Here is a 57,448-nt window from a genome sequence, read left to right as displayed (position 1 = left end):
CGTCAGCTGCCGAATAAACAGTACGCTTTGGGCCCGCGGCTCATTCGGCTCGGTCAGGGCGCCAGCCAACAGTTTGGACCGTCGTCGCGAAGCCAACTGGCCAGCCTTGTCCAGGAGATTGGTGAAACCGCAAACATGGCGGTATTGGACATCGATATGGCGGTATATGTTGCTCAGGTCGCCTCGAACCACACCATGCGAACATTCATTGAGGTGGGACGCCGGGTCCATCTGCATTGCACCGGTGTGGGGAAGGCTTTACTTCTGCAGATGCCCGAGCAGAGCGTGCGGTCACTGATAGCACGGGTCGGCTTGCCGCGCTTTACCGAAAATTCCATCACCGATGTCGAGGCGCTGAACGCCGATATCGCGCGTAGTCGCGTTCGTGGGTTCGCCATCGATGACGGCGAACAGGAGATCGGTGTTCGGTGCTTTGCGGTGCCTGTGCCTGGGGCACCGATTCCAACTGCCATCTCGGTGTCTGGGCCCGCCATCCGACTCCGGTTGGACGCCGCGGAGCGGGTCGCTCCAGTCATGCAGCGGGCAGCCAAGGAGCTGAGTACAGCCTTCCAAGGGTGAAGCTAGCTGCGACAAAACTGCAGACGGCAGGCAGCGACTCGTTTCGACCGCGCTCGCCCAGATCTGCACGGATCACCTGGGACCGATCGTCGACTGCCGACGTCGATCGAGCCGTCGTCGGTACCTCTGGCGTGTACTTCAGCTTGCACAGCCTCGAGTTGGCCGCTGCCTGCGTCGATGCACGGGAGCTGGCCGCAGCGCGTCGGGGCGCTCGACGGCAATCGACCAGTTCGCGCTGCACCTTGCCCAACAGCCCGCGGAGTGTGGCGCTCGTGATTTCGGCGCCGAGCATCACGGCGTCGGTGTTTGCGGCCTTCGGGTCAGTCAGCCGGACGCATGGCCCGCCGAACTCACTCTGCTCGCAGATCGCCAAGCCGCTATTTGACATACGGTCGTCGAGAATCGAGGTGCCCGAACCTAGTGTTGATCATCGCGATGTCGAAGTGAGCCATGGTCGTCATGCTGCACCGACAGGAACACGTCGTGTTTGGCGCCCGGCCATCGTGCCGATCGACGCTGACCTGGACCGAGGACTGCGCCCTTTTCTGCGGTGTGTATAGTACTTTTGCCTCCGATCGCTAGGCGGAAATCTCTGGGGCCCAGCGCTTCTCGACCCGCCCGAGGCGCCAGACCGCAAGGACGATCGCCCAAGCCGCAGCGAACAGGCCGACGATCATGAAGCCGACGAACCCGAGGTTCGCCGACCCCATCGCAGCCAGCGGACCAGACTCTATATCGAGGCAGTCCGCCAGCAGGCCGGCGAGCATGATGACGCCGATGGCCAGTGCGACGACCACCGACAGCACCGTCACCGTCAGGTTGTAGTACACCTGGCGCACCGGCGCTAGGAATGCCCAGCCGTAGGCCCGCGACATGAGAATTCCGTCGAGCGCGTCGAACAGACTCATGCCGGCCGCAAACAGCACGGGCAACACCAGGATGGCGTACCACGGCAGCGTGAACGCCGCAGCTCCCGCAGCCAGCACCAGCAGCGCCACCTGGGTCGCCGTATCCAAGCTAAGGCCCATCAGCAGCCCAACCGGGTATAGGTGCCAGGGCTTGCTCACCCGGCGAATAACCCGGGCGAATAGTCGTGCCAGGAAGCCGCGGTTCTCAAGTTGCCTTTCGAATGCGGTCTCATCGAAGTCACCGCTGCGCATCCGGCGAAACACTTTGGTGATGCCCACCGCGGCGAACAGATTCAACAGCCCAATCAGAATGAGGAAAGTACCCGCAACAAGGGAGCCCACCAGTCCCAGTGTCTGCAACAGTAGCGAGCCCTCGTGCTGCACCGGTCCCACAATGGCGCGCACACCGATCGCCAACATGAACGCCAGCCCGAACACGACGCTCGAGTGCCCCAGCGAGAACCAGAACCCGGTCGACAACGAGCGAGTGCCCTCCCCGACCAGCTTGCGGGTGGTGTTGTCGATCACCGCGATGTGATCGGCGTCGAAGGCGTGCCGCACGCCAAGCAGGTAAGCGGTCGCGCCCAGTCCGACGCCGAAGACACCCGCCGAGCCAAGCGTGATGTGCTGCGGCGCCACCGCGAGAACCAGCACTCCCCAGCCAAGTAAGTGAAGCGCCAAGACGACGCCCGCCCCCGCGGCAATCGTGGTCCGATCGGTTCGGTCGAGTCGGCGGGAAACGATTGTTTCTTGCTGGTCGACGATGGTCACGGGGTCTGACCCTACGATCCGGGTGTGAGCTGGCTGGGCAATGACGTCGGCCACGTCTGCGCGGTTGCTGCGCGACGCGGTGCCCTTATCGATGTCGTGTCCACACCTGCCCTATTGGGGTGCAACAGAAGTGCGCGGTGGTGGGTCCGCTGTCGTTGATGCATTCGTCGATCGCTACGGTCGACGCCCTGGACCAATCACCTCCGGACGGATCTAAGCTGGGCGAGCGGCCAGTCCTTTGTGCGCCGATCGGGGCTAGTCGAAGAGGGCGTAGGCCGACGGGGACTCGTCGAGATGATCTGCCAGCGGCTCGAACTCGACAATGTTGTCGAGGTCGGTACCCATCGCGATGTTCGTGATCCGTTCGAGGAAGATTTCCACCACGACGGGGACTTTGTGTTCGCCTGCAAGCGATTTGGCGCGATTGAGCGCTGACGCGATGTCGCCGGGCTCCGTCACGCGGATAGCCTTGCAGCCAAGACCCTCGGCGACGCGGACATGGTCCACACCGTAACCCTTGGGCATGGCGAGCGGTTCGGCGTCGTTCTCCTGGACGTTGATGTTGTCGAAGGCGAGCGACACGTGGTAGTCCATGTCGAACTGCCGTTGCGCCTGACGGATCAGCCCGAGATAGGAGTTGTTCACCACGACGTGGATATACGGCAGATTGAACTGGGCACCAACCGCCAATTCCTCGATGAGGAACTGGAAGTCGTAGTCGCCGGACAGTCCCACGACGGTTGCCGTCGGGTCGGCCGCCACGACTCCAAGCGCCGCAGGCAATGTCCAGCCGAGCGGCCCGGCTTGTCCGCAGTTGATCCAGCCCCGTTGCCGATAGACCTGCAGAAACTGACCGCCGGCGATTTGCGATAGCCCAATTGCACTGACATAGCGGGTATCGCGGCCGAAGACCTTGTTCATCTCCTGGTAGACACGCTGGGGTTTGACCGGTACGTCATCGAAATGGGTCTTACGGTGCATGGTGCGCTTGCGGTTGAGGCACTCCTGCACCCACGAGCCGCGATCGGGCAGCAGCCCACCGGCACGGCGCTCGCGGGCGATGTCGACCATCTGTTCCAGGGCAGCCTTGGCGTCGGATACGATGCTGTAGGCTGGAGCGAAGACACGCCCGATCTGTGTGGGCTCGATGTCAACATGTACGAATGTACGTCCTCTGCAATATGTTTCGAGTCCGCCGGTATGTCTGTTCGCCCACCGATTGCCGATGCCCAGCACGAAGTCGGATGCCAGCATGGTCGCGTTGCCGTAGCGGTGCGCGGTATGCAGTCCCGCCATGCCCGCGGCGAGTCGATGGTCGTCGGGAATCGCGCCCCAACCCATCAGGGTGGGGACCACCGGAACGTCGAGCAGTTCGGCGAGTTCGACGAGCAAGTCCTCTCCCGCGGCGTTGACAACTCCGCCGCCGGCGATGATCACCGGGCGTTGCGCGGCTGCCATCATGTTCAGGGCCTTTTCTGCTTGAGCCCGCGTTGCCCTGGGCTTGTAGATCGGCAGCGGCGCATAGGTGTCTGGATCGAAGTCGATTTCGGCGAGCTGCACATCGAGCGGAAGATCGATCAGCACCGGGCCGGGCCGACCCGATCGCATGAGGTGAAACGCCTGTGCGAACGCCCCTGGGACCTGCCCGGGCTCGAGCACCGTCATCGCCATCTTGGTAACCGGGGCGGCGATGGCGGCGATGTCGACAGCCTGGAAATCCTCTTTGTGCAGCCGCGCGGTCGGTGCCTGCCCGGTGATGGCCAGAATCGGGATTGAATCCGCCGCCGCCGAGTACAGGCCAGTGATCATGTCGGTGCCAGCCGGGCCGGACGTGCCGACGCAGATCCCGATGTTTCCTGCCGCGGCCCGGGTATAGCCTTCTGCCATGTGGCTAGCGCCCTCGACGTGGCGGGCCAGGATGTGTTTGATCCCTCCGTGCGCGCGCATCGCGGAGTAGAACGGATTTATTGCCGCTCCGGGCAGCCCGAAAGTTTGAGTTGCGCCCTCTAATTCGAGTATTTTGACCGCCGCGTCGACGGCGCGCATGCGTGGCATTGGTACTCCCTGTGATCCCGGGTTGGATTTCAGTCGCGTTGCTGACCGGAAAGCCGCGCCACTGTCCGGAACAGAGCCGAATGGTCGAGGCCGCCGTCGCCGTTAGCGCGCGCGGCCGCCATCAGCTGGGCGACCGCGGAGCCTATCGGTATGACAGCTCCGGTTTCCCGCGCGGCGCTGGTCACGATGCCGAGATCCTTGTGGTGCAGGTCGATGCGGAAGCCTGGCTCGAAGGAGCGGTCGAGCATCTTTTGTGCCTTCTGGTCGAGCACGGCCGACCCGGCGAGGCCCCCGGCCAGCACGCGAACGGCCGCGGCGGTATCGACGCCATGAGCCTCAAGAAACACGATGGCCTCGGCCAGCAGGGCGATGTTGCCGGCCACGACGAGCTGATTCGCGGCCTTCACCGTCTGACCCGAGCCGTTGGGGCCGACGTGGACAATGGTCTTGCCGACGGCGTCGAGGATGGGTTTGGCCGCGGCCACGTCGTCGGCAGCCCCGCCGACCATGATTGACAGCGTCGCGTTGATGGCTCCGGTTTCCCCACCCGAAACGGGAGCGTCAACGAGCCGCAGCCCCCGCCGGGCAGCCTCCGCCGCCAACTCGGTGGTGACGTCGGGCCGGATGCTGGAGAAGTCGATGATCAAGGTGCCCGCCCGGGCGTTGTCGAAGACGCCGCCTTCCCCGGCAAGGACGTCGCGCACATCCGGCGAGTCCGGAACCATCACCGCGACGACCTCGGCGTCGGCCACCGCGGCCGCGATCGAGTCGGCCGCCGAACCACCGGCTTCCACCAGGGCCGCCGTGCGCTCAAGCGACCTGTTGTACCCGATGACCCGGTGACCGGCCTGGGCCAGGTGGGCAGCCATGGGGCTGCCCATGATTCCGAGGCCGATGAATCCGATGGTGCTCACGGCTGCCTCAGTTCTGTGACGACGAAGCACGCATTTCGCCGTCGCGTGCCGATCGCCGCAGGCGCGGGAGCCAGTCGAAGGGATCCGGGAGGGTGGCCTTGTACTCAAGCCCGATGTATCCGCGGTAGCCGTTGGCGGCGAGCTGATCGAGATAGCCCGCCAAGTCGAGCGTGCCGGTGCCGGGCTCTCCGCGCCCGGGCGCGTCGGCGATCTGTACATGGCCGATCCGGTGGGCGTAGGTGTCGAGGACCGAGCCGACGTCGTCGCCGTTGACGGCCAGGTGGTAGAGGTCGGCGAGGAGCCGCAAGTTCTGCACCCTGTGGTCGCAATCGGCGACCACGCGGTCGATGACTTCAACGGCGTCTGCCGCCTTTTTGAGCGGGTAGGCCGGCGCGCCACTGACCGGCTCCACGAGCACAACCGCGCCGATCCGGTCGGCCGCGCGGGCCGCGTACGCCAGGTTCTGAACGGCGATCTCGTCCTGCACCGCAGGGTCCGCGCCGTTAATGCGGTTGCCGTACAACGCGTTGAGGGCCTTGGTGCCCAGCGCTTCGGCGACGCCCACCGCGACGTCGACGTTGTCGCGGAAGATGGTGCTGCGCGATGGATCCGACAGGATGCCCCGTTCGCCGGCGGCCATGTCGCCTGCGGCGAAGTTGAGCCCCGATAACGTCACCCCAGTATCGGCGATAGCGCGAATGAAGGCTTGTGTCTCGCGGTCGGACGGCACTGGCTCGGTGAACGGCCACCAGAATTCGACTGCGTCGAAGCCCGCGTCTCGGGCGGCGCCCGGCCGTTCGAGCAGCGGACGGTCGGTCAGCAGAATCGAGCAGTTGACCGTATATGCGGCGGTCGTCACGGCGAGTTCCTTCCTGCATACGGCACTGCGCTGCGTCGGCGGCCGAACACACCGGATTTCGTATAGTGGAAATCTATTTTCACGATGGGTTCAGTTCAGCCTGTGACGGGAGCCTTTGTCAAGGGCAGGGACGAGATCGCCCCGCGCCGGCCCGCGGCAGCCGACCTGATTCAAAATGTTCACGGGGGTCATGCTCGCGATGCGGCTTTATTCGCCCGACCGTCACGACACACCCTGGCCACACGCGCGAGCGCGTCCACGGCCATGATCGATCCGAAACAGGCCGGACCAAACCTGCGAGGGGTCGCTCCCTTGCGCACGGCAAAACGGGATCACCGTCGGTATCCATCCAAGGCTCTGACAAGATAGCGGCATGCGCGTCTACCTGGGCTCCGACCACGCCGGATATGAACTCAAAGAGCACATCATGAGCCACCTGCAAGAAAGCGGACACGATCCGGTTGACTGCGGTGCATATACCGACGACCCCAATGACGACTACCCCCCGTTCTGCATCGCCGCGGCTATGGGCACCGTCGGCGACCCCGGCAGCCGGGGCATTGTGCTGGGCGGCTCGGGCAACGGTGAGCAGATCGCGGCGAACAAGGTGCAAGGCATCCGCTGTGCTTTGGCATGGAACACCGAAACCGCGGCGCTTGCCCGTGAGCACAACGACGCTCAAATGGTCAGCATCGGCGCGCGGATGCACAGCGTCGAGGACGCGCTGGCCATCGTGGACACTTTTCTTGCCACCTCTTTTTCGAAAGGAGAACGCCACCAGCGGCGTATCGACATCTTGACGGACTACGAGCGCACTGGTCGTGCGCCTGCCGTTCCCGGGGCGAGCTAGCGAAAGCAGCCTGCGCGTGGCGCGTGACCTCGCGGCGGCCGCGCCAACGCCGACAAGCGGGCGGTCGCCCGCATCGACGACCCCCGGTGTCCGCCAACCCCTGTTGAACCAGACCGGCCAGACAGCGTTTACATCGTCACCCGTGAGGGTAGCCTCCGCCCGTCCGTTTCCAGAACGATGGGGGTTTAGTTCCGTGGCCGATTTGCCGCATGTCAGCGAGTTCGAGGTGAAGGTGGAGCAACACGAAAGTGGTTGGGCGGTAGTCACTTTCGGAGATGGTGTCCGTTCGGTGATCAGCCACCATCCAGACAAGGCTGCAGCCGACTATGCCGCAGAGCAGTTGCAGCGGACAGCTACCCGTCACGTCGGCGCGGCAGAGCGGGTCGCGCCGGACCCGGCGAAATATCCCGGGGACCAAGTTCAGTGAGAGTGCGCCCAGGGCGATTGGCCGTCGCCGCAGCTTTGCGGGGCAGCGGCCGTCCGCGGTTGGCATCGATGGCGACCGGCATCGGATCGGGCCGCTGTCGACGGGAGGGCCTGGGTGAGCGCTTCCATGATCGGAGGCGACCGTCAATCATGCGGGGGTCGGCCTGGATTCTGAAATTGTTGGCGGTTCGGGCTAATTCATCAATGAAATGGTTAAGCTTTGCCTCCCACCGCGACGCAGGCACAATAGCGCAACACGGCGCGATGCACCTCCGTTCAAGCAAATAGCGTTGGCACCGCGCCAGGTACTTGACAGGGGTTTCTGGGCGGAGTAATTCCAGAGGTAGTACCGCGCAAGTGGGTCGAGAGTCGACTCCTGTGGTGCCAGGGGTCGCCAGCCCCGGCCCCGGAAAGCTGTGACGTATGCCAACGGCGGCAGCAGTCAAAGCGGAAGAGGCGTTGATTCATGTGCTGTGGATCAACGCGGGATTGAGTTGTGACGGCGATTCGGTGGCGCTGACTGCCGCCACCCAACCCAGTATCGAGGAGATCGCGCTCGGCGCGCTTCCAGGTCTGCCCAAGATCGCCGTGCATTGGCCGTTAATCGATTTCGAATGCGGACCGGAGGGCGGCGCCGACGATTTTCTCGCGTGGTTCTTCAAGGCCGATCGAGGCGACTTGGAACCGTTCGTTTTGGTCGTCGAGGGGTCGATCCCGAATGAGAAGATCAAGAACGAAGGGTATTGGTGCGGGTTCGGCAACGACCCGGCCACCGGGCAGCCGATAACCACCAGCGAGTGGCTGGACCGGCTGGCGCCCAAGGCCACCGCGATCGTCGCGGCCGGTACCTGTGCGACCTATGGCGGGATCCATGCGATGGCCGGTAATCCCACCGGAGCGATGGGCGTCCCGGATTATCTGGGGTGGGACTGGAAGAGCAAGGCCGGCATCCCGATCGTGTGTGTACCCGGTTGCCCGGTTCACCCGGACAATTTCGCCGAGACGCTGACGTATCTGCTGTACATGGCCACCGACCAGGCGCCGATGATTCCGCTGGACGATGCGCTTCGCCCCAAGTGGCTGTTCGGCAACACCGTGCACGAAGGGTGTGACCGGGCGGGCTACTACGAGCAGGGCGACTTCGCCACGGAGTACGGCTCTCCGAAATGCATTGTGAAGCTGGGTTGCTGGGGTCCGGTCGTCAAGTGCAACGTGCCCAAGCGCGGTTGGATGGCCGGCATCGGCGGGTGCCCGAACGTGGGCGGCATTTGCATCGGGTGCACGATGCCGGGCTTCCCGGACAAGTTCATGCCGTTCATGGATGAGCCACCGGGCGGCAAGCTCACGTCGACCGCGTCGGGTTTGTATGGGTCTCTGATTCGCCCCCTGCGGCGCATATCGGGTCGCACGCTCGACAAAGAACCGAAGTGGCGCCATCCCGGCACGCAACTCACCACCGGAGCGGCCCGCACCTGGTAGGTGCGGGCCTCCCCCCGGGCCAACAGGCATGGTCCAACTTGTCGTAATGCTGTGCAACACCGGTCATTAGAGGAAAGAGAACAGTTCGATGACTACAACTATCCCCGAGCCGTCACACATCAAGCGGGACCCCGGTCAGCTGGTGGAGATGGCGTGGGATCCCATCACCCGCATCGTGGGCAGCCTCGGCATCTACACCAAGATCGATTTCGAGAACCGCGAGGTCGTCGAGTGCCACAGTACGTCGTCGATCTTCCGGGGCTATTCAATCTTCATGAAGGGCAAGGATCCTCGCGACGCGCACTTCATCACCAGCCGCATCTGCGGCATCTGCGGCGACAACCACTGCACCTGCTCGGTCTACACGCAGAACATGGCCTACGGGGTTCAGCCGCCACACATCGCCGAATGGATCATGAACCTCGGCGAGGCCGCGGAATACCTGTTCGACCACAACATCTTTCAAGAGAACCTGGTCGGCGTCGACTACTGCGAGAAGATGGTCAAGGAGACCAACCCCGGTGTGCTGGCCAAGGCCGAGAACACCCAGGCGCCGCAAGCCGACGCACACGGGTACCGCACCATCGCCGACATCATGCGTTCACTCAACCCGTTCACCGGCGACTTCTACCGGGAGGCACTAGTCGTCAGCCGCTTGACCCGGGAGATGTTCTGCCTGATGGAGGGCCGCCATGTGCACCCGTCGACGCTGTATCCGGGTGGCGTCGGCACCGTCGCCACCATCCAGCTGATGACCGACTACATCACCAGGCTCATGCGCTACGTCGAGTTCATGAAGAAGGTCGTCCCAATGCACGACGACCTGTTCGACTTCTTCTACGAGGCGCTGCCCGGCTACGACCAGGTCGGATTGCGGCGCACCCTGCTGGGTTGCTGGGGCTCCTTCCAGGATCCCGAGTACTGCAACTTCTCCTACAAGGACATGGAGATGTGGGGCAACAAGATGTTCGTCACGCCCGGCGTGGTGATCGACGGCAAGTTGCACACCCACTCCCTGGTCGACATCAACCTCGGAATCCGGATCCTGTTGGGCAGCTCGTATTACGACGACTGGACCGATCAGGAGATGTTCGTCAAGACCGATCCGCTGGGCAACCCGGTCGACCGGCGGCATCCGTGGAATCAGCACACGAATCCGCGTCCGCAGAAGCGCGACTTGGAGGACAAGTACAGCTGGGTGATGTCGCCGCGCTGGTTCGACGGCAAGGACAATTTGGCGCTCGATACGGGCGGCGGGCCGCTGGCCCGGCTATGGGCGACCGCGCTGGCCGGCCTAGTGGACATCGGCTACGTCAAGGCGACGGGCCGCAGTGTGCAGATCAACCTGCCCAAGACCGCGCTCAAGGGACCGGTCTCATTCGAGTGGAAGGTGCCGCCGCAAGGCAGCAACACGATCGAGCGCAACCGTGCCCGCACGTACTTCCAGGCCTACGCCGCCGCGTGCGCGCTGCACTTCGCCGAGAAGGCGCTGGTCGAAATCCGGGCGGGCCGCACCAAGACCTGGGAGAAGTTCGAGGTGCCCGACGAGGGCATCGGCTGTGGCTTCACCGAGGCGGTGCGCGGGGTGCTCAGCCACCACATGGTGATCCGCGACGGGAAGATCGCCAACTACCACCCCTATCCGCCGACGCCGTGGAACGCCAGCCCGCGGGACAGCTACGGCACGCCCGGGCCGTACGAAGATGCGGTGCAGGGCCAGCCGATCTTCGAGGAGAACGACCGCGAGCACTTCAAGGGCATCGACGTGATGCGCACAGTGCGCAGTTTCGACCCGTGTCTGCCGTGCGGGGTGCACATGTACCTGGGGAAGGGCAAGACCCTGGACCTTGTGCACTCCCCCACCCAGTCCGCGACCGTGGAGTGATGCATGGGCCCGTCTGGATCGCCAGTCCCGGACGAAGTCCTTGATGACGCCCGGTGGCGCACGGCGGGCGATCGGATCCAAACCCTGCTCGACGCGTCCTCCTCGGGAGGCGCGGTCGCGCGGGAACGCGCGGAGCGGCTGGTCCGTGAGGTCACCGACCTCTACGGGGCGGCGCTGGAGCGAATGATAGACGTGGCGTTGGCCGCCAATCCGGAACTTGCGGACCGGTTTGCGGCCGATGACCTCGTCGCCAGCCTGCTGTTGGTGCACGGGCTGCACCCGCACGATGTCGAGCGGCGGGTGACGCAAGCCCTGGACAGTGTGCGGCCCTACCTGGGTTCGCACGGCGGCGACGTGTCGTTGCTTGGGGTCCACGACGGTGTCGTGCGGCTACAGTTCCAGGGCAGCTGCAAGAGCTGCCCGTCCTCGTCGGTGACCCTGGAGCTGGCCGTCGAGGACGCCGTCAGAGCCGCGGCACCCGAGATCGAGTCGATCGAAGTTGTTGCCGCGGAAGAGGATCCCGGCCGCAGTGTCATTCCGGCGGACTCGCTGATGGCTCGGGTACGCACCGACGTCCACCGTGCGACGGCTTGGCAGCCGGTCCCGGAACTGGTCGACTTGAGCGACGGCGAAGTCGGCGGCTTCCGGGTGTCCGGGGTGACGGCACTGGCGTGCCGGGTGGCTGGCGACCTTGCCGGGCGGAGCGGCGGGAACATCTACGCCTACCGCGACCGATGTCCAAGCTGCACCGGTACATTGGCGGGTGCGCGGCTCTCCGGTGCTGTGCTGAGGTGCCCGGGGTGCGGTGCCGGCTTCGATGTGGTTCACGCCGGCGCCGAGATCGGCGGCGACAACCACCTCGAGCCGATACCCGTGCTGGTGCGCGACGGCGTGCTGTCGATGGCCGTGCCGCAAGAGGTGGCCTGATGCGCGGCGCCGGCAATGTCACCGACGTCCTGTCCCGGATCCGCGCCAGCCGCACAACGCCCGAGCCGGCCGGTGAGCGCTGCGAGATGTGCGCGGAGGCCATCACCGACGAACACCAGCATGTGGTGAACATCGAAGGCCGCCAACTGATGTGCGTCTGCCGCGGCTGCTACCTGCTGTTCACCGACACCGGCGCCGACCTGCGTTATCGCGCCGTCCCGGACCGCTACCTCACGTTCGGTGACTTCGCGTTGGAACGCCGGCAGTGGGAGGCGCTGCAAATCCCGGTCGGTCTCGCGTTCTTCTTCCACAACTCCGCGCTCGGGCGCACCGTGGCCTTCTACCCTGGCCCGGCCGGCGCCACCGAGTCCGAGCTCGATCTGCACGCGTGGAACGACATCCGCGCCGCCGATCCCCGCGTGGACATGCTCGCCAAGGACACCGAAGCGCTGCTCGTGCGGGTGCCCCAGGACGAAAGCGCTTCCCCGCTCGGTTATTTGGTGCCGATCGACGCCTGCTACGAGTTCGTCGGCCGGCTGCGGATGATGTGGCGCGGCTTCGACGGCGGGCGGGACGTCCGCAACTACATGGCCGAGTTCTTCGAGCTGCTCGAGGCCCGCGGCCAGGTGGTGGACCGCGAATGAGCGATGTCACGTTCGCCGTCCTCGACGTCACGCCCGAACCATACGCTGTGACGCCGATCCTGACCGCACGCATCGGCATCGCCTCAGTCGCCGAGGAACCCGTGCATGCGATCGCGCTGAAGTGCCAGGTGCGCATCGAACCGTCGCGGCGGACATACACCGACGACGAGGCCGCCGAGCTCATGGACCTGTTCGGGCCCCGAGATCGCTGGGCGGCCACCCAGCACTCCTTCCTGTGGCAGCACGCCACCGCGATGGTGCCCGGCTTCACCGGTGCCACCCAGGTCGACATGCCGCTGCAGTGCACGTATGACTTCGAGGTCTCAGCGGCCAAATACCTACATGCGCTGCGCGACGGCACCGTCCCGCTGCAATTCCTGTTCAGCGGAACAGTTTTCAGCCCCGGCAGCCGCGGCTTCGCCGTCCAGCAGGTGCCCTGGGACCGCGAGGAACGCTACGACATGCCCGTGAAGGTGTGGCGCGACCTGATGCGCCAGCACTTCCCGAACACCGGATGGCTGCGGTTGGACCGCGACACCATCGACGCGCTGGCCGCGTATCGAACCGCGCACGGGCTGCTGGGCTTCGACGCCGCGATCACCTCCCTGCTGGCGGACAGTTCGGCGAGGGAGCTGAGGTGAGCACAGCCGACGCGAACAGCGATAGGGCCATGGCCTGGGACCGCGCCCGCGCCGTCGCCGACGCCGTGCTCTACGAGGGTTACCTGCTCTACCCGTATCGGGCCAATTCGGGAAAGAACCAGTCGCGCTGGCAATTCGGAGTGCTCGGGCCGCCGGGCGCCGCCGACGCCGGCATCGGTGAGGACGCTTCGCTGACCGCGCAGGTGCTGGTCCGCCCGCACGGCATGCCCTGGGTGTCGGGGGTGGTCCGGTTCCTGCAACTACAGCACCGCAGCGCCGAACGCGACCTGGGCGGCGGACGTTACGAACGGGTCGAGGAACTCACCACAGGTACACAGACGTGGCTGAGCTGGGACGAGGCCGTCGCGCGCGAGATTGCCATCGCACGGTTCCCGATCGTGACTCTGCCGCGCACCCTTGACATCTCGGTGCCCGAGGGCAGGTACGTGGAGATGGTCGACGGCGGCAGGCTGGTGCGCACCCGTTGTGCATTGCACGGTCAGCTCGCGATGTCCGCCGAGCCCGACGGCGATCTGCTCCGGCTGACGTTCGAGGTGCGCAACACCGGGACCCCCGCCGCCGACAAGGACGAGGCTATCGCCACCTCGCTGATCGGCACCCATGTGCTCATGGAGGTCACCGACGGAGAGTTCGTGTCCCTGCTGGAACCGCCGCACTCCGCCGTCGACGCCGCGGCCCGGTGCCGACAGCACCGCTGCTTCCCGGTGCTCGCCGGTCCGCCCGGCGATCACAACCTGATACTGGCCTCACCGATCATTCTGTACGACCACCCGGAGATCGCCGAACAGAGCAGGGGCGCCCTCTACGACTCCACCGAGATCGATGAGATCCTCACGCTGCGGATCATGACGATGACCGACGAGGAAAAGGCACAGGCCAGGGCGACGGACCCGCTGGCCGCCCAGATCATCGACCGCTGCGACACGATGTCACCCGAGGCGATGCTCGATCTGCACGGGGTGTTGCGCCATCCGCACGCTGGCACCGACGGGCCGGGTTTGATCCCCGAGGTTCCCGCCGACGTTGACTGGTGGGATCCGCTGGCCGACACCGCGGTACGACCGGAACTGGACGCGGTTCTGGTCAACGGAATGCCGGTGGCGCGCGGCAGCCGGGTCCGGCTGTGCCCGTCCCGGCGGGCCGATGCACAGGATCTGTTCTACGCCGACAAGATCGCCCGTGTGACCTCGGTGCACGAGGACGTCGATGGTGATCAGCACATCGGCGTGGTCCTCGAGGACGATCCCGCGGCCGACATGCACGACTGGTATGGCCGCTACCTGTACTTCGCCCCCGACGAAGTCGAGCCGCTGGAAAGGAGTTCGAAATGGAAATAGTGGGTTGGATCGCCGTGGGTGTGGTCGCGGCCGTCATTCTCGCTGGAGCGGCGATCGGAGTCATGTCGATCCCAGATGCCCGGCGCTACCTCAAGATGCGCCGGATGTAACCGTGAGCGAGGTATAGCCACGTCTCGAATCCTCGTCGCCGGCATCGGCAATATCTTTCTCGGGGACGACGGCTTCGGCCCCGAGGTGATACGCCAGCTCCCGCCGCGGCTCGCCAGCGAACGTGTCCAGCTGGTGGACTATGGGATCCGCGGTCTGCACCTGGCGTATGACCTGCTGGACGAATGTGACGCGCTCGTCCTCGTCGACGCCATTCCCAGCGAAATCTCGCCCGGCACCGTGCACGTCTTCGAGGCCGACCACGATAGTCTCACCTCCACTTCGGGTCTGGATGCGCACGCGATGGATCCGGCTGCGGTGTTCGCCACCCTCGACGCGCTCGGCGGCACGCCGCCCCACACGGTAGTCATCGGCTGCGAGGTCGGCAGTGTCGAGGAGGGCATCGGCCTGTCCGACGCCGTCACAGCCGCTGTACCCCACGCGGTGCGGGCCGTGCAGGACGTGGTGGCCGAACTATTGACCTGCTGCGCGGTGAGGGAAGGCTGAACCAATGTGTCTGGGAATCCCGGGACAGGTCGTTGGAATGCTGGAGGGCTACGGCGATCAGCTGGCCCTCGTCGACGTCGCCGGTCAGCAGCGCAAGGTCAACGTCGGCATGCTGCCCGACGAGACGTTCGCTCCTGGCGATTGGGTGATCATCCACATGGGCTTCGTCGTGGAGAAGACCGACGAGGCCGGCGCCGACGCCGCGATGTCGGGCCTGGAGTTGATGGGCAGGGGTCAGGGCAGCGAGGAGCCGCCGTGACGCGCGCCCACACCGGTTCGGTGTCTGCGCGCACGGGGTAGGTCAGGGCATTAGACTGCGGGCGATTCGTGAACACACGGCTGGCGCACCGGCTCGACTACCAGGACGAAGGGCCACGCTGGCGGCGGCAGCGCCGATGCTTGACGTGCTAATAGCGCAACCTCCGAGCGCGCTTGCCGCGCAGCGAGAACCGAGGACACTGGTGGGTATCCGTAGCCGACGATGAGCGGGTTCCGCGAAACAGATAGGCCTGAAGAGAGATTTCAGAATGACCGCTATGGTGCAACTGGGTGGGTCCTACGTCGATACCGAATTGTCCGCGGATCTGTCCGCCGCCGCGCTCGACTTGGCCCGCAGATTCCACGAGGGCGCCACACTGTGGGTGATCTCTCCCCGATGGGAACCGCACGCTCACCACGTCGCCGTCGAGTTCGTCCATCCGGTGATCATGGGCAAACGGGCGTTGCCGTCGGTTGCGCTGGTCGAACCCGATCCTGTGGCACAGGTGCGGGTAGCCAGCCAGCCCGGTGACCTGCTCATCGCGGTCGCCTCGGCCGATGAACCGGCGGTGATCGACGCGATGCGCCGCGCTCCGGCGTGGGGCGTCCTTACGCTGTGGATCGGTTCGGGTCCGCGACCGCCGGCGGGTGCGGCCAACCACATCCTGTGGATCGACTCGGACGACCCGATGCTGCCCGCCACCGGAACCTTCGTGCTGCTGTATCACCTGCTGTGGGAGCTCACCCACGTCTGCTTCGAGCATCCGGGACTGCTCAAACCCCCCGCCGCCGAGTGCACCGACGACGTCTGCGTGACCTGCAGCGACGAAGGCCGCCTCGCCGAGGTGGTGCTGGGGCCGACCGACGCAACCAATCAGGCGCTGGTCCGCACAGCCAATGGCGAGGAATGGGTGGACGTCACGATGCTGGGTGGTGGTGTCGTCCCCAACGACCTCGTGCTGCTGCACGCGGGTGCAGCGATCACCCGAATCGAAAACGAGGCGAGCCGATGACAGAGTCCGACAACACCAGCTTCCTGTATCCGTTCATCGACTCCGAAGAGACCGACGCCACCAGTCTGCTCAATGACTTGGCGGCGTCGGCGCGCGGCAAGGCCGCCGAAAGCGCGCGCCTGCAACGCGACTCACTCGACGAGTACGGCAACGCGCTAACCGGGGCAGGCGCCGCGATGGCCCAGCGGTTCCGCAGCGGCGGCCGGCTGTACACCTTCGGCAACGGCGGCAGCTCCACCGACGCCGCGACGCTGGCGTCGCTGTTCAGCCGCCCAGCACGGGGTCGTCCCGTCGCGGCGTGGTCCCTGGCCGCCGACAACGCGGTGGTCACCGCACTGGGCAACGACGTCGGGTTCGAGCTCATCTTCAAGCGCCAGATCATCGCCCATGCCCGCGACCGCGACGTCGCGATCGCGTTGTCGACCTCGGGCAGTTCCGCGGACTTGATGACGGCGATCACCGAAGCAAAACAGCGGGGCCTGCTGACCATCGGGTTCTCCGGTCACGACGGCGGCCGGATGGCCGTCGCCGACGACGTCGACTTCTGCTTCACCGTGCATTCGCAGAGCATCCACCGCATCCAGGAAAGCCACGCCATGCTCGGCTACCGGCTGTGGACGGTGGTCCAGGAACACATGGACCACGCCCAGCCAAGCGCAGGTCATATGACTGACTCGATCGAGACGGCATGAGCGCCGCGAACGCGAAAAACTCCGCACCGCCCAGCAGCTGAGGCTGAAGCCGCGGAGGCTGCCTCAGCGCCGAAAGGGCGGCGAGGTGATGCAGCGGCATGATCCTGCCCATCAAGCCGTCCGAGTGCAGGATGCTCGACGCTCCAAGGACAGCGCAGACTCCGATCGGTACATAAGTGAGGCCTTCTCACGGCCGTCCGCGCAACCAACGACAACGTCGACAGGCTGCACCGCGTAACCGCCCTGCTACTCGCAGCGCGATTCGTCGTCGCCGGTTATCGGGTACCGATCGCGGGTATCCGGCAGTTGGCTCGCTGCGGGTGCAGCGGCGGCCGAGAGGAGTTAGCCATGAGTAATCCGGAAGAACGCGGGTCCCGGGGTACCGGGTTTGATCAGCCATCGGCCGGGCCGTCGGACCGGCCGTCGGGCACCTATGAGGGCGACGAATCGGTGCCCACGTATGGAGATCCGGAAAATCCCGAGGTCGAGACGGCATTCACGAACGAGCCGCCGAGCGACGTAGAACCCGCGACACCGCCGTACGAGGGGCGCAAGACGTCCGCAGATTCCGGGGACGACACCGTGAAGTCGGGAGCGAGGGTCGGCGGAGCCGCCGCACCGACCACCGATCCCAACTACAAATCCCCGGCGCCCGCCGATACGCCGGGCGGAGCGACCACTTCACCGGCCCAGGAGCAACCGGCGACAGAAGCGCCGGAAACCGACCGTGGCGACGAGGGTGTCGGACCCACTCACGTGCCCGGTGTCAGGCGCGGCGAGCAGCAGAAACACTAGGTGGCAGGGTCGAGCGCGCGCTCGGGCAGATTGGTTGCCGCAGCCTGGAATATGACAATCGTCCGTGGACGGCGCCGACCGTCCGGATAAGCGGCGGGTGGCCGATCCATGTATGCGTAACGCCGCAAAGGGTTGACACCGCGTATATGGGCGTGTCACCCCGCGGGATCCTCGGCCGGCAGCTGATGACCAGCAAGACCTGGGCGCTTGTCACGTCGGTGCTCAAGCAGGCTCTATTCTCCCGCGCTACGCTGAATTCCAGTTCACTGCAACGGGTTAATGTTAATGCATCACTCGGACGCGGGGAATTCCAGTACACGTCGATCGCGTTACCGAGGGCTAGCGCGAGGCCGGGATCGCCGAGTCGATCGACGGCGTCGGCGACACCTTGGACAACGCGCTGATGGAATCCGTTGTGGGACTGTATAAGTCGGAATTGGTCGACGGGCATTCGACCTTGACCGGGCCGGCCGAGCTGGAAGGGAAACCGCCTCCTGGTTGCACTGGTACAACGGGACTCCAGTACAACGGGACTCCAGACTCCACTCGTCGATCGAGTATGACGGTCGGTCGAGTACGGCTGGCTACCATCAGGCGATACTTCGGCCGAAGTGGCGTGAGCCGAGATTCTTCGGCAACGCCAGGAAGGTCCACCGTCGTCCAGAGCGTGTGCATGATAGTCGCACTTATACCTTTCCCATAGCGCAACAAGGCGGTTCGGCGCGTCTCCCGCCGTGAGCCATCCCGGATGGCCGGCGGGACACTGCGCCAGGCGCTTGGATTGCTTCTTCGGTCGAACGTGCCAATGCCCAGGTGTCGGAGGGCTCTCAACGACACGCTCCTTGAGTGCGAAATCACAACTGGCCCTTGATGACTGAAAAGGCGGTGTGTTGTGGGGCTGGATAGACTGCCGGAATGAACCAGGACGAAGCGGCCGCGTTGTGGCAATTGTGGCAGGGTCTCAACCCGGCGTGGCTGGTCGAGACGATCATCGACGAGCGGGCATGGGAGCCGCTTGGGTACGCGTCATTTTCGGCGGCGTGGAAAGCCCAGATGGCCGATGTCACGCTGGCACCGGAGTCGTATGCTCATGTCGTCGACCAGATGCTGGCCGAGGGCGCCGGGGTGGACGACATCGCGGCGTGGGTAAAAGGTGCCGACCGCGACCGGGTGGGATCGCTGCTACGTGAGCCGACCGGCGGGCTGGCGGCCGGCCCTCCCAGCCATCGGTCCGTTGAACCCCAGCAACTGTGAAACGCGACGATCCTGACCGCGGCGGCGATCCCCGCGCTGCCCTGGCGTGTGCTGCCGCAGCTGCTCAAACTGCACGAGACGTCGGCTCATGCGTGCGCAAACGCCGCCCGGCCCGGGCGGCTGTGGGCGCGTCGTCGCCGACGCGGCGATCACCTCATCGAGCTGGAAATGATGCGCGGTGCGAACAACGGCTCCGGCGGCCTCATGACGGTCGGTGCTGGATCACCTGCGCCCAATCGCGGACAACCGCGCCGACGCCGGCCAGACCGGCAACACGACAGCGGAGGAAGGCGGCGCCGTGCCGGATTATCGGCCGATCCCGACCGGGCCGCGCCGGCGCCGGACAACCGCGGCCGAAGTCGGGTAGCAGCGGATGGGGATCCGATCATGAGTGAGGGTGTCGCGACGGTGGCGGTGAGCGCGGCCCTTCCCCCGGATGCGCCCGGCCGGGAGCGCGCGCATAACGAGGTGCACGTGCGTCCGGCGCGGCCGTTGCCGGTGCCGTCGATGACCACCCAGCTCACGGTGCTCACCGACGAAGCCGCGGAGACCGCGGAGACCGCGCATCTGCAACAACTGGCCACCGCCTACGGCCTGGCCGTCGGCGCCACCGACGTCGGTCTCACCCTGGACCTGGACCCGCAGACCGAGCTTTCCTGGGAGCGCCACGACGACTACTCGCTTTACACCATCCACCAGGGCCTGGACCCCGCGGCGTTCACCGCCGACGCCGACCTGCTGGCGCTGCTGCCACTACCCGCCGACTGGTTGGCGGCCATCCCGGGCCGTACCATGGCCGCCGTCCACGCCGTCCTGCTGCCCGCGCACGGCAGGTCCGATGACGAGGCGACCGAGTTCGCCCACCGCAGTCTGGGACAGGGCCGGCTGCTGGGGTCACGGCTGCGCGGTGACACCACCCGCCTCTACACCACCTACCGGCTCGATCCCACTGGCACCTCGCGGTTTCTGATCCTGTGCGACACCATGACCGCTGGCCATGCCGGGCGCATCACCGGGGCGCTGCTCGATGCCGAGCGCTACCGAATGCTCGCGCTGGTGCCCTATCCGCTGGCGCGTGCGATGGTTGCGCGCCTGACCGGCCTGGAATCCCGGCTTGCCGAGCTCACCCACGCGATCGACGACGAAGACCGCCCGGACCAGGGGCTGCTTGACGAGCTGATCGGCCTGGCCGCACTCATCGAATCCGAAATAGCCACCCATGGCGGCGGTTTCGACGCCGCCAACGCCTACCACGCGATCGTGGAACAACGCATCCAATACCTACAGTCAGCACCGCTGCCCGGGCTGATGGACGTGTTCAGCTTCCTGCGCCGCCGGCTGACACCGGCGATGGCCACAATCGAGGCGGTCAAAGACCGGATGGAGGCGCTGTCCAGGCGCGTGGCGCGCACCGCAGACATGCTGCGCACCAGGGTTGAAGTGACCGCCGAGACCCGAACTCAGGAATTGTTAGCCCAGCTGCACCGAGGCCAGGCGCTGCAGCTGCGGCTGCAGCAAACCGTCGAAGGCCTGTCCATCGCGGCCATCTCCTACTACATCGTCGGGCTGATCGGCTTTCTGGCCAGGGGACTCAATTCGGCGGGCCTACCCATCGACGAGAACCTGGCCGCCGCGCTGGCCATCCCACCCGCAATCCTGTTGGTGTGGCACACTGTGGGCCGGATACGCCGCCACCTCCCCGGCCTCGACCACGACGACTCGCGCCGGATCGGCGGCGGCAACCGTAGCGGCCACGATTTCGGCGCCCGACGACGGTAGCCGCCCTCGGCGCGGATACTCCGCCAGATCTACGGCACCGCGTGGTTACCGGCCATCGCCCGTTCCGCCTCGATCACCGCGGTGACCGCGTTGATCAGCGCCAGGTGGGTGAACGCCTGCGGGAAGTTGCCGAGGTGCCGTCCGCTGTGCGGGTCGATCTCCTCGGCGTAGAGCCCGAGGGAACTTGCCGAGGACAGCAGCTTTCCGCACAAGGTCTTGGCTCGGGCCAACTCGCCAATTTCGACCAGCGCGGAGACCAGCCAGAACGAGCAAAGGGTGAAGGTGCCCTCCGCGCCGGAGAGCCCGTCTTCGGTCTCGTCGGTGCGGTAGCGCAAGACCATTTCCTCCTCGGTGAGCTCCTCGGCGATCGCCAGGACAGTGTTGCGCACCCGCTCGTCGCTGGGCGGCAGGAAACCCAGCAGCGGGATGAGCAGCACCGAGGCGTCAAGGGCCTTGGTGTGGTAGTGCTGGGTGAACACACCGCGCTCGTCGACGGCGTTGGCCAGAACGTCACAGCGGATCTCGTCGGCGGCGGCACGCCAGCGAGCGGCCAGCGTGTCCTGGCCGCGCACCGCCGCGATCCGGGCACCGGCGTCGGCGGCCAGCCAACAGGCCACCTTGGAGAAGGTGAAATGCTGTGCCCCCGACCGCACCTCCCAGATGCCCTGGTCGGGCTCACGCCAATGCCGCAACGCGCGCTCCACCTGGGTTTGCACGATCCGCCACAATCGATCCTCGACCCGACGGTGCGGACCAGTGTGAAGGTCGATGGCCCGCACGATCGCGCCCCACACATCATGCTGACGCTGGTTGTAGGCGCCGTTGCCGACCCGGACCGGCCGCGCCCCCTCATAGCCGGAGAGGTGCTCCAAAGTCGACTCGGTCAGCTCGCGCTCACCGTCGACTCCGTACATCAACTGCAGGTCACCCTGCTCGGCTTCGGCGACGTCGGCGACGAACCGGAAGAAGTCGTTGGCCTCCCAGTCGAAGCCCAGCGAGTTCAACGCCCACAACGTCTTGGCGGTGTCCCGTACCCAGGTGTAGCGGTAGTCCCAGTTGCGCTCGCCGCCAGGCGATTCCGGCAGCGACGTGGTGGCCGCCGCCACGATCGCCCCGGACGGGGCGTAGCTAAGGCCCTTGAGCGTCAGGGCACTGCGTTGCAGATGGCTGCGCCAGGGATGGTCGGGGAAGGTGCCGCGATCGAGCCAGTGCTGCCAGTGATGGCAGGTCCAGCGCAGCCGGCGCACCGCTTCCTTCATCGTGGCAGGCGGGGCGTGTGTGCTCCAGGAGAGCGCGACGAACCGGCGCTGGCCCTCCTTGAGCAGCGTCCGTGCGGTCGCCGCTGGGCCCTCGAACCCGATGTTGAGGTCGGTGGTGAGCCGCAGCCGGGGGCGCTGGCCAGGCTCCGGCTCAGCGATTGCTTCGTGATAGCCGTCTCCGGTGTAGGACCAACGGGCGGCCCCCCGGCCGTAGTCGAACGCGGGGGTGCAGTCCATGTCCACCTGGACTTGACCGTTGACACAGCGGATCATGCGGAGCAACACGTGCGCCGCGTCATAATCGGTCGGCGCGCGGCGATGGGTCCCCGACCGCTCATCGTCGTGATGCCACGGACCGATCAGCAGGGTGTCGGCGACGACCAGCCAGCCGCCCGGTGTCCACCAGCTGGTCTCTACCACCATCGTGCCCGGGATGTAGCGGCGCGCCGCGGGGACGTCGACCCCGGCCGGACCGATGCGGAAGTGTCCGGCGTCGCGATCCAATATGGCACCGAACACGCTGGGTGAATCCATCCGCGGCAGACACAGCCACTCCACCGCGCCGTCCGGCGCGATCAACGCCGTCGTCTCGCAATCGGAGAGGAACGCGTAGTCTTCGATCGGCGGAAAATGGCTTTGGTCCACGCCAAGCCCGCTCGTCGGCCCGTTGACCACCGCAGCCACCTCCCCGGACATTCGCCCACCGCTGCACGTGCTCGTTTTGACAGGTCAACGGTACGCGCGGCCGAGACCGCACAACCGTGAAATGCACATCGGCGGCTGAGATTAGCTGGACGCGAGCTCGCCAAACACGTCCACCAGTTGCTGGTACACAGGTACGCCGACCGCGATCGGCACATCGTCGGCGCCGAGGATCATGCCGGCATGGACACTGCCCGAAAGGTGGCGCACAGTACTCGCCAAACCCACGCACGCCGTGCGGAGGCACCGTGCTGGCGTCTTGGGGAAGTTACCCAATCGGCTCAGGGCACACCCATCGACGCTCGACGTCGGCGGTGCGGATCGCGTCGAAGAGCGCCTGCACGCGTAGCCCCTCATCGAGCGAGGGGTCAGGTGCCGCGCCTTGGCGGATCGCGGCCGCAAACCTGCGCGCCACCCGCGCGAACGCCGCGGGCGAGCTGGCGTCCAGCGGGCCCTCGCTCTGCAATTCCTCGCCCGAGCGCGCCGACCACAACCGCCGCTCACCATCGAGCCGCACCGTCCCCGAATCGCCGTAGACCTCGATAACCTCGCCGCGCGGGTGACGAGCGGTGGACACCAGCGTGACGACACCCAGCCCGCCCCCGCGAAACCGCATCAGCAACGCGTAGGTGTCCTCGGCGGTCACCTTTTGCAGCCGTTTGTTCTCATCCGCGCGCATCGGCACTCCCACTTCGGTGGCGGCCGCCACTGCGTCCACCTCGGGAAACATCTCGAGAACAAGGTCAAGATCGTGGACGCCGTACCCCTGTAGCCGACCCCCGCCCAGCTGGGCGTCGTGCACCCAGGTGTACGGGCGGGACTCGGGATCGGCATGATCGGAATGCACCAGCATGACCGACGCCATCCGTGGCCGTCCCACCACCTCACGCACACGCTCAATCAGCCGCTGGCGGGTCTGTTTCATCCGAAGTTCGAAATCAACCATGCCGATTACGCCGGCCGAGCGGACTGCCGCCACCAGGCGGCGGGCGTCGGGGAGGTTGTCCGCGAGCGGCTTCTCGCACAGCACATGCAGTCCCCGCTGCGCCGCGGCGACGGCGAGCGCAGAGTGGGTCACCACCGGCGTCGCGATGTGCACCGCCTCCAGGCCGGGCACCGACAACAGCTCATCGAAGTCGGCGGTGCCGAGCTGTAGCCCGGCTTGCTTGGCCAGTTCCGCGGCACGCTCGGGTCGTCGCGACCACATGGCCACCGGCTCGAATTCCGCGAGTTCGGCATAAACAGGTAGCGCGACCTTGCTGCCGAACCCGCCGCCGGCGATAGCAATTTTGACCGGACGCATCCCCGCCTCCCCCTCTGGTCGACGAACTTAACATGGGGTGGCGCCTAGGTGAGACGGTGCTGTTCGCAGCCGGTCTCCCTGTGTGGCAGCCTTTCTGCGGTCCACTGGGGTTGTTCGTTAGCGTCCGGGCGGTGGATGTGTCGACCACCACGGCGACCGCTGGGGCGGTTAGGGTCGCGCTGGTCGACTGCTAATGGATACGGCGATGCGGGGAAAGTGAATGAGTGAATCGACGGCGCCGGTCGCGCCGCTTCCGCCGGACGCGTCCCAGCGGGTGGCCGCGCACAACGAAGTGCATGTCCGTCCCGCGCGCCCGCTGCCGATCCCGTCGATGACCACGCAGTTGACGGTGCTCACCGGCAAGGGGTCGGCCGCGGCAGAGACCGCGCACCTGCACCGACTTGCCGCGACCCATGGCAAGGCGGCGGGTTCCACCGACGTGGGGCTAACCCTGGAATTCGACGCCGCGAGGGGCCTGTCGTGGGAGCGACACGACGACGCCTACTCTCTGTACACCATCCACCAGCCTCTCGACCCGGCGGCATTGGGCGCCGAGACCGACCTGCTGGCACTGTTGCCGCTGCCTGCCGGCTGGCTGGCGAACATCCCGGGCCGCACGCTCGCCGCGGTGCACGCGGTGCTGCTGCCCGCCGAGGGCTGGTCCGACGAGCAGGCGGCCGAGTTTGCGCAACGAACCCTCGGTTCGGGCCGGTTACTGGGCTCGCGGCTGCGCGACGACGCTGCCCGGCTCTACACCACATATCAGCTGTATCCCGACGGCACCTCACGGTTTTTGATGTTGTGCGAACCCATGACCGAGGGCCGCGCCGGGCGGATTACCGGCTCACTGCTGGATGTCGAGCGGTACCGGATGCTGGCCTTGCTGGCCTACCCGCCTGCGCGGGCCATGGTGTCGCGGATGGGCGAATTGGAGTCCCGACTAGCCGAGTTGGCGCGTGGCATCGAAGACGAGCAGCGCGACGACCGCGAACTGCTCGACGAGCTGATCAGGCTGTCGGCCGTTGTCGAGTACGAGATCGCGACACACGCGGATCGCTTCGACGCCGCCAGCGCCTATTACGGGATCGTTGACCAACGCATTGAGTACCTGCGTCGATCGTCACTGCCCGGTCTGATGGGTGTGTTCACCTTTCTGCGCCGGCGACTGCTACCGGCGATGGCCACCGTCGCGGCCGCCAAGCACCGGATGGATGGTCTGTCCGGCCGCGTTTCACGCACCGCCGACGTGCTGCGCACGCGAGTAGAGGTGACCGCCGAGATGCAGACTCAGCAGCTGCTCAGCGGGCTGCGCCGGGGTCAGGCGCTGCAGCTGCGCCTGCAACAGACGGTCGAAGGGTTGTCGATCGCCGCGATTTCCTACTACATCGTCGGACTGATCGGCTATCTCGCTAAGGGGCTCAAGTCGCTCGGCCTGCCCATCAACGAGGGCATCACAACCGCGGTGGCCATTCCGCTCGCGGTAATCGTCGTGTGGCGCACCGTGCGCCGGGTGCGCCGCCAGGTTCATGGCGTCGATCACGACGGCGACGATCGCCGGCATCGATGAAGCGCACGTGCCCTCAGGTCGCAGTTCGTGTGGGTGCCGGGCGGCGTGCCGCCGATGCGTGTCTCACCGCACGACCCACATCGGCCTTCGGGCGGGGTCGATGACTTCGCGAGCACCGTCGTCGTAGCGGACGAGCACACAGCCCGGCGACGTGGAGGAAACCCAGCCGAGTCGGCCAAACACGCCGTAGGCCACCCGGACTCGATCGCCAGTAACCGGCGCATTATGGGTTGCTGTCGACTGGCGGCGATCCGTAGCGGCAACGCTTCTCATCGCACTCCGTTCGCTTGTCGACGGCAATTGAGGTCCGCGTCCGTTGGGCGGTGCCTCAGTGAGGGCCGCGTGGGACTTCGGTTGCGCCAGTCTGGATTGCCCAACATTCCGGCGGCCTCCCCTACGTCGGGGGTTTCTAGGGTGCCGCTCGTGACGCCGATACCGCAGGCTGGGGCGACGAATGAAGTACCGCTGACGCATCCCCTATCTGGGGGGGTTGACGGCAGCCGACCGCCAATACGCTGCGAAGCAGTAGCAGAAGTCCCGAATCCCAGCGACAAATTCGAACACCTAGGGGAGGCAAATGTGACGGTCCGGGTAGGCGTGAACGGCTTCGGCCGCATCGGACGCAACTTCTTCAGGGCTCTGGAGGCGCAGAAGGCCGACGGCCTCAGCACCGACATCGAGGTGGTGGCGGTCAATGACCTCACCGACAACGCCACGCTGGCGCATCTGCTGAAGTTCGACTCGATCCTGGGCCGGTTCCCCGCCGACTTATCGCTGGAGGATGAGGACACCATCGTCGTCGGTGACAAGAAGATCAAAGCGTTGGAGGTGAGGGAGGGCCCGGCCGCGCTGCCGTGGGGTGATCTGGGAGTCGACGTGGTCGTGGAGTCGACGGGCATCTTCACCGACGCGGCCAAGGCTACGGGCCATCTGGACGCGGGCGCCAAGAAGGTGGTCATCTCCGCGCCCGCCAAGGGTGAGGATCTGACGGTGGTGTTCGGCGTCAACGACGATAGGTACGACGGCAGCCAGAACATCATCTCCAACGCGTCCTGCACCACGAACTGTCTCGGTCCGCTGGCCAAGGTGCTCAACGACGAGTTCGGCATCGTCAAGGGCCTGATGACCACCATCCACGCCTACACCCAGGACCAGAACCTGCAGGACGGCCCGCACAAGGACCTGCGCCGCGCCCGCGCCGCCGCGCTCAACATCGTGCCGACCTCGACCGGCGCCGCCAAAGCCATCGGCCTGGTGCTGCCCGAGCTCAAGGGCAAACTCGACGGCTACGCCCTGCGCGTGCCGATCCCCACCGGCTCGGCGACCGACCTGACCGTCGAGCTGGCGAAGTCTGCCCACGTCGAGGAGATCAACGCCGCATACAAGGCCGCCGCTGACGGTCCGCTCAAGGGCATCCTGAAGTACTACGACGCGCCGATCGTGTCCAGCGACATCGTCACCGACCCGCACAGCTCGCTGTTCGACTCCGGTCTGACCAAGGTCATCGACAACCAAGCCAAGGTGGTCTCCTGGTACGACAACGAATGGGGCTACTCCCACCGGCTAGTCGATCTGGTCGCACTGGTCGGCAGGTCGCTGTAGCGCGATGGCTTCGTCGGTAAAGAACCTCGACCACTTGCTCGCAGAAGGGGTTTCGGGCCGGGGCGTATTGGTGCGCTCCGATCTGAACGTCCCGCTGGACTTCAAGGACGGTGCCCCTATCATCACCGACCCCGGCCGGATCATCGCGTCGGTGCCCACGTTGCGGGCGCTGGCCGACGCCGGGGCGAAGGTCGTCGTCACCGCGCATCTGGGCAGGCCTAAGAGTGGGCCGGACCCGAACTTGTCGTTGGCCCCGGTCGCGACGGAGTTGGGCAAGCACCTCGGCCGCCATGTTGAGGTCGCCGGCGATGTCGTCGGCTCCGACGCTGTTGCGCGCGCGCAGGACCTGAGCGAAGGCGACGTCCTGCTGCTGGAGAACATCCGTTTCGATCCGCGTGAAACCAGCAAGGACGACGCCCAGCGGCTGGCGCTGGCCACGCAGCTGGTCGAACTCGTCGGCGGGGACGGGGCATTTGTGTCCGACGGGTTCGGCGTGGTGCACCGCAAGCAGGCGTCGGTGTACGACGTCGCCAAGTTGTTGCCGCCCTATGCTGGGAAACTCGTGGCCGCCGAGGTCAAAGTTCTTGAACAACTGACGACTTCGACCGAGCAACCGTATGCGGTGGTGCTCGGAGGCTCCAAAGTGTCGGACAAGCTCGCGGTCATCGAAAACCTGGCCGGCAAGGCCGACAGGATCGTGATCGGCGGGGGCATGTGTTTCACGTTCCTTGCGGCGCAAGGTGTTCCAGTTGGTTCCTCGCTGCTGGAGGAGGGCATGATCGACACCTGCCGCCAGCTGCTGGATACCTATGCCGACGTGATCGCCCTTCCGGTCGACATCGTGGCCGCGGAGAGGTTCGCAGCCGACGCGAGCCCCGAGACGGTGCCTGCGGACCGGATCCCGGACGACCAAATGGGACTCGACATCGGGCCCGCCTCCGTCGAGCGGTTCACCGCCCTGCTGTCCAACGCCAAGACGATCTTCTGGAACGGCCCCATGGGCGTCTTCGAGTTTCCGGCGTTCGCGGCCGGGACCAAGGGGCTCGCCCAAGCCATTATCGCGGCGACCAAGACGGGAGCGTTCAGCGTAGTGGGTGGTGGGGATTCGGCGGCCGCGGTGCGCCGGCTCGGCCTGCCCGAGAACGGCTTCTCTCACATTTCGACCGGCGGCGGGGCTTCATTGGAATACCTCGAAGGTAAGACCTTGCCCGGCATCGAAGTGCTGAACGGATGAATGGCTCCACCGCATCTGTGACCTCTCACACCGCTTGGCGATGACCAGCTGGTGAACTCGACCGCGGGTCTCAGCGGTGTTTCGGCAAGCTAGCCGACCACCATCGATGATGCACCTGTTGACAGGCCGCGGCCGTCAGCGGGACCTGGCCGTCGTAGCCGGGGCGCACCAGCGCGGCCCCCGCGAAATCCTGGTCGGTGGTGTAGGTGGTGGTGACGACAACGGTTGCCAGGTTCGCGTCGATCGCCGCCTGTAAACCCAGCTGCGAGTCTTCGACCGCCAGCGCCGATTCGGGTGTGACCTCAAGGCGGTTCAGGGCTTGCACATAAACTTCCGGATCAGGTTTGAGTCGGCTCACGTCATCACCGGTCACCATCAATTCCACCGTTTCTTCACCGAGCAAGTGGTGCACGAGCGGGGCGACCCAAGCCCGTCTGCCGGTAGTCGCCACTGCGATGCGGATGTCGGCCTCGGTGAGGCTGGCTACGAAATCGACGAGACCCGGCCGCGGCCGCACCGCGCCGGCAATAACCGTCTCGCGGAAGAGTTGAGTCTTTGTCCGATGAACTTGGGCGGCAAGGATCTCGGCTTCCGCGGCAGAATATCCGCGCGAAGCCAGGTCAGTAGCGATACGCTGTCGTCCGCCAGGAGTTTTCAACAGGCATCCGTATTCCTCTTCATCCCAACTGATATCGAGCCCATGCGCGGCGAACGCCGCATTGAAGGCCGGCCGATGCCCGTGGCGTTCCGTGTCTGCCAACGTCCCGTCGACATCGAAGATCACCGCCTTAAGCGACGGGCACGACACATCGGACGCTTGCGGCGCCTTCAACAACTCGTCGTGGGCTTGCTCGCCGCTGCCACTACGTCCGCCAGTTGAAAACGGTTCCGTCATGCGAAACCGCGCGCCGGGTCCGCGCATATTGATAGTCGCGCACACTGATGACTTTGATACACGGTTAGTGAGACCCGCGCGTCAGGTGGTGGAAAAGCATCATTTGGGTGATCGCCAGCGGCGTACTGTGCTGATTTGTTCCCAGGACACCGAAGCTATCGGGTATCGCGGTGCGGGCGTCTCCCAACGCTTCCCAGATCAGTTTCTCGGCGGCGGCGTTCTCTTCAGCCGATGTGTAGCCGTGGACATGCACGCTGTCGACGGGTATGCCGTCGTCGTCGCGGACGAGCCGCAGATGAATCGTCCGCGTCACGTCGGGCTGCAGCACATCCATGAGATCGGGATGGCGAATGGTCGGGCGTAGCAACAGCTCGGCGGACGGCGGCGTATCCGGCGGCTCATCACGATCACCGATCGAGGCGAACCGCACGACGATGTCTGCGTGGGCCCGCTGGGGGCGGATGAACCGTGCCGACTCGGTATCGGCGGCGGCCATTTCTGCGGTGAGCTGGTCGATGCTGTAGCCGCGAGTCGTGGTGTCGCGTCGTATTCGCCAGGTTCGCCGGAGGTCTTCATGTGGGTCGAGAAAGACCGTGACATCGAAGCAGGCCCTGGCCAGCCGACTGTGGAGCGGCAGCAAACCGTGGACGATGACGAAGTCGCGAGGTTCCACGTGCTCGGGCCGCACCCGCTGGCCTACCGAGTGGTCATACACCGGCTTGAGCACCGGCTGGCCGGTAGCCAACAACTGCAGATGCTGCTCAAAAATATCGATGTAGTTGCACTCCGGGTGCGCCGGAGTGAGCCGCTTGGCGCGCCGCTCGGAGCGGTCGAATCGGTGATAGTCGTCAGCGGAAAAAGATAGGCAGCGGTGCCGACCGAGCGCCTCAACAAGACCAGCCGTGAGGGTGCTCTTACCCGCCCCGCTGTCGCCTGCCACCGCCAGCATCACCGGGCGGCGCCGAGCGTTCTTGCTGGCACGACTGATCAGGAGGCTCTTGTCAGGCACGAGATCTCATCTCCAGCTGGCGGGCCGTCCGAGTGTGGCGAAGGCCGCGTTGGCGACTGCGACCGACGTCAAGCCCAGATGCGCGGCAACCTGGGCTCCGGGGCCACTCTCACCGAAGCGGTTCAAACCGATGACCTGGTCGCGGTCACTGGCAATGCCGCGCCATCCGGTCGGCACCCCGGCCTCGGCCCACACCACCGGAACATCCGGCAGCGGACGGTAGCCGGCCGCTAATGATTCCTCGAGCCGTTCGCGCCACATGACCGAGACGACGGTTGCAGCCACCCCGCGGTCGGCCAACAGGTCGGCGGCCCCCATCGCCAACGCAACCTCGGAGCCGCTGGCAGCCAGCACCACATCGGCGCTGTGTGGATCGCCGCGCACCACGCGGCATCCGTGAGTGCGGATATCGTCGAGGGCCTGACCGCCGAGGGCCGGCAGGTTCCGCCGGGTCAACACTAGCGTTGTCGGCCCGGAGGTGTTGGTGGCGGCGATCTCCCAAGCCAACGCCGTCTCGGCTGCGTCGGCGGGTCGAAGTACCGTCAATCCCGGTATCAGCCGCAGGGATTCGACATGCTCGATCGGCTGATGGGTTGGTCCGTCCTCACCCACGTACACCGAATCGTGCGTGAGAATGTAGATCACGGGTTGGCCCATCAGTGCCGACAACCTGAGTGCTGGGCGTAGATAGTCGGAGAACGCCAGGGAGGTGCTGCCAAACGGCCGCAGGCCTCCGTGCAGTGAAATGCCGTTGAGTGCGGCAGCCATAGCGTGCTCACGAATGCCGAAACGGATGGTGCGTCCGCCGTAGTCCAGGTTGTTCACGTCGTCGCCGCCCAAGAGGGTTGCAGTGGTCGGCTCGGCAACCTCGGCCGAACCCCCGACCAGCGCCGGATACGTACCGGCCAGCGCGTTGAGCGCAGCACCGGATGACGTCCGCGTCGCTTGTTTGCCACTTTGAGCTTTTGTCTGCAGAAGCCGCAGCGCTGCGACGTCTCGGGGCGCCGGCACGCGGTTGAGCGGAAAATGGACCGCCAACTGTGGGTGGTCCGCCGCCCACTTCGCGTAGCGGTTGAACCAATCTGCCCGCGCGGCCGCACCCTCGGCTGCCAGTTCCCTCGTGACCGACGCGACGTCGGCCGGCACAAAGAAGGGAGTCTCCGGCCAGTCGAAGCGCTCGCGCATCGCAACGATTCTCTCAACACCCAATGGGCTGCGGTGAGCCTTTGGGGGGCCTTCGACGCCAGGTGCACCGCATCCGATGGTGGTGCGCAGCCGGATGAACGTGGGCGCCGATTCCACGTCGCATGCCTGCGCGAGCGCCTCGTCGATGGCCGCGGTGTCGTTGCCGTCCTCGACCAACAGGGTGTGCCACCCATATGCGGCGAACCGACCCAGCGCGTCGTCACCGCAATCGAGGTCGGCGGGCCCGTCGGGGGCGACATCGGTGTCGTCAAAAATGACGGTTAGCCTGCCCAGCCCCAACCTGCCCGCCAACGAAGCAGCCTCGTGGCTGATGCCCTCCATGAGATCGCCCTGGTCGGCCAGCACCCAGGTGCGGTGGTCGACCACACAGTGCTCGCCGACGTTGCACCGTGCGGCCAGCATCCGTTCGGCGAGCGCCATGCCGACCGCGTTCGCCAAGCCCTGACCGAGAGGCCCCGTGGTGGTCTCGACGCCGGGTGTTTGACCGTGCTCGGGGTGGCCAGGGGTGCGTGAACCCAGCTGGCGAAATTGGCGCAGCTCGCTTATCGGCAGGTCGTAGCCGAATAGGTGAAGCAGCGCGTACAGCAGCGCTGAACGGTGACCGGCTGACAGCACGAACCGGTCCCGGTCCGGCCACCGGGGGTCGGCGGGGTCGTGGCGCAGATGGCGCGACCACAGCACCCACGCCGCCGGCGCCGCGCGCAGCGGCAAACCGGAGTGCCCGCTGTTGGCCGACTGCACCGTATCGGCGGCCAGCACTCGGATCGTGGAGATCGCCAGCTGATCGATGCCGTCGCTGAGCAACTCGCGATTCGACGTGCTGCTCGCGGTGATGGTCATACCTGTCCAATTCCTTCGGTGGCGGTCTTACGCAACGCCGCAACACGGTCAGCCATGGTGCCTGGGCCGCTGAACAGCGCCGAACCCGCGCAGAACACCCGCGCGCCCGCGCGGGCGGCGGCACCGATCGTGGCGCCCGCGATGCCGCCATCGACCTCGAGTTCGATGTCGTATCCGTGACGATCTATTTCGGCGCGCGCGGCCGCGATCTTGGGTTCCATGCTCGCGATGTACTTTTGCCCGCCGAAACCGGGATTGACAGTCATCACCAGCAGCAAGTCGGCCAAGTGCAGCACGTTTCTCACCGCCTCCAGGGGGGTCGCCGGGTTGAGTGCGACACCGGGCCGCGCGCCCAGATCGGCGATGGCAGAAAGCGTTCGGTGCAGATGCCGACAGGCCTCGGCGTGCACGATGACCATCTCACAACCAGCCTCGACCCATCGCGGCAGCATCGGATCGGGATCGTCAACCATCAAGTGCGCCTCGAAACCGATGGTCGCCTGCCCGCGGTTGGCGGCGATCACGTCGGGCCCGAACGTCAAGTTGGGGACGAACCGCCCGTCCATCACATCCCACTGGATGCGATCCACCCCGGCTGCCTCCAACTGCTTGACTTGGGACCCGAGTTCTGAGAAGTCGGCCGGCAGCACCGACGCGACCATCAGCGGCGCACGCGTATCCATTCACGATTCCTCTCGTCTCAAGCGATGCTAGGAACGCCGGTGCGGCGCAGGTTCCCCCGATACAGGGGATTGACCGGGTTATTAATCGCGCTGACCCGCTCAGTCGCATGACGACGCCCAGCGCTGCCCGTATCCTGGGGATATGGTGATGGCGGTCACAACCCCAGTGCGGGTTGTGTTGGTCGACGACCACAAAATGGTCATCGAGGGACTCAAGGCGATGCTGACCGGATTCCAGAACAGGGTCCGCGTCGTCGGCCAGGCGATCGGTGCCGAACAGGCGGTCAGCGTCGTCAACAGCCTCGAACCTGATGTGGTCCTGTGCGACATTAGGATGGAGGGCTCCAGCGGCCTGGATCTGTGTCTTGCGCTACGCCAACGCAATCCAGACCGTAAGGTCGTCATGCTGTCGGTTTACGACGATGAGCAGTACCTTTTTCAGGCGTTACGCGTTGGCGCATGCGGTTACCTCCTCAAGAGCATCAGCAGCGAGGACCTCGTGCGCCAGCTCGAATTGGTCCGCGACGGCCAAACTGCCATCGATCCCACCCTGGCCGCCCGAGCGGTTGACACCGCGGCGCGCATGCAGCGCGACGAATTCTGGCCGGGCGCGCGTCAAGGTCTGACACAGCGAGAAAGCGAAATCCTGTCCTACATGGTGACCGGTCTGTCCAACCGCGCCATCGCCACCAGATTGGTGATCGGCGACGAGACCGTCAAGAGCCACCTGCGCTCGATCTACCGCAAGCTGGACGTCAGCGACCGCACGAGCGCGGTTGCCACCGCGTTGCGCGAAGGCATTTTCCAGTGACCTCATCGGCTTACTAAGGGGGCCGGCCGTGACGCGACACGCAACGCCACGCAATGACGGCCCCAACGTGGTTCGCGATCTCGTTGATGCCGACCGGGAGTTGGCTCTGCTGCGAGAGTTGATCCAAGCGGCCTCCAGCGGACCCCGTATCGAGCCGCTGGCCGCCGCGGCGGCACGCATGATCACCGCGGCCACCGCCACCGATGTGTGCCTCGTGCATGTCCTGGACGACAGTGACCGCTCACTGACTCTGGCCGGAGCCACCCCACCGTTCGACCGGCACGTCGGCAACGTCCGGATCGCCCTTGGGTCGGGAATCTCCGGCTGGGTGGCCAGCCACCGACAACCGGTGGTCATCACCGACGGCAAGGAATCAGACCCCCGCTACCTGCCGATCGAGCCATTGCACGGCGAGCAATTCACGTCGATGGTGTCGGTGCCGATGGAAACGGACCCCGGCGGGCTGGTCGGGGTGCTCACAGTGCACACCGTGCAACGACGCGACTTCGGCTCCCAGGACGTCGAACTTTTGTGTGTGATCGGCCGGCTTATCGCTGGCGCACTGCACCAGGCGCGGCTGCATCGCCAACTGGTCGCCCGTGAACGTGCCCACGAGAACTTCGTCGAGCAGGTCATCGAGGCCCAGGAGATCGAGCGGCGACGACTGGCCGGCGACATTCATGACGGCATTTCGCAGCGGCTGATCACCCTTTCTTATCGGCTCGACGCGGCCGCACAGGCCATGGCAACTGATCATGCCGAGGCCTCAGATCAGCTCCAGGAGGCCCGTGAACTGGTCACGCTGACCCTGGAGGAGGCCCGCGCGGCGATCAGCGGACTGCGCCCACCGGTGTTGGACGATTTGGGGCTCGCCGGCGGATTGGCCAGCCTGGCGCGCACGATTCCCCAGATTGAGGTGCAGTTGGAGTTGTCCGAGTCGCGGCTGCCCGAGCACATCGAATTGGCGCTGTACCGCATCTCGCAGGAATGCCTGCAAAACGTGATCAAGCACGCGAACGCCACGACCGCGCAGTTGCGGTTCACCGTCGCAGACGACACCGCCAAGTTGGAAATCGTGGACGACGGCGTCGGGTTCAACACCTTCGACCATCCCTTGGGTGGCGACGAGATGGGCGGCTACGGGCTTCTGTCGATCGCGGAGCGCGCCGAACTCGTCGGCGGAAGCTTGCACATCCGCTCCCGCCCCGGTTCGGGCACGGCCGTAACCGCCACCATCCCGCTGTCCACCATTCGCGACCAAGCTGACGTCGCGGTGTCCTAGACACGGCCCGGACGCAACGACCAAAGCATCACCAAAGCATCATGGCCCCGTTGCTAGTCCTATCTAGCGTCAAAGCCTGCTCGGCGGCGGCATCGCGGTGTGGCTGCGGGTCCGCGTCGCCGTTGTGGGTCAGTTGTTCATGGAACGCTCCGCAGCGGCGACCACGGCCTCGGACGTGAACCCGAACTCGCGGAACAACGTCTTGTCGTCGGCGGATTCACCGTAGTGCTCGATCGAAACGATTTCGCCGGTGTCGCCGACGAACTTGTACCAGCTCTGCGCGACGGCTGCCTCGACCGCCACCCGTGCCGAGACAGTCGGGGGCAACACCGCATCCCGGTATTCCTTGGGCTGCGATTCGAACCACTCGACGCATGGCATCGACACCACGTACGCGGTGATCCCCTTGTCGGCCAACAGTTTTCTGGCCTGGACCGCCAGCTGTAATTCCGAGCCGGTTGCGATGAGCAATACATCGCCGTCCTGGCTGGGATTGCCGCCGCCGAGCACATAACCGCCCCGAACCACGCCCTCGGCGCTGGTGCCCTCTAACACAGGGATCGGCTGGCGGGTCAGCATGAAGCCCACCGGACCGCTGCCGTTGCCACGCGCGATGATGCTGCGCCAGGCGTAGGCCGTCTCGTTCGCGTCGCCCGGCCGCACCACCGACAGGTTCGGAATGGCCCGCAGCGCCGCGAGGTGCTCGATCGGTTGATGGGTGGGGCCATCCTCACCCAAGCCAATCGAATCGTGGGTCCAGATGTAGATGGTGTCGACGTCCATCAGCGCTGCCAGCCGGACCGCCGGACGCATGTAGTCGGAAAATTGCAGGAACGTTCCGCCGAAGGCGCGGGTGGGCCCGTGCAGCACAATGCCCGACAGGATCGAGCCCATGGCGTGCTCGCGCACGCCGAAATGCAGCACCCGGCCGTACCAGTCAGCCGTGAAGTCCTCGGTCGAGATCGAGGGCGGGCCGAACGACTTGACGCCCTTGATGGTGGTGTTGTTGCTGCCCGCCAGGTCAGCAGAACCGCCCCAGAGCTCCGGCAGCTTGGGCGCGATGTCGTTGAGCACCTGACCGAACGCGGCGCGGGTGGCGACCGACTTGGACCCGGGCTCCCAGTAGGTCAGGTCGGCGTCCCAGCCGGCGGGCAACTCATTTGCCAGCAGCCGGTCCAGAAGCCCCTTGCGCTCGGGCTCGCGCTCGGCCCAGGCGTCAAAATCGGTCTGCCACTTCGCGCGCGCCTCCTGGCCGCGGGCGACCAGCTTGCGGGTGTGCTCGAGCACCTCGGAACCGACCTCGAACGTCTTGTCCGGATCGAAACCGAGCACCCTTTTGGTGGCGGCCACTTCCTCTTCGCCGAGGGCCGAGCCGTGCACACCGCCGGTGTTCATTTTGGTCGGCGCCGGATAGCCGATGATCGTTCGCAGTGAGATGAACGACGGCTTGTCGGTGACCTTCTTGGCTTCGGCGATGGCCTCTTCGATGCCGAGGACGTTCTCGCCGCCCTCGACCTCCTGCACGTGCCAGCCGTAGGCGCGGTAGCGCGCCGACACATCTTCGGAGAGCGCGATCTTGGTGTCATGCTCGATCGAGATGTGGTTGTTGTCGTAGAACACGATCAGGTTGCCGAGCTGCTGGGTGCCGGCCAGCGATGATGCCTCGCTGGTGACGCCCTCCTCGATGTCACCGTCGGATGCGATCACGTAGATGTGGTGGTCGAACGGGCTCTGTCCGGCCGGCGCGTCGGGGTCGAACAGGCCGCGCTCATAGCGCGATGCCATCGCCATGCCGACGGCCGAGGCCAGGCCCTGGCCCAAGGGTCCTGTGGTGATCTCCACACCGTCGGTGTGGCGGAACTCCGGGTGGCCCGGCGTCTTGGACTTCCAGGTTCGCAGCGACTTGATGTCGCTCAGTTCCAGTCCGAATCCGCCCATGTACAGCTGGATGTACAGCGTGAGGCTGGAATGCCCACAGGACAGCACGAAGCGGTCGCGGCCGATCCAGTGCACATCGCCGGGATCGTGGCGCATCTGGCGCTGAAACAGTGTGTAGGCCAGCGGCGCCAGGCTCATCGCGGTGCCTGGGTGCCCGTTGCCGACCTTCTGCACGGCGTCGGCGGCCAACACCCGCACGGTATCCACTGCGGCCGAGTCCAGCTCGGTCCAGTCGTCGGGGTGAGTCGGCCGGGTCAGCGCAGAGGTCTCGTCGACCATCGTCACAGGGGACACTCCTTATTACTCGTATTACTGGTTTCCTGCCGCTTCGCGGCTCCACGTCGCGACAGTGCTCGGCTTATTGCCGCGGACTCTGGCGCATCGATGCGTTCGACCAGGTGGGCCAGCGCGGCTGCACGGCATCGCAGGTCGGGCAATTCGCGCAAGGCGTCGACCATCACCGCCGCGACGAACTCTTCGCGCGCTACCACCGCTCGATACCGGTGTGCCCGGCCATCGCGATCCTGCGCAACTAGCGTCTTACCGGCCAGGCGGCGCAGCACCGTCAACACCGTGTTGTAGGCGAGCTCCCGCTCCACCGCCAACGAGCTATGGATTTGACCGACGGTCTGGGAGCCGCCGGCCCTCCACAACACTTCCATCACCGACCGCTCCAACTTCCCCATCAAATTTCGCACGGCCACCGTGTCCTCCAACAAGTAGCGACAGGCCGCAGCGCTGTGTCCTGGCGCATGGACCGTATCGCGGGGTTGGGCACTTCGGGTTCACCCTTGTGGTGGATACACCGGGTGAAACGAAACCTTTTGCTTAACTGTTGACGGCTGATCCTCAATAGACATGTTCACAATTCGGTGGCAGCATGCAGACATGCCCGCTTACAGCACAGCCACAGCTGGCGATCGCTCGTGCGGCAGACGTACCTGCCGCACGGATGGCGACGCCCGTCACGCCTCGCCCGCCGCGTTCGCGCAGCCCGCGACCGAGCCAGTCCCCCGTTGACGATGACGTCGACAACCCAGGCACCACGTAACTCGTTCGGCTTCAAACCCGACGCCGATTCCTCGGGACCCCAGCTGGAACCGGAGCCAGGCCCGGACCCGCTGCCCGCCGACGCGGTGGTCGACCTGGCCGAAGTCCGCCGCGAATCGGGCGTCGACGAGGTCCTCGAACACCTCGACACCCAGCTGGTCGGGCTGGCGCCGGTCAAGACCCGCATCGCCGAAATTGCGGCCTTGCTGTTGGTGGACAAGCTTCGCGCCCGCTTCGGCATCGCCGCGCCGCAACCCACCCTGCACATGTGTTTCACCGGCAACCCAGGCACCGGCAAGACCACCGTCGCACTGCGGATGGCCGACCTGCTGCACCGGCTCGGCTACCTGCGACGCGGCCACCTGGTCAGCGTCACCCGCGACGACCTGGTCGGCGAATACGTCGGGCACACCGCGCCCAAGACCAAGGACGTGATCAAGCGGGCGATGGGCGGGGTGTTGTTCATCGATGAGGCCTACTACTTGTACAAGCTCGAAAACGAGCGTGATTACGGGTCGGAGTCGATCGAGATTCTGCTGCAGGTCATGGAGAACAACCGCGACGATCTCGTGGTCATCCTGGCCGGTTACGCCGACAAGATGGACAGGTTCTTCTCGGCAAACCCCGGAATGCAGAGCCGGATTGCCCACCACATCACCTTCCCCGACTACACCGTGGATGAACTTGAGCAGATCGCGGCGTTGATGACTCGTGAACTGGGTTATCGCCTGTCGGACGACGCGCAAGTTGCGTTGCACGAGTATCTGCAGCGGCGCATCTATCAGCCTTGGTTTGCCAACGCGCGCAGCGTCCGCAACGCCATGGAACGCGCCCGACTCCGACACGCGCGGCGGCTGATGGCCGACCCGCAACAGCAGGTCGGCCTCGACCAGTTGATGACCATCGAGGCAGCCGAAATCCGCGCCAGCCGAGTGTTCGACCTTCAGTCGGATTCTGTCCGCTCGTGACCACCAACGCCAGGCTGCGATCGCTAGTTGAGCTGGCCGACACCGGATCGGTGCGCGGGGCCGCCGAGCGACTCTTCGTCACAGAGTCGGCGATCTCCTCGGCGCTGTCGACCCTCAGCGCCGAAGTCGGTGTTTCGTTGGTGGACCGCCACGGCAGAGGCGTGCGGCTGACCCCAGCCGGGCTGCGCTATACCGAGTACGCGCGACAGATCCTGGGCCTGCACGAGGAGGCGGTGCTCGCCGCCCGCGGTGAAGCCGAGCCTGAGCAGGGCGTCATCCGATTCGCGGCCGTGACCACCGCCGGCGAGCTGATGATCCCTGCGATGCTGGCCTCCTTCCAAGAAGAGCACCCCAACGTGGTCTGCCAGGTGCATGTAGCGCCTCGCACGGCGGTCTGGCCGATGCTGACTTGCCATGAAGTCGATGTCGTGGTGGCCGGGCGGCCGCCGACCGACCTGAATCACGTTCGCGTGCGGGCACGCAGCCCGAACACCCTGGTCGTGGTCGGAAAACCCTCGCGCGCCGACGGTTTCGACCCGTCTCAGGCCACCTGGCTGCTGCGCGAATCCGGTTCAGGCACCCGGGCCACGATGGCGGTGGTGCTCGAGGAACTAGAAATCGCGCCCCGTCAGATGGTGCTGGGTTCGCACGGCGCGGTGGTGGCCGCAGCGGTAGCCGGGGTGGGTATCACCCTGGTTTCCCGTCAGGCGGTTCGACGCGAGCTCGACGCCGGCGATCTGGTCGAATTGCCGGTTCCCGGAACACCGTTGAGTCGCCCGTGGCACATCGTCACCCAGTCGCCATGCACCGGACCCACCGAGTTGCTGATCAAACACCTGGCCACCCACCGCGAACTCGGCTGGGAACAGGTTGGCTGACTCCCCCCAGGCGATCACCAGGGTAGGGGATGGCCGGACACGACATCAGGATTTACCTCTTCGGTATCTACCCAGGAGGTTGTTATGCATCGGACCCGTCACGACCCGACCGACCATTTCCGGACCACGCTTCCGCACACAGGAGAATCGTTCATCAACGGCTACTCTTGGCCTGGGCTGTTGTCGATCGCCCTAGGCGTGATCTCGATCGTCGGCTGCGTGGCAGCGGCCGCATACCGCCACAGCGACTGGATGCTCACGACTGGCATCGTCGGCGCGATGGCCATCGCCGGCGGCATCGCATGGCTGATCGTCGAACACCGCCGCGTGCTCGATCTCGAACGCCGTTGGCTCGCAGAACATTCCGAACGCGCGAGCAGCGCGCGGCTGTCACGAAACGACGCGCTGGCGTAGCAACGGAACAACCACCTCAGCCAGCGCAACGGGATCGATCGGGTGGACGACGACGTCGTCCACCCCCGACCATCGGGCAAGCCACACATCTTCATGCCTACCCAACAGCGCCACCATCGGAATGCGGTGGCGCAGTTCATCTTTGAGCTGTCGCGCGATGCCCAGGCCACCAGCCGGTGTTGCCTCACCGTCGAGAATCACAAGACCAGTCGTGTGACCGCTCATGTGGCGCATTACCGCGGGCCCGGTCGCGGCCTGGACGAACCGCAGCGACGGAACGGTGTTGTCGGGCGCGATGCCCAGCGCCTGCTCAACGCGGGATCTCGTCACGGCGTTACTGCTGTACACGAGCACCTCAAGCGGTGCATACACGCGACAGTCGATGGCGTATTGGTTCATCCGCCGGATGCTAGCCGCCCATTGACTGCACGTGAACCCCCTTGACGCTCCCCCACGTCGGGGTGCTCACCTCGGCACGTGATTAGCCAACGTGGAATTGTGCTCGAACGAAAGACCGCTGGATGAATCCCTACCTGCCGATTATGGTGCTGGGCGGGATCGCCGCGGCGTTCGCCGTTTTCTCGGTGATCACGGCGACCCTGGTGGGTCCGCGCCGCTTCAACCGGTCGAAGTTGCAGGCCTACGAATGCGGCATCGAACCGCTTCGCGGCGACGCAACCGGCCGGCGGCGCAACGGCGATCGCAGTGCGACAGGAACCCGTTTCCCGATCAAGTACTACCTGACGGCGATGTTGTTCATCATCTTCGACATCGAGATCGTGTTCCTCTACCCGTGGGCGGTCGCGTTCGACGGACTCGGTCTGTTTGCGCTGGTGGAGATGTTGCTGTTCATGCTGACTGTTTTCGTGGCCTATGCCTATGTCTGGCGGCGGGGGGGCCTGGCATGGGACTAGAGGAGAAACTGCCCGGCGGCATCCTGCTGTCCACCCTCGAGAAGGTGGCCGGCTATGTGCGCAAAGGCTCGTTGTGGCCTGCGACATTCGGCCTGGCCTGCTGCGCCATTGAGATGATGGCCACCGCGGGCCCCCGATTCGACATCGCCCGCTTCGGCATGGAGCGGTTCTCGGCGACACCGCGACAAGCGGATCTGATGATCGTCGCCGGCCGGGTGAGCCAAAAGATGGCGCCGGTGCTGCGCCAGGTCTATGACCAGATGGCCGAACCCAAGTGGGTGCTGGCGATGGGTGTGTGCGCCTCATCGGGCGGGATGTTCAATAACTACGCGATCCTCCAAGGCGTCGATCACGTCGTCCCGGTCGACATCTACCTGCCCGGATGCCCGCCCCGGCCGGAAATGCTGCTGCACGCGATCCTCAAGCTGCACGACAAGATTGCGCAGATGCCGCTCGGGGTGAACCGCGAAGAAGCGGTCCGCGAAGCCGAACAGGCTGCATTGGCGATCGTACCGACCATCGAGCTCAAAGGCCTGCTCCGATGAGCCCTGACCAAAACGGCAAGCCCGGTCGACCGGAAGTGATTGGGGTACGGCGCGGGATGTTCGGCGCCAACGACACCGGCGACACCTCGGGCTACGGCAGGCTGGTCCGCCCGGTCGCGTTGCCGGGCAGCTCGCCGCGGCCCTACGGCGGCTATTTCGATCAGGTTGTCGATGCGCTTGCGGCCGCCCTCGGCGAGCAGGGCTACGCCGCATCCATCGAGCGGGTGGTCGTGTACCGCGAAGAACTGACCCTGGAAGTGGTCCGCGACCAGCTGCCCGCGGTGGCGCAGCTGCTGCGCGACGACCCGGCCCTGCGGTTCGAGCTGTGCCTGGGGGCCAGCGGGGTGCACTACCCCGACGATGCCGGACGCGAGCTGCACGCCGTGTACCCGCTGGCCTCCATCACGCACAACCGCCGCATCCGCGTGGAAGTCGCCGCGCCGGACGCCGACCCGCACATCCCGTCGCTGTACTCGGTCTATCCGACCGTCGACTGGCACGAGCGGGAAACCTACGACTTCTTCGGCATCATCTTCGACGGCCACCCCGCACTGACCCGCATCGAAATGCCCGACGACTGGCTGGGCCATCCACAGCGCAAGGACTACCCGTTGGGCGGCATACCGGTGGAATACCACGGCGCCCAGATACCACCGCCCGACCAGCGGAGGACCTACACCTGATGAGCACATCCCCCACCCCGCCCGGGTCGGGCGGCACCGACACGGTCGTCATGGTCGGCGGCCAAGACTGGGACGAAGTGGTCACGGCCGCCGCTGGCGCTGAGCCCGGCGAGCGCATCGTGGTCAACATGGGACCACAGCACCCCTCCACGCACGGGGTGCTGCGCCTGATCCTGGAGATCGAGGGCGAGACCATCACCGATGCCCGCTGCGGCATCGGCTACCTGCACACCGGAATCGAGAAGAACCTCGAATACCGCAACTGGACCCAGGGCGTCACGTTCGTCACCCGAATGGATTACCTCTCACCGTTTTTCAACGAAACCGCCTACTGCCTCGGGGTGGAAAAGCTGCTCGGCATCACCGACGCCATCCCCGAACGTGCCACCGTCATCCGCGTCATGCTCATGGAACTCAACCGCATCTCCAGCCACCTGGTCGCGCTCGCCACCGGCGGCATGGAACTGGGTGCGATGAGCGCGATGTTCTACGGATTCCGCGAACGCGAACAGATCCTGTCGGTGTTCGAGACCATCACCGGGCTGCGGATGAACCACGCGTACATCCGGCCCGGCGGGCTGGCCGCCGACCTACCCGACGACGCTGTTCCGCAGATCCGCGACCTACTCGAGTTGCTGCCCAAGCGCCTACGCGACCTGGAAAACCTGCTCAACGAGAACGACATCTGGAAAGCCCGCACCGTCGACGTCGGCTACCTCGACTTGGCTGGCTGCATGGCGCTTGGCGTCACCGGGCCGGTGCTGCGCTCCACCGGTCTCGCCCACGATCTGCGCCGCGCCCAACCGTACTGCGGCTACGAAACATACGACTTCGACGTCATCACCGACAACGGTCACGACGCCTACGGCCGCTACCTCATTCGGGTGAAAGAGATGCGCGAGTCGATCAAGATCGTCCAACAGTGCCTCGACCGGCTGACGCCCGGCCCGGTGATGATCGCCGACAAGAAGCTGGCCTGGCCCGCCGACCTGACCATCGGCCCCGACGGGCTGGGCAACTCCCCCGAACACATCGCCCGCATCATGGGCCGCTCGATGGAGGGACTGATCCACCACTTCAAGCTCGTCACCGAAGGCATCCGGGTCCCGGCCGGTCAGGTGTACGTCGCGGTCGAGTCGCCGCGCGGGGAACTCGGCGTGCATATGGTCTCCGACGGCGGCACCCGCCCGTATCGGGTGCACTACCGCGACCCATCCTTCACCAACCTGCAAGCCGTCGCGGCAATGTGCGAGGGCGGCATGATCGCCGACGCCATCTCCGCGGTGGCCTCCATCGACCCGGTCATGGGCGGAGTGGACCGGTGATGAGCGCTTGGACGAAGAAGAGATATTCATGAGCGAACCGGTTTTCGTGCAGCTGGGACCGCCTCCCGAAGAACCCAGCCACCTGCGGGGACGGCGAAGCTATCCGCCACCGGTGCTGGCCCGCCTCGAGGCCGACGCCCAGCAGATCATCGGCCGCTACCCCGACCGCCGCTCGGCGTTGCTGCCGCTGCTGCACCTGGTGCAGTCCGAGGACACCTGCCTGACTCGCGCCGGCGTGGACTTTTGCGCGGCCCAGGTCGGTCTGACCGGCGCTGAGGTCGCCGCCGTGGCCACCTTCTACTCGATGTACCGGCGCACCCCGACCGGTGACTACCTGGTCGGGGTATGCACCAACACGCTGTGCGCGGTGATGGGCGGCGACGCCATCTTCGACGCGCTCAAAAACCATCTGGGTGTCGACAGCGACGAGACCACCGCCGACGGCGCCATCACCCTGCAGCACGTCGAATGCAACGCCGCCTGCGACTACGCCCCGGTGGTGATGGTGAACTGGGAATTCTTCGACAACCAAACCCCGGCATCGGCGTGCGACCTCGTCGACGCGCTGCGCTCGGGCGCGCCGGTCAATCCCACCCGCGGACGGGCACCGCTGTGCACATTCCGCCACACTCAACGCCTCCTGGCCGGGTTTCCCGACAACCGTGCGGTGCGCACCGCCGGCGAGCCGACCCTGGCCGGGTTGCGCGTCGCCACCGAGCACAACATGCACGCCAAGGCCATGGAAGGTGAGGATTGACATGCCGCTGACTCCGGTTCTCACCCGCTACTGGGACCATCCCGAGTCGTGGACGCTGGCGACTTACCGCGACCACGACGGTTACCGTGCCCTGCACAAGGCGCTGGTCATGGAGCCCGACGAAGTGATCCGGGCCGTGACGGACTCCGGGCTTCGCGGACGCGGCGGAGCGGGCTTCCGCTCGGGAGTGAAATGGTCCTTCATCCCGGACAGCTCCGGTCCCGGCGCCAAGCCGCATTACCTCGTGGTCAACGCCGACGAGTCCGAGCCGGGCACGTGCAAGGACATACCGCTGATGATGGCCACCCCGCACATGCTGATCGAGGGTTTGATCATCGCGGCGTATGCAATCCGGGCCCACCACGCATTCATCTACCTGCGCGGCGAAGCCATTCCCGCCCTATGCCGCCTGCACGCCGCGGTGGCCGAGGCGTACGCAGCGGGGTATCTGGGCCCAGACATCCTGGGTTCGGGCTATGACCTGGACTTGGTTGTGCATGCCGGTGCTGGTGCCTACATCTGCGGCGAGGAGACCGCGCTGCTGGACTCGCTGGAGGGCAGGCGCGGACAACCCAGGTTGCGGCCCCCGTTCCCGGCCGAGTCTGGACTCTACGGCTGCCCGACCGTGGTCAACAATGTCGAATCGCTGGCCTCGGTACCCCCGATCGTTCTCAACGGTGTCGACTGGTTCCGATCGATGGGCACCGACGATTCCCCCGGTTTCACCCTGTATTCGCTGTCGGGACACGTCAGCCGACCGGGCCAGTACGAGGCCCCGCTCGGTATCACCCTTCGCGAACTCCTGACGTACGCCGGCGGGGTGCGCAACGGCCACAGGTTGAAGTTCTGGACCCCGGGCGGTTCCTCGACCCCGTTGCTGACCGAAGAACACCTCGACGTGCCGCTGGATTTCGAAGGCATGGCCAGCGTGGGATCGATGCTGGGCACCAAGGCGCTGCAGATCTTCGACCACACCACTTGTGTGGTGCGCGCGGTGCGGCGGTGGACCCAGTTCTACGCCCACGAGTCCTGCGGCAAGTGCACGCCGTGTCGGGAAGGCACCTCCTGGCTGACCCAGATCTACGACCGGCTCGAGACCGGTGCGGGCACCGAAGCCGACCTCGGCAAACTGCTCGACATCGCGGACACGATGTTGGGCAAGTCGTTTTGCGCGTTGGGCGACGGGGCAACCAGCCCGATCGTCTCGTCGATCGACTACTTCCGCGACGAATACCTGGCGCATCTCGACGGCGGCTGCCCGTTCGATCCGCACGCCTCGACGTTGATGGCCACCGAGCGGGTGGGTGTGTAGATGACCGTAACCGACCCGACACGCGACACCCCGCACGTGGAGATGGTGACCCTGACCATCGACGACGTGGCCGTCAGTGTGCCCAAGGGCACCTTGGTGATTCGGGCCGCGGAGCTGATGGGCGTGCAGATTCCGCGGTTCTGCGACCATCCGCTGCTGCAACCGGTCGGGGCGTGTCGGCAATGCCTGGTCGAGGTGCAAGGCCAGCGCAAGCCGATGGCGTCATGCACCACGCCCGTCGCGCCCGACATGGTGGTGCGCACCCAGTTCACCTCCGAGGCCGCCGACAAGGCGCAGCAGGGGGTGATGGAGCTGCTGCTGATCAACCACCCGCTGGACTGCCCGGTGTGCGACAAGGGCGGCGAATGCCCGTTGCAGAACCAGGCGATGTCCAACGGGCGCGCCGAAACCCGTTTCGAGGACGTCAAGCGGACCTTCTCCAAGCCGATCAGCATCTCGTCGCAGGTCCTGCTGGATCGGGAACGCTGCGTGCTGTGCGCCCGCTGCACCCGATTCTCTGAGCAGATCGCCGGCGACCCCTTCATCGAGCTACTGGAACGCGGTGCGCTACAACAAGTCGGCATCTACACCGAAGAGCCGTTTGACTCCTACTTCTCGGGCAACACTGTGCAGATCTGCCCGGTCGGCGCGCTCACCGGCACCGCCTACCGGTTCCGGGCACGCCCGTTCGATCTCGTGTCCACTCCCAGCGTGTGCGAACACTGCGCGTCCGGGTGCGCCCAACGCACCGACCATCGGCGCGGAAAGGTGCTGCGCCGCTTGGCCGGCGACGATCCCGAGGTCAACGAGGAGTGGAACTGCGACAAGGGACGCTGGGCGTTCACCTACGCCACCCAGCCCGACCGGATCACCAGCCCCCTCGTTCGCGACGAGGACGGCAATCTCACACCGGCGCCCTGGTCGGTGGCGTTGACAACGGCGGCGCGCGGCCTGAGCGCCGCCCGCGCCAGCGCGGGCGTGCTCGTCGGCGGTCGAGCGACGCTCGAGGACGCCTACGCCTATGCGAAGTTCGCCCGTGTCGCGTTGCGCAGCAACGACATCGACTTTCGGGCACGCGCCCACTCCGCCGAGGAGGCCGACTTTCTCGGCGCGGCCGTGGCCGGTCGGCTCCTGGACGTGACCTACTCCGGCCTGGAATCGGCTCCGGTGGTCTTGCTCGCCGGACTCGAGCCCGAAGAGGAATCGCCCATCGTCTTCCTGCGATTGCGCAAGGCCGCACGCACCCGCGGACTGCGCATCTGTTCGGTCGCGCCGTTCCGAACCCGCGGGCTCGACAAGATGCGCGCCACACTGCTGCCGGCCGCCCCAGGCGACGAGCCCGCCATCCTCGATGGCTTGCGCGGAGGACCGGTCACACAGTCAAGCAGCCCCGCGGGGGACGGAATCGCCGCGTTGTTGCGTCAACCCGGTGCGGTGATCATGGTCGGCGAACGCCTGGCAACCATCCCGGGCGCGCTGTCAGCGGCCGCCCGGCTGTCGGGGGACACCGGCGCGCGGCTGGCCTGGGTGCCCCGCCGGGCCGGAGAGCGCGGCGCGGTGGAGGCCGGCGCGCTACCGAATTTGCTGCCCGGTGGCCGAGTGGTGTGGCATCGCGATGCCGACCAGCAGGTCGCGGCGGTGTGGAATGGTGCCCAATTGCCGTCGTTGCCCGGCCGCGACACCGCAGGCATCATCGATGCGGCCTGCGCGGGCGCGCTCGGGGCGCTGCTGATCGGGGCGGTCGAAGCGGCCGATCTGCCCGACCCGCCCGCATTCCGACACGCGCTGGATGCCGCCCCCTTCGTGGTCAGCCTGGAACTGCGCCGCAGCGAGGTCACCCAGCGCGCCGATGTGGTCCTCCCCGTCGCCTCCACCGTCGAGAAGTCCGGCACCTTCCTGAACTGGGAAGGCCGCTACCGGCACTTCCCCGCCGCGCTCGAGGCCGTCGACGCCATGCCCGACCTGCGCGTGCTCAACGCCATCGCCGCGAAAATGGGAGTGCGGCTGGGGCTGCCCGACGCCGAGGCCGCACGCGACGAACTCGCCGCCCTGGGCGTGTGGGACGGTCCACGACCCGCTGTCAGCGGCGCGCCAAAGCCCCAGGCGCCCCGCCCGAGCAGAGGCCAGGCGATCCTGGCGAGCTGGCGGATGCTGCTCGATGCCGGCACCCTGCAGGACGGCGAACCCAATTTGGCCGGCACCGCCCGTAAGACGGCGGCGCGGCTGTCGGCGTTCACCGCCGGCGAGATCGGCGCGGGCGACGGCGATCTGGTGACCGTGAGCACCGGGCGAGGTGCTGTGACGGTGCCGCTGACCATCGCCGCGATGCCTGACCGGGTCGTGTGGTTGCCGCTGAACTCGCCCGGCTGCCGGGTGCACGACCAGCTCGGCGCCGTGCCGGGTGACGTGGTGGCGATCGGGGTGCAACCATGACCGCCTTCGGCAACGACCCCTGGTGGCTGCTGGTCGGCAAAGCCATCGCGATCTTCGCGTTCCTCCTGCTCAGCGTGTTGGCGGCCATCCTGATCGAGCGCAAGATCCTCGGGCGCATGCAAATGCGGCTCGGCCCCAACCGGGTCGGCCCGTGGGGCCTGCTACAGTCGCTGGCCGACGGCATCAAGCTGGCCCTCAAAGAGGGCGTCATCCCCGCCGGAGTGGACAAACCCGTCTACCTGCTGGCGCCGATCATCTCGGTGATTCCCGCGTTCATGGCGTTCGCGGTCATCCCGATGGGCGGCGAGGTGTCGGTGCTCGGGCACCGAACCGCACTGCAACTGACCGACCTGCCCGTCGCGGTGCTCTACATCCTCGCGGTCACGTCGATCGGCGTGTACGGCATCGTGCTCGCCGGCTGGGCGTCGGGCTCCATCTACCCGTTGCTGGGCGGGCTGCGTTCCAGCGCGCAGGTGATCTCCTACGAGATCGCGATGGCCCTGTCGTTCGCCGCGGTGTTCCTGTACGCCGGCACGATGTCCACCTCGGGCATCGTCGCCGCCCAGGACGGCACCTGGTACGTGTTCCTGCTGCTGCCGTCGTTTCTCGTGTATGTGACGGCGATGGTCGGCGAAACCAACCGGGCGCCTTTCGATCTGCCCGAGGCCGAGGGCGAACTGGTCGGCGGCTTCCACACCGAGTACTCGTCGCTGAAGTTCGCGATGTTCATGCTCGCCGAGTACGTCAACATGACCACGGTGTCGGCGCTGGCGACCACGCTGTTCCTCGGCGGCTGGCATGCGCCGTGGCCGATCAACATGTGGGACGGCGCCAACACCGGTTGGTGGCCGCTGTTGTGGTTCACCGCCAAGGTGTGGGCGTTCTTGTTCTTCTTCATGTGGCTGCGCGCGACCCTGCCACGGCTACGCTACGACCAGTTCATGGCGCTGGGCTGGAAGGTCCTCATCCCGGTGTCGCTGCTGTGGGTCCTGACTGCCGCCGGTGTACGCGCCGCGTTCAACAGTGGTCTCCAATTGGGCTGGGCCGCACTGACAATCAGCGGGGTTCTTGTCTGCGCGGCGACGCTGGCAGCGATGCGCAGTCTGCTCAGCCCGGCAAGACGGGGAGCCCGGCACGTGGCCGGCGAACCAACCAGGCCGGTGGTCAACCGATTCCCGGTTCCGCTCGTCAACGATAACCAGGAGGTCCCCCGTGGCCGCTTCTAAAATGCTCGACGCCATCTCCGGATTTTGGGTGACGTTCGCAACCATGTTCAAACGACCCGTGACCGAACAGTATCCGGAGCAGCCCGGTCCCGTCGCGCCGCGCTATCACGGCAGACATCAGCTCAACCGCTATCCAGACGGGCTGGAGAAGTGCATCGGCTGCGAACTGTGCGCCTGGGCCTGCCCCGCCGACGCCATCTACGTCGAGGGCGCCGACAACACAGATCAGCAGCGCTACTCGCCTGGTGAGCGCTATGGGCAGGTCTACCAGATCAATTACCTGCGCTGCATCGGCTGTGGGCTGTGCATCGAAGCCTGCCCGACGCGGGCGTTGACGATGACCAACGACTACGAGATGGCCGACGACAACCGCGCCGATCTGATCTGGGGCAAGGACAAACTGCTCGCGCCCGTCGAGCCGGGCATGATCGTCCCGCCCCACCCGATGGCACCCGGCAGCACCGACGAGGACTACTACCGCGGCACGATCCCCGCGCCGGAGACGGCGAGATGACGCAATCACTGATGGCCGAGGCCGCTGTTCGCACGTCGGGTGCGGAGGCCGTGCTGTTCTGGACGCTCGGCACCGTCGCCGTGATCGGGGCCCTGGGCATGGTCCGGGCGTCGAAGGCGGTCTATTCGGCGATCTTCTTGGCGATGACGATGATCATCCTGGCGGTTTTCTACATTGCCCAGGACGCCCTGTTCTTGGGAGTCGTGCAGGTGGTGGTCTACACCGGCGCGGTGATGATGCTGTTCTTGTTCGTGCTGATGCTCATCGGTGTTGATTCCGCCGAATCGCTGGTGGAAACGCTACGCGGGCAACGGGTGGCGTCGATCATCACCGGCCTCGGGTTCGGAATTCTCGTCTGTGCCGCCGTCGGGCATGTCGCCGCCGTCGGGTTTACCGGCCTCGGAGCCGCCAACGCCGGCGGCAATGTCGAGGGGCTGGCGCAGCTGATTTTCACCCGCTACCTGTGGGCGTTCGAGTTGACCAGCGCGCTGCTGATCACCGCCGCCCTAGGCGCCATGGTGCTCGCCCACCGTGAGCGCGTCGACCGGCGCGCCACCCAAAAAGAGCTGTCACAGCAGCGATTCGATGAGGGCGGGCGTGCGACACCGCTGCCCAGCCCCGGCGTCTACGCCACCGGCAACGCCGTGGACCTGCCCGCAAGACTGCCCGACGGCTCACCGGCACGGGAGTCGGTCTCGGCCATACTGCGGCCTCGGCAGACACCGCCGCCCGCCCGCCCAGACGCCCGCCGACACCTTCGGCTCGTCACCTATCAAGGCGGCGACGAACGCGCGATCGCCACCAACGGTCACCGCCACGGGGGCTATCGATGAACCCGGCGAACTACCTGTATCTGGCCGTGCTGCTGTTCACCATCGGCGCGGCCGGGGTCTTGCTGCGCCGCAACGCCATCGTCATGTTCATGTGCGTCGAATTGATGCTCAATGCGGCCAACCTGGCCTTTGTGGCGTTCTCCCGCATGCATGGCCACCTGGACGGTCAGGTGGTGGCGTTCTTCACGATGGTGGTTGCCGCCTGCGAGGTCGTCGTCGGGTTGGCGATCATCATGACCATCTTCCGTGCCCGCCTGTCGATCTCGGTCGACGACGCCAGTCTGCTCAAACACTAAGGCCGCGATGAGTACTCCGGTGTGGCTGACGATCGCCCTCCCGCTGGCGGGTGCGGCGATCCTTCTGCTGGGCGGGCGACGCACCAACGGCTGGGGTCATCTGCTCGGCTGCGTGGCCGCGGTGGCGTCGTTCGTGGTGGGCGCGGTGCTGTTCGCGGATATGCTCAGCCGCGACGCCGAACACCGCTCCGTGCACGAGTCGCTGTTCTCCTGGGTGCCCGTCGGCGGGCTGCAGGTGGACTTCGGCCTGCAATTGGACCAGCTGTCGATGTGTTTCGTGCTGCTGATCACCGGCGTCGGCTCGCTGATCCACATCTACTCGGTGGGCTACATGGCCGCCGATCCCGAGCGGCGCAAGTTCTTCGCCTACCTGAATCTGTTCCTGGCCGCGATGCTGCTGCTGGTGCTCGCCGACAACTACCTCGGCCTGTACGTCGGGTGGGAAGGCGTGGGTCTGGCGTCGTACCTGCTGATCGGATTCTGGGCGCACAAACCAACGGCGGCGACCGCGGCCAAGAAGGCGTTCATCGTCAACCGCGTCGGCGACATGGGCCTGGCCATCGCCATGATGGTGATGTTCGTCCACATCGGATCCGTCTCATTCGAGGGCGTGTTCGGGGCCGCGCCGCAACTCGGTGAGGCCACGCTGACGGCTATCGGATTGCTGCTGTTGCTCGCGGCGTGCGGCAAGTCCGCACAGGTGCCGCTGCAGTCCTGGCTGGGCGACGCGATGGAGGGCCCCACCCCGGTCTCCGCACTCATCCACGCCGCCACGATGGTCACCGCGGGCGTGTACCTGATCGTGCGATCCGGCCCGGTGTTCGACCTCGCGCCGAGCGCACAGCTGGGCGTCGTGATCGTCGGCGCGGTCACCCTGATGTTCGGCGCGGTCGTCGGCTGCGCCAAGGACGACATCAAGAAAGCCCTTGCCGCATCGACGATGAGCCAGATCGGCTACATGGTGCTGGCCGCCGGGCTCGGCCCCGTCGGCTACGCGTTCGCGATCATGCACCTGCTCACCCACGGCTTCTTCAAGGCCGGCCTGTTCCTCGGCGCCGGCTCGGTCATGCACGCGATGAACGACGAAGTCGACATGCGCCGCTACGGCGGCCTGCGCACAGCCCTGCCCATCACGTTCGCTACGTTCGGCCTGGGCTACCTCGCGATCATCGGCGTGCCCCCGCTGGCCGGGTTCTTCTCCAAGGACGGGATCATCGAGGCCGCACTCGGCGCCGGCGGCGCCAAGGGCATCATCCTGGGCGGCGCGGCGATCCTCGGCGCGGGCATCACCGCGTTCTACATGACCCGGGTGATGTTGATGACATTCTTCGGCGAGAAGCGTTGGGCGCCAGACACACATCCGCACGAGGCACCCGCCGTGATGACGTGGCCGATGATCCTGCTCGCCATCGGTTCGGTGGGATCCGGCGCCGCGTTCGCGATCGGCGGGACGCTGCAGCACTGGCTCGAACCGGTCGTCGGCGCCCACGAGATCCACCACGTCGCGCCGGTGTGGGTGATCACCACCGTCATCCTGGCAGTGGTGGCCGTCGGCATCCTGATCGCCTACCGCATGTACGCCACCCGGCCGGTGCCCGAAGAAGCCCCCGCCGGTTCCGCGCTCACCGTCGCGGCGCGAAATGACCTGTATGGCGATGCCTTCAACGAAGAGATGTTCATGCGACCCGGACAGCTCGCCGCCAAGAGGCTGGTCGAGATCGACGACGAAGCAGTCGATCGTACCGTCAGCGGCATAGCCTCCCTGACCGCTGTCACGTCGCAGCGAATCCGCTTGGCGCAGAACGGTTTCGCGCGTTCCTATGCGCTGACGATGTTTTCCGGAGCGGTTCTGCTGGCCGCGGCGATCCTGATGGTGAGGGCATGGTGAACACCTTTCCGTGGCTCTCGACACTGTGGCTGCTGCCAATCCTCGGCGCCGTCGTCACCATGCTGTTGCCGGCCGAGCACCCCCGATTCGCCAAATACATCGCGCTGACCGTATCGATGGTCGTGCTTGTCGTGGCGGTGACGCTGGCCCTCCGATTCGAACCCAGCGGCGAGCAGTACCAATTCGTCGAATCCCACGCATGGATACCCGCGTTCGGCATCCGCTACATCGTGGGGCTCGACGGCATCGCCCTGGCACTCGTCCTGCTCACGGCCGTACTGGTGCCGCTGCTGATCATCGCCGGCTGGAACGATGGTGGTGACCGCCAACGCGGCTCCCACACTTATGTCGCACTGATACTGGCCGTCGAAGCGATGGTGCTGGTGTCGCTGGTCGCACTGGACGTGGTGCTGTTCTACATCTTCTTCGAAGCGATGCTGATTCCGATGTACTTCCTCATCGGGCGGTACGGAAGCGACAAGGCGCCCGCCGCGGCGATGAAGTTTCTTCTCTACAACCTGGCAGGCGGGCTGGTCATGCTGGCCGCGCTGATCGCCATGTATGCCGCCACCGCCGACGTCGGCGTAGGCACCTTCGACGTGCGCGAACTCGTCGACCGCACCGCATCAGTCGATCCGCAGCTGCTCAACCTGCTGTTCTTCGGCTTCATGTTCGCCTTCGCGGTCAAGGCGCCGATGTGGCCCCTTCACAGCTGGCTGCCCGGCGTGGCCCAACACGCCAAGCCGGTCACCGCGGTGCTGATGATGGCCGTCGTCGACAAGATCGGCACCTACGCCATGCTGCGTTACTGCCTGCAGCTGTTCCCGGACGCCTCGACGTCGTTCGCCCCGCTGATAGCGGCGCTGGCAGTAATCACCATCGTTTACAGCGCAATCGTGGCGATCGGGCAGACCGACGTAATGCGCCTGATCGCCTATGTGTCGATCTCCCACTACGGCTTCATCGTGCTGGGCATCTTCGCCCTGACCAGCCAAGGGCAATCCGGTTCGACGCTGTACATGGTCAACCACGGCATCGCCACCGCTGCGTTGATGCTCACCGCTGGGTTCCTGGTTTCGCAGCGGGGGACGGCGATGATCGCCGCTTACGGCGGCGTGCAGAAGGTCGCGCCGGTGCTTGCGGGTACGTTTTTGGTGGCCGGGCTCGCCTCCTTGGCGCTGCCGGGCCTGGCGCCGTTCATCAGCGAATTCCTGGTCCTGATCGGCGCGTTCACCCGCTACCCGGTGTTGGCGGTGTTCGCGGCGACTGCCCTGGTGTTGTCCGCGATCTACGTGCTGTGGCTGTATCAGCGGATGATGACCGGTCCGGTCACCGACGGCAACCATCGGCTTCGTGACCTGGCGCCACGCGAGATCCTCTCCGTCGCACCACTCATCGCGCTGCTCATCGTGCTGGGGGTGTATCCCAAACCCGCGCTGGACGTCATCGACCCCGCGGTCGGCCACACACTGACCGCCGTCGATGCCCAAGATCCCGTTCACGCGACCACTCAAGGGGCACCGAAATGACCATGCCCGCGCCCAGCGTCGAATACGCCCAGGTATGCCCGATGCTGCTCGTGTTCGGGGCAGCGATCATCGGCGTCCTGATCGAGGCGTTCGTCCCCCGCGAACGCCGCTACGCGGCCCAACTCGCGCTCAGTTTGGGCGGCTTGCTGACCGCGTTCGTTGCCGTCATCCTGCTGGCCCGACCATCCGGAACAGCGGTGATGGGAGCCATCACCATTGACGGGCCAGCCCTGTTCCTGCAGGGGATCATCCTTCTCATCGGCATCGCCGCGGCAGGGCTCATCGCCGAACGCCGCCTGAGCGCGTTCGCCCCGCAAGGATCGGCGGTGCCGGGTAGCCCCGATGAGCGGCGCGCAGCCTCGGCTGGGTTCATCCAATCCGAAGTCTTCCCGCTGACCATGCTCTCCATCGGCGGGATGCTGGTGTTCGTGGCGGCCGGCGACCTGCTGACGATGTTCATTGCGCTAGAGGTTCTTTCCCTGCCGCTGTATGTGCTGTGCGGGCTGGGCCGAAAGCGGCGGCGCCTGTCTCAGGAGGCGGCGCTGAAGTACTTTCTGCTCGGCGCGTTCGCGTCGGCATTCTTCCTGTTCGGTATCGCGATGCTCTACGGCTACGCGGGCACCCTGAGCCTGTCGGGAATCGGTGAGGCGATCGCAGGTGGGGCCGGCGAGCGGTCGCTTGCGTTGATCGGCGTTTCGCTGCTGTCGGTCGGCCTGCTATTCAAAGTCGGCGCGGTGCCGTTTCACTCGTGGATCTCCGATGTCTATCAGGGAGCACCGACCCCGATTACCGCCTTCATGGCGGCCGCAACGAAGATCGCGGCGTTCGGCGCGGTGCTGCGCATCTTCTACGTCGCGCTGCCCGACCTCATCGTCGACTGGCGTCCGCTGCTGTCGGCGGTCGCGGTTCTGAGCATGGTCGTGGCCGCTGTGCTGACCGTGACGCAGACCAACGTCAAACGCCTCCTGGCCTATTCATCGGTGGCTAATGCCGGGTTTCTTCTGATCGGCACGGTCGCAGCCAACGACGCGGGAGTGTCCTCGACGTTGTTTTATCTTGTGGCGTACGGCTTCACCGCCCTCGGCGCGTTCGGCGTTGCCGGATTGGTCCGCAACACCGCCGGCGACGAGGAGGGCGAATTGGCGGAATGGGCCGGTCTGGGCCGCCGCCACCCCGTCTTTGGTGCCGTGTTTGCGCTGTTCTTGCTCGCGATGGCTGGGATTCCGCTGACGAGTGGGTTCGTCAGCAAGTTCGCGGTGTTCAGCGCGGCGATGACCGGCGGTGTCGGGTTCCTGGTCGTCGTCGGAGTGATCAGCAGCGTGATCGCCGCGTTCGCCTACGTCAAAGTGATCGTGGCGATGTTCTTCTCCGAACGGGCAACACCAGCCTCAGCGGTGAGCATGCCGGGCTGGTTGGCGACGACCGCGATCACCGTCGGCGCCGCCGTAACCGTCGGGTTGGGAATCGCACCACAAGCCGTGTTGGACCTCGCCGGTCACGCCGGGCACTTCATCCGCTAGTGCTAGTTTCCTCGTCCGGTAGCCACCTGAGCCGCAGGCGAAGCGGTTGCGGCCGCGCACGCAGTTAGAAGACGCGCATCGTGGGCCTTCGGGCGGACCGGAGACTGCCTGCGGGGGCAATGAGCTGTGGGCGTCCGCATTTGACCATCGCAAGTCGCCGGCGGCCATTCTCCGACCACCCCCCTCGCACCGGGCACCGGTCTTTGTCGGTGAGCAGAATCGGTCAATTGCTCGTCGTCACGATGGAATTGGATTGCATGAGCGCTCCAACGTGGACTGGCGGCTCGGTCTAACGAGACACACCCCAGAGCGCCGCCGCTGCCGCCCGATAGCAGTAACTCGGGTTGTGCTGGAACGCCACGACCCAACGCGACACCGGACAACGCCGGCGACACGGCACAGCTGCGTTGTCGTTGTCGGCGGCCACCACGCGAGGGCCCCCCGGCGTAGACGGCATAAATCACCCGAAACCGCCTATCCCCCAACGCCTCCCGTACCATCGACTCTGGCCTGACAACGCCGCCTGATCCGCCGACACTCGTTCAAAAATAGCGGCCAGCCGTCGTTGGGCCTGTCCGTGACATTTGGCCGCCCTGCAACGGGACCGTACTCGGCGGCGTGCCGCAAATCACCGTGTGCAGACCCCGTCGAGCATTCCTGCCTATTCGGGATTAGGGCGACCGGACAGCGTCGGTGTTCTCGGCAAACAACAGTCGGCATAGGCGGGCCACACGTGCACGGTCAATCCGAGTGCGGGCAGGACCCACGGGTGCAGCGCCCTAGTGAAAGCTAGCGGGACTGCTCTGCACCCGTGGGTCATTGGGTCAAGATCAGCTCGCCACCCGCAACCGTGCAGCTGAAGCGTTTGCCACGACACGCGATACGAGCGCCGCTTGACCGTCGGCATAGCACTGGGGATCGCCGTGCCATGCGGTCAGCGCCGGGGAAACCAGGGCCCGCCCGAATGAGAACGTCAACGGCCACGGAGTCTCGTGCTGTTGCATTGCCTCCAGATTCGCTGTTGCCCGTTCTGGCGACTGGCCGCCGGACAAGAAGGCCACACCCGCGAGTTGCTCGGGCCATGCCCGCAGCACCGATACGGTGGCTTCGGCGACTTCTTCGGGGGTCGACCGCCGGTCGGGGTAGTCCTGGCCCTCCAAGACCATGTTGGGCTTGAGCACGATGCCAGCAAGATCCACATTGAACGAATCCAGCTCGATTCGTACGGCGGCGTGCACCTCGGCCGTCACGTCACGGCAACGGCCGCGGTTGTGGCGTCCATCCATCAGAACTTCTGGTTCAACGATCGGCACCAGCCCGGCTTCCTGAC

53 protein-coding genes and 1 pseudogene (2 of these 54 cut by a window edge) are annotated in these 57,448 nt (G+C 65.9%); 40 read left to right on the top strand and 14 right to left on the bottom strand.

The genetic code is table 11. From position 1 onward, the window contains the following. Window positions 1-579 carry the 3' portion of an IclR family transcriptional regulator gene (locus CEX87_RS12705; protein WP_094287613.1) on the top strand. 177 nt of this gene lie to the left of the window's left edge, so 579 of the gene's 756 nt are visible here — the last part of the coding sequence; its start codon lies off the left edge, out of view; the stop codon is at window positions 577-579. Between the two features lie 578 nt (window positions 580-1,157). On the opposite strand, the gene nicT is transcribed toward CEX87_RS12705, so the two are convergent. From nicT to CEX87_RS12685, 4 genes are all read right to left on the bottom strand, one after another. Continuing rightward, on the bottom strand, window positions 1,158-2,258 hold the full coding sequence (nicT, locus tag CEX87_RS12700; protein ID WP_094287543.1) for a Nickel transporter NicT: 1,101 nt from the start codon (window positions 2,256-2,258) through the stop codon (window positions 1,158-1,160). 255 nt (window positions 2,259-2,513) lie between these two features. Then, on the bottom strand, window positions 2,514-4,313 hold the full coding sequence (gcl, locus tag CEX87_RS12695; protein WP_094287541.1) for a glyoxylate carboligase: 1,800 nt from the start codon (window positions 4,311-4,313) through the stop codon (window positions 2,514-2,516). 29 nt (window positions 4,314-4,342) lie between these two features. Beyond that, window positions 4,343-5,227: a 2-hydroxy-3-oxopropionate reductase gene (locus CEX87_RS12690; protein WP_233151372.1), complete on the bottom strand. Its 885-nt coding sequence runs from the start codon at window positions 5,225-5,227 to the stop codon at window positions 4,343-4,345. Between the two features lie 7 nt (window positions 5,228-5,234). After that, on the bottom strand, window positions 5,235-6,086 hold the full coding sequence (locus CEX87_RS12685) for a hydroxypyruvate isomerase family protein (RefSeq protein WP_094287537.1): 852 nt from the start codon (window positions 6,084-6,086) through the stop codon (window positions 5,235-5,237). A 373-nt stretch (window positions 6,087-6,459) separates the two neighbouring features. Here CEX87_RS12685 and CEX87_RS12680 point away from each other — a divergent pair, with 373 nt between their 5' ends. From CEX87_RS12680 to CEX87_RS12605, 17 genes and pseudogenes are all read left to right on the top strand, one after another. Beyond that, on the top strand, window positions 6,460-6,936 hold the full coding sequence (locus CEX87_RS12680; RefSeq protein WP_094287535.1) for a ribose-5-phosphate isomerase: 477 nt from the start codon (window positions 6,460-6,462) through the stop codon (window positions 6,934-6,936). 193 nt (window positions 6,937-7,129) lie between these two features. Then, on the top strand, window positions 7,130-7,363 hold the full coding sequence (locus CEX87_RS12675) for a hypothetical protein (RefSeq protein ID WP_094287533.1): 234 nt from the start codon (window positions 7,130-7,132) through the stop codon (window positions 7,361-7,363). A gap of 422 nt (window positions 7,364-7,785) precedes the next feature. Next, window positions 7,786-8,841 (top strand): NADH-quinone oxidoreductase subunit B family protein, encoded by a 1,056-nt coding sequence (locus CEX87_RS12670; protein ID WP_094287531.1) that lies wholly within the window; start codon window positions 7,786-7,788, stop codon window positions 8,839-8,841. 88 nt (window positions 8,842-8,929) lie between these two features. Beyond that, entirely contained in the window at window positions 8,930-10,726 is a 1,797-nt protein-coding gene (locus CEX87_RS12665; protein ID WP_094287529.1) for a nickel-dependent hydrogenase large subunit, read from the top strand. Window positions 10,727-10,729: 3 nt separating this feature from the next. After that, the gene (locus CEX87_RS12660) at window positions 10,730-11,653 is read left to right on the top strand and encodes a NifU family protein (RefSeq protein ID WP_094287527.1); all 924 of its coding nucleotides are present in this window, start codon (window positions 10,730-10,732) and stop codon (window positions 11,651-11,653) included. Beyond that, the gene (locus CEX87_RS12655; RefSeq protein ID WP_094287525.1) at window positions 11,653-12,297 is read left to right on the top strand and encodes a DUF5947 family protein; all 645 of its coding nucleotides are present in this window, start codon (window positions 11,653-11,655) and stop codon (window positions 12,295-12,297) included. The genes CEX87_RS12660 and CEX87_RS12655 overlap by 1 nt, the downstream gene beginning before the upstream one ends. Further along, the gene (locus CEX87_RS12650; RefSeq protein WP_094287523.1) at window positions 12,294-12,938 is read left to right on the top strand and encodes a DUF6084 family protein; all 645 of its coding nucleotides are present in this window, start codon (window positions 12,294-12,296) and stop codon (window positions 12,936-12,938) included. Before CEX87_RS12655 ends, CEX87_RS12650 begins: the two co-directional genes overlap by 4 nt. A gap of 29 nt (window positions 12,939-12,967) precedes the next feature. Next, window positions 12,968-14,296: a hypothetical protein gene (locus tag CEX87_RS12645; RefSeq protein WP_094287611.1), complete on the top strand. Its 1,329-nt coding sequence runs from the start codon at window positions 12,968-12,970 to the stop codon at window positions 14,294-14,296. Further along, entirely contained in the window at window positions 14,287-14,406 is a 120-nt protein-coding gene (locus tag CEX87_RS27975; RefSeq protein WP_094287521.1) for a DUF6893 family small protein, read from the top strand. Before CEX87_RS12645 ends, CEX87_RS27975 begins: the two co-directional genes overlap by 10 nt. Then, a complete protein-coding gene (locus tag CEX87_RS12635; RefSeq protein ID WP_094287519.1) occupies window positions 14,372-14,911 on the top strand; it encodes a hydrogenase maturation protease in 540 nt (179 codons plus the stop codon). The genes CEX87_RS27975 and CEX87_RS12635 overlap by 35 nt, the downstream gene beginning before the upstream one ends. Before the next feature lie 4 nt (window positions 14,912-14,915). Continuing rightward, window positions 14,916-15,170, top strand: coding sequence for a HypC/HybG/HupF family hydrogenase formation chaperone (locus tag CEX87_RS12630; RefSeq protein WP_094287517.1), 255 nt, complete (start codon window positions 14,916-14,918; stop codon window positions 15,168-15,170). A gap of 268 nt (window positions 15,171-15,438) precedes the next feature. Next, complete coding sequence (locus CEX87_RS12625) at window positions 15,439-16,182, top strand: phosphoheptose isomerase family protein (protein ID WP_198957213.1); 744 nt, start codon at window positions 15,439-15,441, stop codon at window positions 16,180-16,182. After that, window positions 16,179-16,874: a D-sedoheptulose-7-phosphate isomerase gene (locus CEX87_RS12620; RefSeq protein ID WP_094287513.1), complete on the top strand. Its 696-nt coding sequence runs from the start codon at window positions 16,179-16,181 to the stop codon at window positions 16,872-16,874. Before CEX87_RS12625 ends, CEX87_RS12620 begins: the two co-directional genes overlap by 4 nt. Window positions 16,875-17,222: 348 nt before the next feature. Continuing rightward, window positions 17,223-17,669 (top strand): hypothetical protein, encoded by a 447-nt coding sequence (locus CEX87_RS12615; protein ID WP_094287511.1) that lies wholly within the window; start codon window positions 17,223-17,225, stop codon window positions 17,667-17,669. 152 nt (window positions 17,670-17,821) lie between these two features. Then, a pseudogene (locus CEX87_RS27970) lies at window positions 17,822-18,230 on the top strand (integrase core domain-containing protein); the annotation flags it as partial. 354 nt (window positions 18,231-18,584) lie between these two features. Next, window positions 18,585-18,923: a hypothetical protein gene (locus CEX87_RS12610; RefSeq protein ID WP_094287509.1), complete on the top strand. Its 339-nt coding sequence runs from the start codon at window positions 18,585-18,587 to the stop codon at window positions 18,921-18,923. A gap of 387 nt (window positions 18,924-19,310) precedes the next feature. After that, window positions 19,311-20,702 (top strand): DUF3422 domain-containing protein, encoded by a 1,392-nt coding sequence (locus tag CEX87_RS12605; RefSeq protein ID WP_158220772.1) that lies wholly within the window; start codon window positions 19,311-19,313, stop codon window positions 20,700-20,702. Window positions 20,703-20,731: 29 nt separating this feature from the next. Here CEX87_RS12605 and CEX87_RS12600 read toward each other — a convergent pair whose 3' ends face one another. Next, entirely contained in the window at window positions 20,732-22,657 is a 1,926-nt protein-coding gene (locus CEX87_RS12600) for a glycoside hydrolase family 15 protein (protein WP_094287505.1), read from the bottom strand. A 274-nt stretch (window positions 22,658-22,931) separates the two neighbouring features. Further along, a complete protein-coding gene (locus CEX87_RS12595) occupies window positions 22,932-23,966 on the bottom strand; it encodes a Gfo/Idh/MocA family protein (RefSeq protein WP_094287503.1) in 1,035 nt (344 codons plus the stop codon). Window positions 23,967-24,186: 220 nt separating this feature from the next. Between CEX87_RS12595 and CEX87_RS12590 the strand changes: the two genes are divergently transcribed. From CEX87_RS12590 to CEX87_RS12580, 3 genes are all read left to right on the top strand, one after another. Then, window positions 24,187-25,533 carry a DUF3422 domain-containing protein gene (locus CEX87_RS12590; protein ID WP_094287501.1) on the top strand — a complete coding sequence of 449 codons (1,347 nt, stop codon included), beginning with the start codon at window positions 24,187-24,189 and terminating at the stop codon, window positions 25,531-25,533. 579 nt (window positions 25,534-26,112) lie between these two features. Continuing rightward, window positions 26,113-27,135, top strand: coding sequence for a type I glyceraldehyde-3-phosphate dehydrogenase (gap, locus tag CEX87_RS12585; RefSeq protein WP_094287499.1), 1,023 nt, complete (start codon window positions 26,113-26,115; stop codon window positions 27,133-27,135). A 4-nt stretch (window positions 27,136-27,139) separates the two neighbouring features. Continuing rightward, window positions 27,140-28,369, top strand: a complete 1,230-nt coding sequence (locus CEX87_RS12580) for a phosphoglycerate kinase (protein WP_094287497.1) — start codon at window positions 27,140-27,142, stop codon at window positions 28,367-28,369. Between the two features lie 70 nt (window positions 28,370-28,439). Here the strand turns inward: CEX87_RS12580 and CEX87_RS12575 are convergent, their stop codons facing one another. From CEX87_RS12575 to rpe, 4 genes are all read right to left on the bottom strand, one after another. Beyond that, a complete protein-coding gene (locus CEX87_RS12575; protein ID WP_094287495.1) occupies window positions 28,440-29,264 on the bottom strand; it encodes an HAD-IA family hydrolase in 825 nt (274 codons plus the stop codon). Window positions 29,265-29,328: 64 nt separating this feature from the next. After that, window positions 29,329-30,273 carry a phosphoribulokinase gene (locus tag CEX87_RS12570; protein ID WP_094287493.1) on the bottom strand — a complete coding sequence of 315 codons (945 nt, stop codon included), beginning with the start codon at window positions 30,271-30,273 and terminating at the stop codon, window positions 29,329-29,331. Between the two features lie 6 nt (window positions 30,274-30,279). After that, the gene (locus tag CEX87_RS12565; protein WP_094287491.1) at window positions 30,280-32,319 is read right to left on the bottom strand and encodes a transketolase family protein; all 2,040 of its coding nucleotides are present in this window, start codon (window positions 32,317-32,319) and stop codon (window positions 30,280-30,282) included. Next, window positions 32,316-33,002 (bottom strand): ribulose-phosphate 3-epimerase, encoded by a 687-nt coding sequence (gene rpe, locus CEX87_RS12560; RefSeq protein WP_198957211.1) that lies wholly within the window; start codon window positions 33,000-33,002, stop codon window positions 32,316-32,318. Before rpe ends, CEX87_RS12565 begins: the two co-directional genes overlap by 4 nt. 148 nt (window positions 33,003-33,150) lie before the next feature. Between rpe and CEX87_RS12555 the strand changes: the two genes are divergently transcribed. Then, window positions 33,151-33,813, top strand: a complete 663-nt coding sequence (locus tag CEX87_RS12555) for a response regulator (RefSeq protein ID WP_094287607.1) — start codon at window positions 33,151-33,153, stop codon at window positions 33,811-33,813. Window positions 33,814-33,841: 28 nt separating this feature from the next. Further along, window positions 33,842-35,095, top strand: coding sequence for a GAF domain-containing sensor histidine kinase (locus tag CEX87_RS12550; protein ID WP_416171908.1), 1,254 nt, complete (start codon window positions 33,842-33,844; stop codon window positions 35,093-35,095). A 129-nt stretch (window positions 35,096-35,224) separates the two neighbouring features. Here CEX87_RS12550 and tkt read toward each other — a convergent pair whose 3' ends face one another. Together tkt and CEX87_RS12540 are read right to left on the bottom strand one after the other, a co-directional pair. Beyond that, window positions 35,225-37,312, bottom strand: coding sequence for a transketolase (gene tkt, locus CEX87_RS12545; RefSeq protein WP_416171909.1), 2,088 nt, complete (start codon window positions 37,310-37,312; stop codon window positions 35,225-35,227). 2 nt (window positions 37,313-37,314) lie between these two features. Beyond that, window positions 37,315-37,737: a BlaI/MecI/CopY family transcriptional regulator gene (locus tag CEX87_RS12540; protein ID WP_416171907.1), complete on the bottom strand. Its 423-nt coding sequence runs from the start codon at window positions 37,735-37,737 to the stop codon at window positions 37,315-37,317. 318 nt (window positions 37,738-38,055) lie between these two features. Between CEX87_RS12540 and cbbX the strand changes: the two genes are divergently transcribed. From cbbX to usfY, 3 genes are all read left to right on the top strand, one after another. Next, a complete protein-coding gene (gene cbbX / locus CEX87_RS12535; RefSeq protein WP_094287486.1) occupies window positions 38,056-39,051 on the top strand; it encodes a CbbX protein in 996 nt (331 codons plus the stop codon). Beyond that, window positions 39,048-39,929, top strand: a complete 882-nt coding sequence (locus CEX87_RS12530; RefSeq protein WP_094287484.1) for a LysR family transcriptional regulator — start codon at window positions 39,048-39,050, stop codon at window positions 39,927-39,929. Before cbbX ends, CEX87_RS12530 begins: the two co-directional genes overlap by 4 nt. 84 nt (window positions 39,930-40,013) lie before the next feature. Continuing rightward, window positions 40,014-40,343, top strand: coding sequence for a protein UsfY (gene usfY, locus CEX87_RS12525; protein ID WP_094287482.1), 330 nt, complete (start codon window positions 40,014-40,016; stop codon window positions 40,341-40,343). Here usfY and CEX87_RS12520 read toward each other — a convergent pair. Beyond that, a complete protein-coding gene (locus tag CEX87_RS12520) occupies window positions 40,320-40,742 on the bottom strand; it encodes a response regulator (RefSeq protein WP_094287480.1) in 423 nt (140 codons plus the stop codon). The genes usfY and CEX87_RS12520 overlap by 24 nt on opposite strands. 122 nt (window positions 40,743-40,864) lie before the next feature. On the opposite strand from CEX87_RS12520, the gene CEX87_RS12515 reads away from it, so the two are divergent. Genes CEX87_RS12515 through nuoN form a run of 14 tightly spaced genes read left to right on the top strand, consistent with a single transcriptional unit; the run spans window position 40,865 to window position 56,118 of the window. Next, complete coding sequence (locus CEX87_RS12515) at window positions 40,865-41,257, top strand: NADH-quinone oxidoreductase subunit A (RefSeq protein ID WP_094287478.1); 393 nt, start codon at window positions 40,865-40,867, stop codon at window positions 41,255-41,257. Next, complete coding sequence (locus CEX87_RS12510) at window positions 41,248-41,802, top strand: NuoB/complex I 20 kDa subunit family protein (RefSeq protein WP_094287476.1); 555 nt, start codon at window positions 41,248-41,250, stop codon at window positions 41,800-41,802. Before CEX87_RS12515 ends, CEX87_RS12510 begins: the two co-directional genes overlap by 10 nt. Then, on the top strand, window positions 41,799-42,485 hold the full coding sequence (locus tag CEX87_RS12505; protein ID WP_094287474.1) for an NADH-quinone oxidoreductase subunit C: 687 nt from the start codon (window positions 41,799-41,801) through the stop codon (window positions 42,483-42,485). The genes CEX87_RS12510 and CEX87_RS12505 overlap by 4 nt, the downstream gene beginning before the upstream one ends. Further along, window positions 42,485-43,810, top strand: coding sequence for an NADH dehydrogenase (quinone) subunit D (gene nuoD, locus CEX87_RS12500; RefSeq protein WP_094287472.1), 1,326 nt, complete (start codon window positions 42,485-42,487; stop codon window positions 43,808-43,810). Before CEX87_RS12505 ends, nuoD begins: the two co-directional genes overlap by 1 nt. Before the next feature lie 28 nt (window positions 43,811-43,838). After that, window positions 43,839-44,567, top strand: coding sequence for an NADH-quinone oxidoreductase subunit NuoE (gene nuoE, locus CEX87_RS12495; protein WP_094287603.1), 729 nt, complete (start codon window positions 43,839-43,841; stop codon window positions 44,565-44,567). Between the two features lies 1 nt (window position 44,568). Further along, window positions 44,569-45,879, top strand: coding sequence for an NADH-quinone oxidoreductase subunit NuoF (gene nuoF, locus CEX87_RS12490; RefSeq protein WP_094287470.1), 1,311 nt, complete (start codon window positions 44,569-44,571; stop codon window positions 45,877-45,879). After that, window positions 45,880-48,312: an NADH-quinone oxidoreductase subunit G gene (locus CEX87_RS12485; protein WP_094287468.1), complete on the top strand. Its 2,433-nt coding sequence runs from the start codon at window positions 45,880-45,882 to the stop codon at window positions 48,310-48,312. Beyond that, the gene (nuoH, locus tag CEX87_RS12480; protein WP_094287466.1) at window positions 48,309-49,538 is read left to right on the top strand and encodes an NADH-quinone oxidoreductase subunit NuoH; all 1,230 of its coding nucleotides are present in this window, start codon (window positions 48,309-48,311) and stop codon (window positions 49,536-49,538) included. The genes CEX87_RS12485 and nuoH overlap by 4 nt, the downstream gene beginning before the upstream one ends. Before the next feature lies 1 nt (window position 49,539). Further along, on the top strand, window positions 49,540-50,052 hold the full coding sequence (gene nuoI, locus CEX87_RS12475; protein WP_094287464.1) for an NADH-quinone oxidoreductase subunit NuoI: 513 nt from the start codon (window positions 49,540-49,542) through the stop codon (window positions 50,050-50,052). Further along, entirely contained in the window at window positions 50,049-50,885 is an 837-nt protein-coding gene (locus tag CEX87_RS12470) for an NADH-quinone oxidoreductase subunit J (RefSeq protein ID WP_094287462.1), read from the top strand. The genes nuoI and CEX87_RS12470 overlap by 4 nt, the downstream gene beginning before the upstream one ends. Next, a complete protein-coding gene (gene nuoK, locus CEX87_RS12465) occupies window positions 50,882-51,181 on the top strand; it encodes an NADH-quinone oxidoreductase subunit NuoK (protein ID WP_094287460.1) in 300 nt (99 codons plus the stop codon). Before CEX87_RS12470 ends, nuoK begins: the two co-directional genes overlap by 4 nt. Before the next feature lie 7 nt (window positions 51,182-51,188). Further along, window positions 51,189-53,069, top strand: coding sequence for an NADH-quinone oxidoreductase subunit L (gene nuoL / locus CEX87_RS12460; protein ID WP_094287458.1), 1,881 nt, complete (start codon window positions 51,189-51,191; stop codon window positions 53,067-53,069). Beyond that, window positions 53,063-54,598 carry an NADH-quinone oxidoreductase subunit M gene (locus CEX87_RS12455; protein ID WP_094287456.1) on the top strand — a complete coding sequence of 512 codons (1,536 nt, stop codon included), beginning with the start codon at window positions 53,063-53,065 and terminating at the stop codon, window positions 54,596-54,598. Before nuoL ends, CEX87_RS12455 begins: the two co-directional genes overlap by 7 nt. Beyond that, a complete protein-coding gene (gene nuoN, locus CEX87_RS12450) occupies window positions 54,595-56,118 on the top strand; it encodes an NADH-quinone oxidoreductase subunit NuoN (RefSeq protein WP_198957210.1) in 1,524 nt (507 codons plus the stop codon). Before CEX87_RS12455 ends, nuoN begins: the two co-directional genes overlap by 4 nt. A gap of 830 nt (window positions 56,119-56,948) precedes the next feature. Here nuoN and CEX87_RS12445 read toward each other — a convergent pair. Then, window positions 56,949-57,448, bottom strand: partial view of a class I fructose-bisphosphate aldolase gene (locus CEX87_RS12445; protein WP_094287454.1) — the 3' portion only. 496 nt of this gene lie beyond the right edge of the window; 500 of the gene's 996 nt are visible here — the last part of the coding sequence; its start codon lies off the right edge, out of view; its stop codon occupies window positions 56,949-56,951.

This window comes from Mycobacterium lehmannii (assembly GCF_002245535.1).
Classification (GTDB): Bacteria; Actinomycetota; Actinomycetes; order Mycobacteriales; family Mycobacteriaceae; genus Mycobacterium; species Mycobacterium lehmannii.
The sequence above is the reverse complement of the archived record's forward strand: the minus strand, read 5'-3'. Positions and strand labels throughout refer to the sequence as shown.

What these genes read in the sequence shown, in the direction of transcription:
- gcl (WP_094287541.1), bottom strand. Translation starts at nt 4,313, where the DNA reads ATGCCACGCATGCGCGCCGTCGACGCGGCGGTCAAAATACTCGAATTA.
- CEX87_RS12680 (WP_094287535.1), top strand. Translation starts at nt 6,460, where the DNA reads ATGCGCGTCTACCTGGGCTCCGACCACGCCGGATATGAACTCAAAGAG.
- CEX87_RS12670 (WP_094287531.1), top strand. Translation starts at nt 7,786, where the DNA reads ATGCCAACGGCGGCAGCAGTCAAAGCGGAAGAGGCGTTGATTCATGTG.
- CEX87_RS12665 (WP_094287529.1), top strand. Translation starts at nt 8,930, where the DNA reads ATGACTACAACTATCCCCGAGCCGTCACACATCAAGCGGGACCCCGGT.
- CEX87_RS12660 (WP_094287527.1), top strand. Translation starts at nt 10,730, where the DNA reads ATGGGCCCGTCTGGATCGCCAGTCCCGGACGAAGTCCTTGATGACGCC.
- CEX87_RS12655 (WP_094287525.1), top strand. Translation starts at nt 11,653, where the DNA reads ATGCGCGGCGCCGGCAATGTCACCGACGTCCTGTCCCGGATCCGCGCC.
- CEX87_RS12650 (WP_094287523.1), top strand. Translation starts at nt 12,294, where the DNA reads ATGAGCGATGTCACGTTCGCCGTCCTCGACGTCACGCCCGAACCATAC.
- CEX87_RS12645 (WP_094287611.1), top strand. Translation starts at nt 12,968, where the DNA reads ATGGCCTGGGACCGCGCCCGCGCCGTCGCCGACGCCGTGCTCTACGAG.
- CEX87_RS27975 (WP_094287521.1), top strand. Translation starts at nt 14,287, where the DNA reads ATGGAAATAGTGGGTTGGATCGCCGTGGGTGTGGTCGCGGCCGTCATT.
- CEX87_RS12635 (WP_094287519.1), top strand. Translation starts at nt 14,372, where the DNA reads ATGCCCGGCGCTACCTCAAGATGCGCCGGATGTAACCGTGAGCGAGGT.
- CEX87_RS12630 (WP_094287517.1), top strand. Translation starts at nt 14,916, where the DNA reads ATGTGTCTGGGAATCCCGGGACAGGTCGTTGGAATGCTGGAGGGCTAC.
- CEX87_RS12625 (WP_198957213.1), top strand. Translation starts at nt 15,439, where the DNA reads ATGACCGCTATGGTGCAACTGGGTGGGTCCTACGTCGATACCGAATTG.
- CEX87_RS12620 (WP_094287513.1), top strand. Translation starts at nt 16,179, where the DNA reads ATGACAGAGTCCGACAACACCAGCTTCCTGTATCCGTTCATCGACTCC.
- CEX87_RS12615 (WP_094287511.1), top strand. Translation starts at nt 17,223, where the DNA reads ATGAGTAATCCGGAAGAACGCGGGTCCCGGGGTACCGGGTTTGATCAG.
- CEX87_RS12610 (WP_094287509.1), top strand. Translation starts at nt 18,585, where the DNA reads ATGAACCAGGACGAAGCGGCCGCGTTGTGGCAATTGTGGCAGGGTCTC.
- CEX87_RS12605 (WP_158220772.1), top strand. Translation starts at nt 19,311, where the DNA reads ATGAGTGAGGGTGTCGCGACGGTGGCGGTGAGCGCGGCCCTTCCCCCG.
- CEX87_RS12600 (WP_094287505.1), bottom strand. Translation starts at nt 22,657, where the DNA reads ATGTCCGGGGAGGTGGCTGCGGTGGTCAACGGGCCGACGAGCGGGCTT.
- CEX87_RS12595 (WP_094287503.1), bottom strand. Translation starts at nt 23,966, where the DNA reads ATGCGTCCGGTCAAAATTGCTATCGCCGGCGGCGGGTTCGGCAGCAAG.
- CEX87_RS12590 (WP_094287501.1), top strand. Translation starts at nt 24,187, where the DNA reads ATGAGTGAATCGACGGCGCCGGTCGCGCCGCTTCCGCCGGACGCGTCC.
- CEX87_RS12580 (WP_094287497.1), top strand. Translation starts at nt 27,140, where the DNA reads ATGGCTTCGTCGGTAAAGAACCTCGACCACTTGCTCGCAGAAGGGGTT.
- CEX87_RS12575 (WP_094287495.1), bottom strand. Translation starts at nt 29,264, where the DNA reads ATGACGGAACCGTTTTCAACTGGCGGACGTAGTGGCAGCGGCGAGCAA.
- CEX87_RS12565 (WP_094287491.1), bottom strand. Translation starts at nt 32,319, where the DNA reads ATGACCATCACCGCGAGCAGCACGTCGAATCGCGAGTTGCTCAGCGAC.
- rpe (WP_198957211.1), bottom strand. Translation starts at nt 33,002, where the DNA reads ATGGATACGCGTGCGCCGCTGATGGTCGCGTCGGTGCTGCCGGCCGAC.
- CEX87_RS12555 (WP_094287607.1), top strand. Translation starts at nt 33,151, where the DNA reads ATGGCGGTCACAACCCCAGTGCGGGTTGTGTTGGTCGACGACCACAAA.
- tkt (WP_416171909.1), bottom strand. Translation starts at nt 37,312, where the DNA reads ATGGTCGACGAGACCTCTGCGCTGACCCGGCCGACTCACCCCGACGAC.
- cbbX (WP_094287486.1), top strand. Translation starts at nt 38,056, where the DNA reads ATGACGTCGACAACCCAGGCACCACGTAACTCGTTCGGCTTCAAACCC.
- usfY (WP_094287482.1), top strand. Translation starts at nt 40,014, where the DNA reads ATGCATCGGACCCGTCACGACCCGACCGACCATTTCCGGACCACGCTT.
- CEX87_RS12520 (WP_094287480.1), bottom strand. Translation starts at nt 40,742, where the DNA reads ATGAACCAATACGCCATCGACTGTCGCGTGTATGCACCGCTTGAGGTG.
- CEX87_RS12515 (WP_094287478.1), top strand. Translation starts at nt 40,865, where the DNA reads ATGAATCCCTACCTGCCGATTATGGTGCTGGGCGGGATCGCCGCGGCG.
- CEX87_RS12510 (WP_094287476.1), top strand. Translation starts at nt 41,248, where the DNA reads ATGGGACTAGAGGAGAAACTGCCCGGCGGCATCCTGCTGTCCACCCTC.
- CEX87_RS12505 (WP_094287474.1), top strand. Translation starts at nt 41,799, where the DNA reads ATGAGCCCTGACCAAAACGGCAAGCCCGGTCGACCGGAAGTGATTGGG.
- nuoD (WP_094287472.1), top strand. Translation starts at nt 42,485, where the DNA reads ATGAGCACATCCCCCACCCCGCCCGGGTCGGGCGGCACCGACACGGTC.
- nuoE (WP_094287603.1), top strand. Translation starts at nt 43,839, where the DNA reads ATGAGCGAACCGGTTTTCGTGCAGCTGGGACCGCCTCCCGAAGAACCC.
- nuoF (WP_094287470.1), top strand. Translation starts at nt 44,569, where the DNA reads ATGCCGCTGACTCCGGTTCTCACCCGCTACTGGGACCATCCCGAGTCG.
- CEX87_RS12485 (WP_094287468.1), top strand. Translation starts at nt 45,880, where the DNA reads ATGACCGTAACCGACCCGACACGCGACACCCCGCACGTGGAGATGGTG.
- nuoH (WP_094287466.1), top strand. Translation starts at nt 48,309, where the DNA reads ATGACCGCCTTCGGCAACGACCCCTGGTGGCTGCTGGTCGGCAAAGCC.
- nuoI (WP_094287464.1), top strand. Translation starts at nt 49,540, where the DNA reads ATGCTCGACGCCATCTCCGGATTTTGGGTGACGTTCGCAACCATGTTC.
- CEX87_RS12470 (WP_094287462.1), top strand. Translation starts at nt 50,049, where the DNA reads ATGACGCAATCACTGATGGCCGAGGCCGCTGTTCGCACGTCGGGTGCG.
- nuoK (WP_094287460.1), top strand. Translation starts at nt 50,882, where the DNA reads ATGAACCCGGCGAACTACCTGTATCTGGCCGTGCTGCTGTTCACCATC.
- nuoL (WP_094287458.1), top strand. Translation starts at nt 51,189, where the DNA reads ATGAGTACTCCGGTGTGGCTGACGATCGCCCTCCCGCTGGCGGGTGCG.
- CEX87_RS12455 (WP_094287456.1), top strand. Translation starts at nt 53,063, where the DNA reads ATGGTGAACACCTTTCCGTGGCTCTCGACACTGTGGCTGCTGCCAATC.
- nuoN (WP_198957210.1), top strand. Translation starts at nt 54,595, where the DNA reads ATGACCATGCCCGCGCCCAGCGTCGAATACGCCCAGGTATGCCCGATG.